The sequence below is a fragment of the Flavobacterium chungnamense genome (genome assembly GCF_039539165.1).
Classification (GTDB): domain Bacteria; phylum Bacteroidota; class Bacteroidia; order Flavobacteriales; family Flavobacteriaceae; genus Flavobacterium; species Flavobacterium chungnamense.
The window spans coordinates 57,672-115,342 of record NZ_BAABCS010000006.1 but is presented as its reverse complement, the minus strand read 5'-3'; the positions used below and the strand labels follow the sequence as shown (position 1 = coordinate 115,342).

General features: G+C 32.6%; 54 protein-coding genes and 1 pseudogene. 25 read left to right on the top strand and 30 right to left on the bottom strand.

Annotation, left to right across the window (positions count from 1 at the left end; genetic code table 11):
- Positions 1-85 precede the first annotated feature (85 nt).
- Both ABD771_RS04615 and ABD771_RS04610 read right to left on the bottom strand, forming a co-directional pair.
- Positions 86-1,102 carry an STM3941 family protein gene (locus ABD771_RS04615; RefSeq protein ID WP_345091273.1) on the bottom strand — a complete coding sequence of 339 codons (1,017 nt, stop codon included), beginning with the start codon at positions 1,100-1,102 and terminating at the stop codon, positions 86-88.
- A 35-nt stretch (positions 1,103-1,137) separates the two neighbouring features.
- On the bottom strand, positions 1,138-2,868 hold the full coding sequence (locus tag ABD771_RS04610; protein WP_345091270.1) for a M14 family metallopeptidase: 1,731 nt from the start codon (positions 2,866-2,868) through the stop codon (positions 1,138-1,140).
- Between the two features lie 194 nt (positions 2,869-3,062).
- Between ABD771_RS04610 and ABD771_RS04605 the strand changes: the two genes are divergently transcribed.
- Complete coding sequence (locus ABD771_RS04605) at positions 3,063-4,406, top strand: DEAD/DEAH box helicase (RefSeq protein WP_345091267.1); 1,344 nt, start codon at positions 3,063-3,065, stop codon at positions 4,404-4,406.
- 223 nt (positions 4,407-4,629) lie between these two features.
- Here the strand turns inward: ABD771_RS04605 and ABD771_RS04600 are convergent, their stop codons facing one another.
- The 6 genes from ABD771_RS04600 to ABD771_RS04575 form a co-directional block, all read right to left on the bottom strand.
- Positions 4,630-5,415, bottom strand: a complete 786-nt coding sequence (locus ABD771_RS04600; RefSeq protein WP_345091264.1) for a hypothetical protein — start codon at positions 5,413-5,415, stop codon at positions 4,630-4,632.
- A 291-nt stretch (positions 5,416-5,706) separates the two neighbouring features.
- Positions 5,707-6,159: a pantetheine-phosphate adenylyltransferase gene (gene coaD, locus ABD771_RS04595; RefSeq protein ID WP_298141470.1), complete on the bottom strand. Its 453-nt coding sequence runs from the start codon at positions 6,157-6,159 to the stop codon at positions 5,707-5,709.
- Positions 6,159-6,767, bottom strand: a complete 609-nt coding sequence (locus ABD771_RS04590; protein WP_345091255.1) for a zinc ribbon domain-containing protein — start codon at positions 6,765-6,767, stop codon at positions 6,159-6,161. Before ABD771_RS04590 ends, coaD begins: the two co-directional genes overlap by 1 nt.
- 98 nt (positions 6,768-6,865) lie before the next feature.
- Entirely contained in the window at positions 6,866-7,261 is a 396-nt protein-coding gene (locus tag ABD771_RS04585; RefSeq protein ID WP_345091252.1) for a hypothetical protein, read from the bottom strand.
- Between the two features lie 9 nt (positions 7,262-7,270).
- Positions 7,271-7,879, bottom strand: a complete 609-nt coding sequence (locus tag ABD771_RS04580) for a zinc-ribbon domain-containing protein (RefSeq protein ID WP_345091250.1) — start codon at positions 7,877-7,879, stop codon at positions 7,271-7,273.
- Between the two features lie 4 nt (positions 7,880-7,883).
- The gene (locus ABD771_RS04575) at positions 7,884-8,870 is read right to left on the bottom strand and encodes a D-alanine--D-alanine ligase (protein ID WP_345091247.1); all 987 of its coding nucleotides are present in this window, start codon (positions 8,868-8,870) and stop codon (positions 7,884-7,886) included.
- Between the two features lie 83 nt (positions 8,871-8,953).
- On the opposite strand from ABD771_RS04575, the gene ABD771_RS04570 reads away from it, so the two are divergent.
- Positions 8,954-9,577 carry a PASTA domain-containing protein gene (locus ABD771_RS04570; RefSeq protein WP_345091244.1) on the top strand — a complete coding sequence of 208 codons (624 nt, stop codon included), beginning with the start codon at positions 8,954-8,956 and terminating at the stop codon, positions 9,575-9,577.
- The gene (locus tag ABD771_RS04565) at positions 9,567-10,607 is read left to right on the top strand and encodes an RluA family pseudouridine synthase (RefSeq protein ID WP_345091241.1); all 1,041 of its coding nucleotides are present in this window, start codon (positions 9,567-9,569) and stop codon (positions 10,605-10,607) included. Before ABD771_RS04570 ends, ABD771_RS04565 begins: the two co-directional genes overlap by 11 nt.
- A 54-nt stretch (positions 10,608-10,661) precedes the next feature.
- Here ABD771_RS04565 and ABD771_RS04560 read toward each other — a convergent pair whose 3' ends face one another.
- The 4 genes from ABD771_RS04560 to ABD771_RS04545 all read right to left on the bottom strand — a co-directional run bounded on the left by ABD771_RS04560 (position 10,662) and on the right by ABD771_RS04545 (position 16,534).
- Positions 10,662-11,792, bottom strand: a complete 1,131-nt coding sequence (locus ABD771_RS04560) for an endonuclease (RefSeq protein WP_345091238.1) — start codon at positions 11,790-11,792, stop codon at positions 10,662-10,664.
- A gap of 8 nt (positions 11,793-11,800) precedes the next feature.
- A complete protein-coding gene (locus tag ABD771_RS04555; RefSeq protein WP_345091235.1) occupies positions 11,801-13,015 on the bottom strand; it encodes an RsmB/NOP family class I SAM-dependent RNA methyltransferase in 1,215 nt (404 codons plus the stop codon).
- A gap of 108 nt (positions 13,016-13,123) precedes the next feature.
- A complete protein-coding gene (locus tag ABD771_RS04550) occupies positions 13,124-15,100 on the bottom strand; it encodes a KUP/HAK/KT family potassium transporter (protein ID WP_345091232.1) in 1,977 nt (658 codons plus the stop codon).
- A gap of 102 nt (positions 15,101-15,202) precedes the next feature.
- Positions 15,203-16,534 carry a hypothetical protein gene (locus ABD771_RS04545; RefSeq protein ID WP_345091230.1) on the bottom strand — a complete coding sequence of 444 codons (1,332 nt, stop codon included), beginning with the start codon at positions 16,532-16,534 and terminating at the stop codon, positions 15,203-15,205.
- Positions 16,535-16,663: 129 nt separating this feature from the next.
- On the opposite strand from ABD771_RS04545, the gene ABD771_RS04540 reads away from it, so the two are divergent.
- Complete coding sequence (locus ABD771_RS04540; RefSeq protein WP_345091227.1) at positions 16,664-17,719, top strand: sialidase family protein; 1,056 nt, start codon at positions 16,664-16,666, stop codon at positions 17,717-17,719.
- 73 nt (positions 17,720-17,792) lie between these two features.
- On the opposite strand, the gene ABD771_RS04535 is transcribed toward ABD771_RS04540, so the two are convergent.
- The 5 genes from ABD771_RS04535 to ABD771_RS04515 form a co-directional block, all read right to left on the bottom strand.
- On the bottom strand, positions 17,793-18,251 hold the full coding sequence (locus ABD771_RS04535) for a sensor of ECF-type sigma factor (RefSeq protein WP_345091224.1): 459 nt from the start codon (positions 18,249-18,251) through the stop codon (positions 17,793-17,795).
- A gap of 12 nt (positions 18,252-18,263) precedes the next feature.
- Positions 18,264-18,677, bottom strand: coding sequence for a hypothetical protein (locus tag ABD771_RS04530; protein ID WP_345091221.1), 414 nt, complete (start codon positions 18,675-18,677; stop codon positions 18,264-18,266).
- Between the two features lie 30 nt (positions 18,678-18,707).
- A complete protein-coding gene (locus ABD771_RS04525) occupies positions 18,708-19,250 on the bottom strand; it encodes an RNA polymerase sigma factor (protein WP_298308502.1) in 543 nt (180 codons plus the stop codon).
- A 97-nt stretch (positions 19,251-19,347) separates the two neighbouring features.
- The gene (locus ABD771_RS04520) at positions 19,348-20,451 is read right to left on the bottom strand and encodes an SRPBCC family protein (RefSeq protein ID WP_345091218.1); all 1,104 of its coding nucleotides are present in this window, start codon (positions 20,449-20,451) and stop codon (positions 19,348-19,350) included.
- A 119-nt stretch (positions 20,452-20,570) separates the two neighbouring features.
- Complete coding sequence (locus tag ABD771_RS04515) at positions 20,571-20,789, bottom strand: hypothetical protein (protein WP_425556445.1); 219 nt, start codon at positions 20,787-20,789, stop codon at positions 20,571-20,573.
- A 48-nt stretch (positions 20,790-20,837) separates the two neighbouring features.
- On the opposite strand from ABD771_RS04515, the gene ABD771_RS04510 reads away from it, so the two are divergent.
- Positions 20,838-21,221 carry a pyrophosphohydrolase domain-containing protein gene (locus ABD771_RS04510; protein WP_298308507.1) on the top strand — a complete coding sequence of 128 codons (384 nt, stop codon included), beginning with the start codon at positions 20,838-20,840 and terminating at the stop codon, positions 21,219-21,221.
- A gap of 153 nt (positions 21,222-21,374) precedes the next feature.
- Here ABD771_RS04510 and ABD771_RS04505 read toward each other — a convergent pair whose 3' ends face one another.
- Complete coding sequence (locus ABD771_RS04505) at positions 21,375-21,869, bottom strand: GNAT family N-acetyltransferase (protein ID WP_345091212.1); 495 nt, start codon at positions 21,867-21,869, stop codon at positions 21,375-21,377.
- Positions 21,870-22,033: 164 nt separating this feature from the next.
- On the opposite strand from ABD771_RS04505, the gene menD reads away from it, so the two are divergent.
- Positions 22,034-23,692, top strand: a complete 1,659-nt coding sequence (gene menD, locus ABD771_RS04500) for a 2-succinyl-5-enolpyruvyl-6-hydroxy-3-cyclohexene-1-carboxylic-acid synthase (protein ID WP_345091210.1) — start codon at positions 22,034-22,036, stop codon at positions 23,690-23,692.
- A 5-nt stretch (positions 23,693-23,697) separates the two neighbouring features.
- Here menD and ABD771_RS04495 read toward each other — a convergent pair whose 3' ends face one another.
- Both ABD771_RS04495 and ABD771_RS04490 read right to left on the bottom strand, forming a co-directional pair.
- Positions 23,698-24,834, bottom strand: coding sequence for a transglutaminase-like domain-containing protein (locus tag ABD771_RS04495; protein ID WP_345091207.1), 1,137 nt, complete (start codon positions 24,832-24,834; stop codon positions 23,698-23,700).
- A gap of 57 nt (positions 24,835-24,891) precedes the next feature.
- Positions 24,892-25,320 (bottom strand): SET domain-containing protein-lysine N-methyltransferase, encoded by a 429-nt coding sequence (locus ABD771_RS04490; protein WP_345091204.1) that lies wholly within the window; start codon positions 25,318-25,320, stop codon positions 24,892-24,894.
- A 180-nt stretch (positions 25,321-25,500) separates the two neighbouring features.
- On the opposite strand from ABD771_RS04490, the gene ABD771_RS04485 reads away from it, so the two are divergent.
- Positions 25,501-26,361 (top strand): CvfB family protein, encoded by an 861-nt coding sequence (locus ABD771_RS04485; protein ID WP_345091201.1) that lies wholly within the window; start codon positions 25,501-25,503, stop codon positions 26,359-26,361.
- Here the strand turns inward: ABD771_RS04485 and ABD771_RS04480 are convergent.
- A complete protein-coding gene (locus ABD771_RS04480) occupies positions 26,350-27,033 on the bottom strand; it encodes a hypothetical protein (protein WP_345091198.1) in 684 nt (227 codons plus the stop codon). The genes ABD771_RS04485 and ABD771_RS04480 overlap by 12 nt on opposite strands.
- A gap of 132 nt (positions 27,034-27,165) precedes the next feature.
- On the opposite strand from ABD771_RS04480, the gene ygiD reads away from it, so the two are divergent.
- A complete protein-coding gene (gene ygiD, locus ABD771_RS04475) occupies positions 27,166-27,999 on the top strand; it encodes a 4,5-DOPA-extradiol-dioxygenase (RefSeq protein ID WP_345091336.1) in 834 nt (277 codons plus the stop codon).
- Positions 28,000-28,035: 36 nt separating this feature from the next.
- On the opposite strand, the gene ABD771_RS04470 is transcribed toward ygiD, so the two are convergent.
- From ABD771_RS04470 to ABD771_RS04460, 3 genes are read right to left on the bottom strand one after another with little or no spacing between them, the layout of a single operon-like run.
- The gene (locus ABD771_RS04470) at positions 28,036-28,461 is read right to left on the bottom strand and encodes a PH domain-containing protein (protein ID WP_345091195.1); all 426 of its coding nucleotides are present in this window, start codon (positions 28,459-28,461) and stop codon (positions 28,036-28,038) included.
- A 3-nt stretch (positions 28,462-28,464) separates the two neighbouring features.
- Positions 28,465-29,574, bottom strand: coding sequence for a C1 family peptidase (locus ABD771_RS04465; RefSeq protein WP_345091193.1), 1,110 nt, complete (start codon positions 29,572-29,574; stop codon positions 28,465-28,467).
- 2 nt (positions 29,575-29,576) lie between these two features.
- Positions 29,577-30,104: a hypothetical protein gene (locus ABD771_RS04460; protein WP_345091190.1), complete on the bottom strand. Its 528-nt coding sequence runs from the start codon at positions 30,102-30,104 to the stop codon at positions 29,577-29,579.
- Between the two features lie 59 nt (positions 30,105-30,163).
- On the opposite strand from ABD771_RS04460, the gene ABD771_RS04455 reads away from it, so the two are divergent.
- The 11 genes from ABD771_RS04455 (at position 30,164) to ABD771_RS04405 (ending at position 40,981) form a co-directional block, all read left to right on the top strand.
- Complete coding sequence (locus ABD771_RS04455; RefSeq protein ID WP_345091187.1) at positions 30,164-31,003, top strand: 1,4-dihydroxy-2-naphthoyl-CoA synthase; 840 nt, start codon at positions 30,164-30,166, stop codon at positions 31,001-31,003.
- A 113-nt stretch (positions 31,004-31,116) separates the two neighbouring features.
- Positions 31,117-31,713, top strand: a complete 597-nt coding sequence (locus ABD771_RS04450; RefSeq protein WP_345091184.1) for an outer membrane beta-barrel protein — start codon at positions 31,117-31,119, stop codon at positions 31,711-31,713.
- Positions 31,714-31,716: 3 nt separating this feature from the next.
- Positions 31,717-32,238 carry a PH domain-containing protein gene (locus ABD771_RS04445; protein WP_345091181.1) on the top strand — a complete coding sequence of 174 codons (522 nt, stop codon included), beginning with the start codon at positions 31,717-31,719 and terminating at the stop codon, positions 32,236-32,238.
- Positions 32,238-33,749, top strand: a complete 1,512-nt coding sequence (locus tag ABD771_RS04440; RefSeq protein WP_345091179.1) for a PH domain-containing protein — start codon at positions 32,238-32,240, stop codon at positions 33,747-33,749. The genes ABD771_RS04445 and ABD771_RS04440 overlap by 1 nt, the downstream gene beginning before the upstream one ends.
- Positions 33,750-33,826: 77 nt before the next feature.
- Positions 33,827-34,783 (top strand): 1,4-dihydroxy-2-naphthoate octaprenyltransferase, encoded by a 957-nt coding sequence (gene menA, locus ABD771_RS04435; protein ID WP_345091176.1) that lies wholly within the window; start codon positions 33,827-33,829, stop codon positions 34,781-34,783.
- Between the two features lie 13 nt (positions 34,784-34,796).
- On the top strand, positions 34,797-35,474 hold the full coding sequence (locus tag ABD771_RS04430; RefSeq protein ID WP_345091173.1) for a metal-dependent hydrolase: 678 nt from the start codon (positions 34,797-34,799) through the stop codon (positions 35,472-35,474).
- A 111-nt stretch (positions 35,475-35,585) separates the two neighbouring features.
- Positions 35,586-36,791, top strand: coding sequence for a tetratricopeptide repeat protein (locus ABD771_RS04425; protein ID WP_345091170.1), 1,206 nt, complete (start codon positions 35,586-35,588; stop codon positions 36,789-36,791).
- Between the two features lie 54 nt (positions 36,792-36,845).
- Positions 36,846-37,883 carry an o-succinylbenzoate synthase gene (locus ABD771_RS04420; protein ID WP_345091167.1) on the top strand — a complete coding sequence of 346 codons (1,038 nt, stop codon included), beginning with the start codon at positions 36,846-36,848 and terminating at the stop codon, positions 37,881-37,883.
- Between the two features lie 71 nt (positions 37,884-37,954).
- Positions 37,955-39,046 (top strand): efflux RND transporter periplasmic adaptor subunit, encoded by a 1,092-nt coding sequence (locus tag ABD771_RS04415; RefSeq protein WP_345091163.1) that lies wholly within the window; start codon positions 37,955-37,957, stop codon positions 39,044-39,046.
- On the top strand, positions 39,046-40,302 hold the full coding sequence (locus tag ABD771_RS04410; RefSeq protein WP_345091160.1) for an ABC transporter permease: 1,257 nt from the start codon (positions 39,046-39,048) through the stop codon (positions 40,300-40,302). Before ABD771_RS04415 ends, ABD771_RS04410 begins: the two co-directional genes overlap by 1 nt.
- 1 nt (position 40,303) lies before the next feature.
- Positions 40,304-40,981 carry an ABC transporter ATP-binding protein gene (locus ABD771_RS04405; RefSeq protein WP_345091157.1) on the top strand — a complete coding sequence of 226 codons (678 nt, stop codon included), beginning with the start codon at positions 40,304-40,306 and terminating at the stop codon, positions 40,979-40,981.
- A gap of 41 nt (positions 40,982-41,022) precedes the next feature.
- Here ABD771_RS04405 and ABD771_RS04400 read toward each other — a convergent pair whose 3' ends face one another.
- The gene (locus tag ABD771_RS04400; protein WP_345091154.1) at positions 41,023-41,595 is read right to left on the bottom strand and encodes a pentapeptide repeat-containing protein; all 573 of its coding nucleotides are present in this window, start codon (positions 41,593-41,595) and stop codon (positions 41,023-41,025) included.
- 502 nt (positions 41,596-42,097) lie between these two features.
- Between ABD771_RS04400 and ABD771_RS04395 the strand changes: the two genes are divergently transcribed.
- The 6 genes and pseudogenes from ABD771_RS04395 to ABD771_RS04370 all read left to right on the top strand — a co-directional run bounded on the left by ABD771_RS04395 (position 42,098) and on the right by ABD771_RS04370 (position 50,743).
- Entirely contained in the window at positions 42,098-43,138 is a 1,041-nt protein-coding gene (locus tag ABD771_RS04395) for a GMP reductase (RefSeq protein WP_345091150.1), read from the top strand.
- Between the two features lies 1 nt (position 43,139).
- Positions 43,140-43,667 (top strand): NUDIX hydrolase, encoded by a 528-nt coding sequence (locus ABD771_RS04390; protein ID WP_345091147.1) that lies wholly within the window; start codon positions 43,140-43,142, stop codon positions 43,665-43,667.
- Between the two features lie 72 nt (positions 43,668-43,739).
- Positions 43,740-44,858, top strand: a complete 1,119-nt coding sequence (locus tag ABD771_RS04385; RefSeq protein ID WP_345091145.1) for a vWA domain-containing protein — start codon at positions 43,740-43,742, stop codon at positions 44,856-44,858.
- Between the two features lie 79 nt (positions 44,859-44,937).
- The gene (locus tag ABD771_RS04380) at positions 44,938-46,395 is read left to right on the top strand and encodes a MoxR family ATPase (protein ID WP_345091142.1); all 1,458 of its coding nucleotides are present in this window, start codon (positions 44,938-44,940) and stop codon (positions 46,393-46,395) included.
- A 1,018-nt stretch (positions 46,396-47,413) separates the two neighbouring features.
- Complete coding sequence (locus ABD771_RS04375; RefSeq protein WP_345091139.1) at positions 47,414-48,499, top strand: acyltransferase family protein; 1,086 nt, start codon at positions 47,414-47,416, stop codon at positions 48,497-48,499.
- A 41-nt stretch (positions 48,500-48,540) separates the two neighbouring features.
- Positions 48,541-50,743 (top strand): annotated as a pseudogene (locus ABD771_RS04370) (glycoside hydrolase family 3 N-terminal domain-containing protein).
- Positions 50,744-51,435: 692 nt separating this feature from the next.
- Here ABD771_RS04370 and ABD771_RS04365 read toward each other — a convergent pair.
- The 5 genes from ABD771_RS04365 to ABD771_RS04345 all read right to left on the bottom strand — a co-directional run bounded on the left by ABD771_RS04365 (position 51,436) and on the right by ABD771_RS04345 (position 57,583).
- A complete protein-coding gene (locus ABD771_RS04365; RefSeq protein ID WP_345091136.1) occupies positions 51,436-51,630 on the bottom strand; it encodes a GIY-YIG nuclease family protein in 195 nt (64 codons plus the stop codon).
- A 252-nt stretch (positions 51,631-51,882) separates the two neighbouring features.
- Positions 51,883-52,023, bottom strand: a complete 141-nt coding sequence (locus ABD771_RS04360) for a hypothetical protein (RefSeq protein ID WP_345091133.1) — start codon at positions 52,021-52,023, stop codon at positions 51,883-51,885.
- Positions 52,024-52,069: 46 nt separating this feature from the next.
- The gene (locus ABD771_RS04355; RefSeq protein ID WP_345091130.1) at positions 52,070-52,894 is read right to left on the bottom strand and encodes a DUF4339 domain-containing protein; all 825 of its coding nucleotides are present in this window, start codon (positions 52,892-52,894) and stop codon (positions 52,070-52,072) included.
- 492 nt (positions 52,895-53,386) lie between these two features.
- Positions 53,387-56,269: a class I SAM-dependent DNA methyltransferase gene (locus ABD771_RS04350; protein WP_345091127.1), complete on the bottom strand. Its 2,883-nt coding sequence runs from the start codon at positions 56,267-56,269 to the stop codon at positions 53,387-53,389.
- A 930-nt stretch (positions 56,270-57,199) separates the two neighbouring features.
- Positions 57,200-57,583 carry an HU family DNA-binding protein gene (locus ABD771_RS04345; protein ID WP_345091124.1) on the bottom strand — a complete coding sequence of 128 codons (384 nt, stop codon included), beginning with the start codon at positions 57,581-57,583 and terminating at the stop codon, positions 57,200-57,202.
- Positions 57,584-57,671 lie beyond the last annotated feature (88 nt).

The window sequence follows — 57,671 nt, the reverse complement described above, 5'->3', positions numbered from 1 at the left end:
AATTGAAGAAAAGGAAATCATTTTCTAGTTTTTAATAACTTTTCCTTAATCTAAAAATTAATGCTATCTATCACATAATAAAGTATCAATACCATTCTTTGAGTTCTTTGTCAAATTCTTTTTTGTTGTGATTTAAATATTCAAGCTCTAATACATATTCTTGCCCATCACAATTATATTCAATTTTATTTACAATGTAACTTTGTAGCAAGTTAAAATCTTGTTTCTCAATGATACTCTTAATTTCATTTGGATATTTACCAAATTTGCTTTTGTGAACTTCAATTTCATTGGTGATTTTTATTCCTATTTTGTTTGATGTAAAATCATATATTTCAAATATAAATAACAATACAATCATATTCATAAAACCCAAAAAAGTAATGATTTTAGACCATTTATAGATTAAAGATTTGTTATTAGTACCGCTGTACCATTTTGCAATCAAAGCTGAACATCCCATAATTACAATAATTGTCATAAAAGCAGTGAAATTAATCAATGATGCAACAATTAAAATGATTAGAATAAATAAATATAGTAGATAATTATGAAACTCAAATGTTGTATTTAATTTTTGATTTGATAAAAATATTCTAATTTGATTGGATCTTTCATTTTTTTCGGAATGAATTAATTTATTTATCAATTCTGAAAGTTTTATTTCATCAACTTTTATTTGGCTTAAATTTAAATTTAATTTCTGTGCACCAATTATTTCATTTAATTTTTCTACCCATTTATATTGTTTGGTTTCACTATCAAAAGCTTCGTTTACTATTATTGAAATGAATTTTTGGTCAGAAATATCTAATGGATAAGCTTCAATGATATGTTTCCATTCTATCTGACCTTGTTTTAATGTTTTATCGAAGATTCCATTTTCATTAATAATTATTTGTACTCTTTTATCAAAGAATGTAAATATTCCAATTAGAACTCCTAAACCAAAGAACAATGTAGTGAACCAACCCATATAATAATCAAAAGTTCCATTTTGTTCTCTTAAAATCACCCAAATACCAATCATTACAAAAGGCAATGAAAGAGCAATTATTTTAAACCCTTTTCCGCTTGATTTGTATAATTTTATTTCAGCCATTATTTTTTTATGGATGTAGTTAAATGAAAAAAAGGTTACTCCATTATCCTATAAACTGGATATTGCAAATGCGCTTTTTCGTAATAAATAGAATTTTTATGAACCCAATCCAATTGAGCTTCTGGGTTTTCTGCAAAGGATTTATCTTCTAATTTCTTTTGTTCTAATTTCGCTCGTAATTCTGGATTTTTGTTCAAATAGTCATTCGCTAAATCTTCAAAAACATAATCGGAATAACCTTCTTTTTGTTGCAATATCGTGTCAAAAAAGTTCCAATTGAAAAAGCTGTCCATCGCTTCTGGTTCTAAGGTTTCTACTAGAAATTTTACGCCCATTTGGTCGGTTTTAAACAAATAATCACCTTTTCTAAAATTCATTTTTATTTTAGAACTTACAATTTTTGTACTGTTGTGTGGATAATGTCCTTCGTAAGTATTTTTCGCTGTTTTATAATCGGCAATTCTATAACTTTCTACTTCAATTATCGTATCGCTTTTTAATCTTCTGAATTCTAATTTGTTTTCTTTCAAACGATCAATTATAGGCCAAAAACCTTGTGGAATAACATAAGCATTTGGAATTTTCACTGTTTGAACCGATTTATAATCTGCCATGAAAGGAATGTCTTTAGTAAACGGAAGTTTTCGGTCGTAATACAATCGTTTGCCTGAAGTTACATCACTTTTTTTGTATTTTCCTTCGTAACCTAGAAACGGAATTTTAGTAATTTTGGTCGTATCAATTTCCCATTTGATTGTGTAATCACTTTTAGGTTGAAATTGTTTTTGATTTTCTAATCGCTTGGCTTTTATAGTTTTATAATTTTTATCAGCAAAATTAATTGTGGAAACCATAAACTCATAAGTTGCTTTCACACGACTGGCGTAGTTTTTCAACATGTGCGTTTCTACCACAAAACCAATCGTATTGAACAAAGAAGTATAACCTGTAGCATACCTCGGACTTTCAAAAAACTGCTGAAAACCTTCGTCTGGTGTGCCATGCCAAACGTTTACATAAGGTGTGGTTTCTATCTTTTTTTGCTGTAAATCTTTTACAATCGATGGTGTTAATTCGTTTTTCATGTAATCGCCCAAGACGGTTCCTAATTTCTTAGGTTCGGTCATGATGTACGTCAACGTATATTGATAATCTGCGCCATTGCTCACGTGATTATCTATAAAAATATCGGGATTAAATTCTTGGAATATTTTATAAAAACTACGCATGTTTTTTGTATCCGATTTGATGAAATCTCTATTCAAATCAAAATTTCGAGCATTGCCACGAAAACCATATTCTTCTGGACCATCTTGATTGACGCGAGTTGTCGAATTTCTATTCAAACAACCACCAATATTATAAACAGGAATCGCAACCACAATCACATTCTTTGGAACTTTAATTTTTCCTAAAGCCAAATCGCGGTACAATTGCATGGTCGCATCAATTCCGTCAGGTTCGCCGGCGTGAATTCCGTTATTGATTAATAGGATGCTTTTTTCGGAAGAGGCATAATTTATATCAAATACTTTTTCAGGATTGAAAATCACTACTTGCAAACGTTCACCACTATCGGTTTCACCCATATTTAAAACTTGAATGCTTTCAAAATCCAAATCCAATTGCTCATAATAACGAAGTATTTCTTTATAATCAGCACTTTGATTGCCATTTTCTTTTTCAAAATAGGTAGTGTATTTCGAATTATCTTGAGCCAAAATGATCGTTGTAAATAGGAGGAAAGCAACTTTTATAAAACGCATTGTAATTTTTTTTTAGAAGTTCAAATGTAGTTAAAAATTCAATTTCAATGTCAATAGCAATTTCAATATCAAAAATCAATTTTTAGCAACACAGATTTGAGAAATTTAAGAAATTTGAAAAATTTATGTCAAAACCTAAAACCTACATCCTAAAACCTACAACCTAAAACCCTAAATTTAGTTACCTTTGCCAAATGAATAAAAATCCACATTCCAATAATGTTCTTCTCAATTTAGGTATTGAGGAATTAAACGAAATGCAAGTTGTTGCTCAAGAAACTATCTTGAACGACGCCAATGTTTTACTACTTTCACCTACAGGTTCTGGAAAAACGTTAGCTTTTTTATTACCCATTTTTCAAATGTTGGACGATACTTGCAAAGACGTTCAATGTTTAATTTTAGTTCCATCGCGTGAATTGGGTTTGCAGATTGAGCAAGTTTGGAAAAAAATGGGCACCGAATATAAAGTAAATGTATGTTATGGTGGTCATTCTATAGAAACGGAAATTAAGAATTTATCAAATCCACCGGCGATTTTAATTGGAACGCCTGGTCGAATTGCCGATCATTTGGACAGAGGAACTTTTAATACAGATGATATCCAAACGTTGGTTTTGGACGAATTTGATAAGTCGTTGCAATTGGGTTTTCATGAGCAAATGAGTTTTATCATTTCAAGATTGAACAAGTTGAACAAACGCGTTTTGGTTTCGGCGACTTCTGATATTGAAATTCCGAAATACACACGAGTTTTGCAGCCAACGGTTTTGGATTTTATTCCAACGGAAGATTCGAGTAGCAATTTGAGTTTGAAAATGGTCGTTTCTAAAGAAAAAGACAAAATCAATGCGCTTTTCAATTTGCTATGTTCTTTAAAATCGGAAGCGGCGATTATCTTTTGCAATCATCGTGATGGTGCCGAACGCATTAGCGACACCTTGAACGAAAAAGGAATTTACTCGACGTATTATCATGGTGGCATGGATCAAGACGAACGCGAACGTGCTTTAATTCAGTTTAGAAACGGAAGTGTGAGTTATTTAATCACCACCGATTTAGCCGCACGTGGATTAGACATTCCCGAAATGAAACACGTGATTCATTATCATTTGCCTTTAAAAGAAGACGAATTTACCCATAGAAATGGTCGTACAGCTAGAATGTTAGCTTCTGGTACGGCGTATATTATTGCACACGAAAGTGAGAAAAAAATGGAGTATTTAGATTATAAAATGCCTGTTTTAAATGTTGAAAACGCGACAACTTTACCAAAACCACCCGAATTTCAAACGATTTATGTAAGTGGCGGAAAGAAAAACAAATTGAACAAAATTGACATTGTAGGTTTCTTTTCTCAAAAAGGAAAACTAGAAAAAGGCGATTTAGGTTTGATTGAAGTAAAAGATTTCATTTCGTTTGCAGCAGTAAAATCAAATAAAGTAAAACAATTTCTGGCTAACATTCGTGATGAAAAAATGAAAGGGAAGAAGTTTAAAATTGAGGTTGCAAGGAAGGTTGTTAAGAAAGAGGAGTAGGGGTTTAAAAAATTTTAAAAAAAAACGTTCCGCCGCTTGGCGAGGTTGCGAACTTCGTAACCGTTTATTTTCCATTAAAGATAAAATTTCTTGCGGAACGCAAACGTGAATTTACCACTAAATTCGCAATCTTGCCAAGCTGTTACAAGTTGGTTTTTGTTTAATTTCTGTATTAATTTGTTTTTATTTAAATTTAGGTGCAAAAATGAAATGTGATTAATCATTAAATTACATTGTTTTTATTTTTAATTTGTTTAATGCTCCATTTCAATCCAATGACTATATATCTAAATGGAAAAAAAAGTATAAGTATAAATATATTGATATCAATAGCGGTTTGAAGATAAGTCGGGGTATCTTTATTAATATCTTTTTCTAAATTATCAATTTCTTTTATATTCAATCCTTCTTCATAAGGTTCAAAAATTAATTTTTTAAATCCTTCTATAGAATGCTTATATCCTTGCTTTACAAAATTTGAATAAATTTTAATACAAATACTATCAACCTTTAATATTTCTTTAAACTTTTCTTCTTTTTTCCTTAAATCAATCCAAAATTCTTTTTCTTGATTTTGAATATATTCATTATTTAGGCGGTATTCGTTGTAATATAAATTATATAAATCGTCTATAACACTTTCTTTCCTGAAATATTTAACTCTAAAATCGCTAAGTTCTTTTGTGTAAAGCCCGTTGTTTGATACTAGGTTAAACAATACAATTTGATCCTCAGTATTTTTATAATCTTTTTTATAATTTTCATAATTTTTATTATAAAGATTATGTTTTTTTAATTTATACCAAAGTAATTGATGCTGAGGAAGACTATCTAGTATTTTAATTTTATTGTCAATTTCTATTTCGTAACTATTCTGTCGATATTCGCCTATTTTATAAATAGAAAAACACACTATTGAGATCAAAATTATATAGATAAATTCTCTGGCTACGGTTCGCTTTAAATTATTTTTGAATATTGAATTAGTAGCTGTCATTTTATTTTTCAAAGTTTTTGTTTTTAGTATTTGAGTTCATAATTTTTAATATCATATTGATTTTAATTATAAATTAGTTTTAGCAAACTATGATAATTTGATGTATTTCTTTGGCTTACTTGTAACTTGTACATAGTTTCCACAAACTAACATTTACAATTATTTGTAAGCGTTTGTAATTAATTGTAAATATATAAAATTACCATAAACAATAATTACGGTTTTCCTCATTCCACAAAAAAAAGCTAAAAATTAGTTCTAACTTTTAGCTTTTTAAATAGTATTTTGTAATCTGAAATCTGTTTAAATCCTCACAGAATCCGGTACTAAAACCGTATAATCGCCTCCATTTCGCAATACATCGCGCACAATACTTGAGGAAATGTAAGAGGTTTTGGATGCAGTTAATAAGAACACGGTTTCAATTTTAGATAATCTTCTGTTGGTGTGGGCAATGGCTTTTTCAAATTCAAAATCGGCAGGATTTCGCAAGCCACGTAAGATGAATTCTGCTTTTTCTTTTCGGCATAAATCAATCGTCAAACCTTCGTAAGTGATTACTTTTACTTTGGGTTCGTCTTTAAAAGCTTCTTCGATAAAGCGTTTTCGGTCTTCAAGGGAAAACATGTATTTTTTTTCGGCATTGATTCCTATGGCTACAATGACTTCATCAAACAGCGAAATGCCTCTTTTAATAATGTCGTAATGACCATTTGTAATAGGATCAAAGGAACCTGGAAATATTGCTTTTTTCATTAGTTTCTTTCTATTTCGTATATTTTCTTGTCTTTATACATTTTTCTAATTTCTTCTTTAGAATAACCATAAAGCTCTTTGTAGTTTTCAGGTTTGTCAATGTCATTGATTCCTGAAGTTTTGTTGGTTTCCATATCATTTACAAGAACATGAAGACTATCTTTCAAAACACTTTCAACTTTCATTGTAGAATAAAAACCAGGATTTGATTCGAATTTATAAACGTCACCCACTTTTGGAGCTTTTAGATATTCGGCTTCTTTTTTCTCAGTTTCACCAGAACTATAAATTCCAATGGCAACTAAAACTGCAATAATTCCTAATCCTGAAAACATCCAAATTGGTGTTTTTACAGCATCTTTTTCTTTTTCTCTGTCTAATTTTGTTTGAATAGGTTGCGTTAATTCGCTGTATTCAAAGGTTCTTTTGCAATTATTACATTCAGCTACAGTTGTTTTTCCAATTGGAAAAAACGGAATCCAATAAATATGAGCATACTTACCGAAAACGGCGTAATTCATTGAAATATTGGTTTCACAATGTGGACAATCTACATTGATTATTTGTCCGTTTTTGATGTTGCTTGCTTTTGTTCCGTAAAAAATCATGGCTTTTGGTTTTGGTTAGTTTTTTTTATTGGTTTTCGGTTTTCTTTATACTTTATGTTTGAAAATTACTTGTAAAATGCTACTTCGTAATATTATAATTAATCTCTATTGATAGCAAAAATAGAATCTTGAGCGAACAGACTTTCTAGTTTTTTCTTAGAGTAGGCTCCTTTAAAAAGGCCATAATTCCTGTCAATATCAATCTCGCTTATTCCTTCAGTTTTATCCGTTTTCATATTGTTATACGTAACAAAAACACTATCATTTCTTATAGTTAGAACTTTAGCAGTACTATAAAAGCCATCCTCAACTTCCATTTCATAGACATCACCAACTTTAGGATTTTCTATGTATGTTTTTTCTTTTGCTTTTCTGTAGTTGTAATACAAAGCACCAAATCCCATTAAAAGAGCTATTCCTATTATTGTAATAGTAACAATCCAAATAGGTTTTAGTTTTTTACTTTTGTTTTCTTGAGGGTTTGAGTTTTCCATAGTTTTTGGTTAGTTTCTTATTATTGATGAAATTTTGTCTTCTTTGTATAGATTTTCTAGTTCTTTTTTTGAATAAGTTATTTTCTTACTGGTGTAATTTTCAGGTATGTTTATTTCATCAACTTCGTACGGTAATTCTGCCTGATAATCGCTTTCTGTGGCATAAATACTGTCATTTGAAATACTATCAATTCTAAAAGTATAATAAAATCCTTTAGCATCTTTTATAGCATAAACATCATTTAAAGTTGGATTTTGAACGTATTTTTCAGTTTCATTATTACTTTGAAAATAGCAATAAATTCCATAAGCAATAGCCAAAGCTAATAAAAAACTACCAAAATAAGTCCAAATAGGATTTTTTAAATCATTATTTTCAGCACCTAATTTTTCGACTACAGCATCATCCAAATCGTTGATGTCGATTATTTCGTTACAATTATTGCATACAACAACAGCTTCTTTTCCAACAGGAAATAAAGGAATTAGAGTTATGAAAGTATATTTAGAATTAACAAAATAGTCAAAATCTGAAACTTCTCTACATTTAGGACAAATTGTACCTGAAAAATTTCCTCGTTTTATTTCTGTTGATGTTGTTCCTAATAGTAATAGCATAAGCCTACTTTTTCCAAATTAGTTTTCTCTGTAAAGCTAAACTAATTTCGTTATCTAGCAAATCGCTCATAGGCATATTCGAGTAAGCTGCTTGCTGTGGAAAAATACTTTGTGGCGATAAACCCGGATTGGTATTGATTTCGATAAAATGCGGAATGTCATTCATGATGATAAAATCAGTTCTTGAGAAACCTGACATTCCAAGTGCTTCATAGACTTTAATAGCTGTTTCTTCCACATGATTTTTAATTTTCTCAGATAAATTAGCAGGAGTAACTTCTTCTGATTTTCCTAAATATTTGGCTTCATAATCGAAGAAATCATTTTCAGATAAAATTTCGGTAATTCCCATAACTTTGGTTTCACCTTTATATTTCATAACGCCAACCGAAACTTCTCTTCCTTTTAGATACGATTCAATCAAAATATCGTTGTCTTCTGCGAAAGCAAAAGCTAACGCTTTGTCAAAATCTTCTAACGAATTTACTTTGGAAACACCAAGAGAACTTCCAGATTGATTGGGTTTTACAAAGAACGGCAAACCTAATTCTTTCGCCACTTCTTTTCCATCAATAGCATCACCTTTTGATAAGTAAATAGAATTGGCTTTTGGGATATTAAATTTTGATAAAACCGAAAGCGTATCACGTTTGTTAAAAGTTAAACTCGATTGGTAAAAGCCGCAACCAGTGTACGGAATTTCTAGTAATTCCCAATACGCTTGCATGTGTCCGTCTTCGCCTGGAGTTCCGTGAATGGTATTGGATATTACATCAAATTTGATAGTTTGGCTGTCTTTTGTAAATGAAAAATCAGCTTTGTTTATTGGGTATTTGGTTCCGTCAATTAAACAATACCAATCGTTCAAAAGGATGTGAACTTCAAATACTTGGTATTTTGATTTGTCTAAATTGTTTAAGATTAATTGACCACTTCTCAAAGATATTACAGATTCGTCCGAATATCCACCCATAACAACGGCTACGTTCATTTGATTTTATTTTAAATACAATACAAATTTAGCACAATTGTTGAAACTAAAAATTATATCTTTGCGATAAATAAATTTTATTTATGAGTTTACGTAAATATCTTACTAGTCGTGTGTTTTTTGCTCAAGGTCTGGCAGCATTAGCAATAATAGCAGTTTTGGCTTATTTGTTTTTTCATTGGATTACTTTTATTACCAATCATGGTGAGGAAATTACAGTTCCCAATTTGGCAAAATTAAATCCAGAACAAGTAGAAGAAAAATTAGACGAATTAGATTTGGATTACCAAATTATTGATACGGTTGATTATCAACCACAATTTCCTAAACTTACAGTGGTGCAACAAGAACCTACAGCTGGTTCTAAGGTAAAAGGAGGAAGAACCATTTATATAAAATTAAATGCCTCAACTTTTAAAATGGTTGCTGTTCCAGATTTAATAGAAAAGACTTACAGACAAGCTGTTCCAACATTGAAAGCGCTTGGATTACAAGAAGGAACTATTCGATATGTACCTTACATTGGTAAAGATATGGTTCTTGAAATGTGGATTAATGGCGAGAAAATTAAACCAGGAAAGAAAGTATATAAAGCTACCAAAATAGATTTAGTTCTTGGTGATGGAAAAGTAGTTTTTGATGAAACGGAGTTAGATTCAATTACAGAAACTGAAACTCCAATAGATACCATTCCGAATGAACAATAATAGTGACTTACAAGAACCTGAAGAAGAACTTTTTGAGCATTACAGGTTTGACGTTCCTAAAGGTCAAGCATTTCTAAGAATTGATAAGTATTTGATGTTAATGGTTCCGAATGCGACCAGAAACAAGATTCAAAATGCGGCTTCCAATGGCGATATTTATGTAAATGATGTTCCAGTAAAATCTAATTATAAAGTAAAACCACTTGATGTAATTAGAATTTTATTAGCGCATCCGCCATTTGAAAATAGGGTAGATCCTGAAGATATTCCTTTAGATATAGTTTATGAAGATGACGCTTTATTAGTGATTAATAAACCGCCAAATTTTGTAGTACATCCAGGTCACGGAAATTACACAGGAACTTTGGTAAATGCATTGGCTTTTCATTTCGAAAATTTACCTTTAAACAGTTCAGAACGCCCAGGATTGGTGCATCGAATAGACAAAGATACTTCTGGACTTTTGGTTGTTGCCAAAACTGAAGCTGCTATGACGCATTTGGCAAAACAATTTGAAGATAAAACTTCAGAAAGAGAATACGTTGCCTTGGTTTGGGGAAATGTGAAAGAGGAGGAAGGAACAGTAACAGGAAATATAGCACGTCACGTTAGAGATAGAATGCAAATGGCTGTCTTTGCTGATCCAGAAATAGGAAAGCATGCGGTTACTCATTATAAAGTTTTAGAGCGATTTGGTTATGTTACTTTAGTTTCATGCAAATTAGAAACTGGTCGTACACATCAGATTCGTGTACACATGAAGCATATTGGTCATACTTTATTTAATGATGAGCGTTATGGTGGAAATCTTATTTTGAAAGGAACCACTTTTACTAAATACAAACAGTTTATAGACAATTGTTTTAAAACATTACCAAGACAAGCACTTCATGCTAAAACACTTGGTTTCATTCATCCAAAGACTGGTGAAATGATGCGATTTGATACAGAAATACCCAAGGATATGGCTTATTGCATTGAAAAATGGAGAAACTATTCCAAATCAAATGCCTCTGAGGAAGAAGAATAAAAAAAAGACCTTTAGTTAATTTCTAAAGGTCTTTTTTTATGGGGTTGAAACTTATTAGTTGATAATAACTTTCTTAGTAACAGATTGATTTCCTGAAGTTAATTTAAGGAAATAAAATCCTTGAGGTAAATTTTCCATGGTGAAAGTATTGCTTTCAAATATTGGATTTTTCACTTCATTTATAATTTGACCATTAATATTTATAAGCTCGATAGTTTCAATTGAAACAGCACTTGTAATAGTAATTTTTTGTTCATTTGATGGATTTGGATAAACATTTATGTTTGATAATAATTCAAATGAATCTATTGAAAGCGCATTTACAGTTGCACATTGAGCACTCCAAATTGAACATACATATTCAGGATGATCGATGTAAGGATTTCTATTACCTTGATAATTGTAGATAGCATTATTTTGAGCTATTTCTTTAGGAGAAACTGGGTCTTGTAAATGCCATTTTATTAATAACAGAATAAAATTATCGCTAAATACTTTATTAATCGAACCATCAAACATGTTTTTAGCTTGACAAGTACTTGCATTGGCTGCACTATAGAAGTCGTCCATAAAGTCTTCATAACGTGTAGCAAAATAGAAGTAAGCTCTGGCTATGTCACCTTTAAATTCGTTAATTGGTTCAAAAACAGTTCCTGAGTAGTTTGAAAAACCATTTACGGTATTGTTACCTCTTTTAGAACCATTTGAAGATAAATAGGTTGCAGAGGCTACCACACCAAAAGGTAAGTTATTTCTATCTCCATTTACTTTTCCATCTGATGGGACAACGTGAAATGGGTCATTTTTCATAGGATCTATTTGAAAACCATCAAAGTATGATTGTGGCACAAGATGTTCTCTATTGTAACAATCGCCTTCTGCACCATAAGAACCACATTGTTGTGATGTGTTATTATATTCATATGAGTCTAAACCAGTTGGATTTTCTGAATACATGTCTAAAAGACTTGCATTATTTTCGTAGTAGTTGTCTCTAAAAGCAGATTGGGTATACAATCCCCAAATAGAACCATAACCTTGGTCTACATGACCTGTTGTAATTCTCGTCTTTAATTGCGTTTTTAGAGAGTAACCTGTTCCAGTTGCAGAATTGTAATATCCTGTTGGAATTTGGGCATAAACGATTGCGTTTATTAATAATATTAGGTAAAAGTATTTTTTCATTTTCAATTTTATTGTTTTCTTTCCAATAATGCCATATAAAACCCGTCAAATCCTGATTCTGAGGCAAGTATCTTAGAATCTTTTACAAAGGTAAAGCTTTTTCCTATTTCTGTGCTTAAGAATTTCTTAATTTGTTCTTGATTTTCAGAAGGTAAAATTGAACAGGTTGCATAAACCAATTTTCCACCTGGTTTAACAATTTTAGAATAGTTCTCTAAAACTTCGGCTTGTACTTTTCTGATGTTATCAATGAATTCAGGTTGTAATTTCCATTTAGCATCAGGGTTTCTTTTTAAAACTCCTAAACCACTACAAGGAGCGTCAATAAGAACTCTATCAGCTTTTTCGTGAAGTTTTTTGATGACTTTTGTAGTATCAATAATTCTATATTCAATATTAAAAGCTCCGTTTCTTTTAGCTCTTAATTTTAATTGTTTTAATTTACTTTCGTATAAGTCCATTGCAATCAATTGACCTTTGTTTTCCATTAAGGAAGCCATATGCAATGTTTTTCCACCTGCACCTGCACAAGTATCCACAACTCTCATTCCGGGTTGAACGTCAAGAAAACGAGCTACCAATTGTGATGAAGCATCTTGAACTTCAAACATTCCTTCTTTGAAAGCATCGGTTAGAAAAACATTTGCTCTTTCTGTAAGTACTAAAGCATCTGGTTGGTCTTTTAAGAATTCGGTTTCTATATTCAAATCCATCAAAAGTGCACGAAGTTTTTCTTTTGTAGTTTTTAAAGTATTTACTCTAAGAATAACTTTTGCTTGTTGGTTTTGAGCTGCAATTTCTTTAGTCCAAAGTTCTTCTCCAAGTTCTTGTATACCAATTTCATCCATCCAATCTGGAATAGATTCACGCATTTTTCGGATTTTTGATAATTCATCAAATTTTCCTTTTATTTTTCGTTCAGGAGTTCCTTCTAATTGTCTCCAATCTGGAATTGGATAACCACGTAAAACAGCCCAAACTGCGAACATTCTCCATAAATCTTCACGATTGTAAGGTTCTTTAACATCAGCAATTTCTGAATATAATCTCTTCCAACGAACTACTTCGTAAATGGTTTCGGCAACAAATTTTCTGTCGGAACTTCCCCAACGTTTGTCCTTTTTTAATGAACGTGCTACAACTTTATCGGCATATTCTCCTTCATTGAAAATAGCATTCAATGCGTCAATGGTTGTGTAAACTAAATTTCTATGTAATCTCATTATTTTTTAATCAGTCTGCAAAGGTATTGCTTTTTAATAGAAAGAAAAAAGTATTCTTTAAAACGTTATGTGTTAAAGAATACTTATTTTGTATATTGTTTTTAATGTTTAATTTTCTCTACATTCAATTCTTCTCATTTCTATTTTTTCAGGAGCATGAAGAACCAATGGAAATTGTTCTACCTTTACAGAACTACTATCCAATCCGAAACCTTTTTCTTCAGATAAACTGAATTTTTTAAGGAAGAAATAAGCACTCATAATAGTATTTTCAAAGATGGTTAAATCACTATCATTAGATAAGAATTTTTCTGAAAGTACAAATTTGAAATCACCAATAATATTGTTTTTGTTCAATGATTCATAACGACTTGTTATATCAACTTCGCCACGCTGAACCATATCTTTTAATACTTGTTTGAACATTAAATTGATTTTTGTAGCTTCTCTAAAGCCCAAGTAAAAATCAATTCTGTAAATATCATCTTTTACAAGTTCAATTACTTTATATTCTTTTTTATAGGGTTCGCTTAAAATATTTACGTGTACAAACCAATATATATCAGCTCTTTTAGGTCTTTTTTGTAATATAGAATACATTACTTTTTCTTCAATTTCGTCGCTACGCATTGAGTTGGTCATGTAAACTAAATGGGTTGCATATTTAGGAATTGATAAGTCAACACTTAATTCTGCCAATACTTTTTTGTAAGTATCAATTTTTACAATTTTTGTGTAAGTTTTACTAATTTGTTTTGCTAAATACCAAGTAGACATTATCGAAATAAGTATCACTGCAATGATAAGAGTAACAAAACCACCATGCAAAAATTTAGTAACATTGGCATAAAGGAAAGAGAATTCAATGACTAAGTAAAGTGTTATTAATGGAACTATATAATACATTTTTACTCTTTTCATTATCAGATAAAAATTCAGCAAAATTGTAGTCATAATCATGGTTAGAACAATAGCTAAACCATAGGCATGTTCCATATTACTTGACTCTTTGAAATATAAAACAATTCCGATACAACCAACCAATAATAACCAATTGATAGATGGAATATACAATTGTCCTTTTTCTTCTGTAGGATATTTGATTTTAGCTTTTGGCCAAAAATTCAATCGCATGGCTTCATTTATTAATGTAAATGAACCACTGATTAAGGCTTGTGAAGCAATAACTGCAGCTAATGTTGCTATTACTACACCAATAGGTTGGAACCAAGTTTCCATAATTAAATAGAATGGATTTCCGTTTTTTCCACCAAGCTCTTGAAGTGTTTTTCCTTCATGAGAAATTAAATAAGCACCTTGACCAAAATAGTTTAAAAGCAACATTATTTTTACAAAAATCCAACTCACTCGGATGTTTTTTCTTCCGCAATGTCCCATATCTGAATATAATGCTTCTGCTCCTGTGGTACATAGAAATACTGCACCAAGAACAAAGAAACCCTCAGGATGAGCAGATAATAAATGATAAGCGTAGTATGGGTTAATTGCTTTTAATACATGGAAATTTCCAAATATTTGAATGGTACCTAAAATTCCTAACATGGCAAACCAAACTAACATCATAGGAGCAAAGAACTTTCCTACAAGCTTAGTACCATATTGTTGGATGATAAATAGGATTATCAAAATTACTATTACAATTGGAATCGTGTTTAATTCTGGTTTGAATATTTTTAAACCTTCAACAGCAGAAGATACAGAGATAGGAGGTGTAATGATTCCATCTGCCAAAAGTGTACTTCCTCCGATGATTGCAGGAACAATTAGCCATTTTATTTTAGTCTTCTTAACCAAGGCAAAAAGCGCAAAAATTCCACCTTCACCATGATTATCAGCACTTAGTGTGATGATTACATATTTTAATGTTGTTTGTAATGTTAGTGTCCAAAAGATACATGAAATTCCACCTAAAACGATGTCACTTGTGATGGCATATTGTCCTAGAATAGCTTTCATTACATAAAGAGGAGATGTTCCAATATCACCAAAAATAATTCCCAATGTTACTAATAAACCAGCAGTAGAAAGTTTGCTATGAATATTTGAATGACCGTGTGAGCCCATAATTTATTTTAAATAAAGTTTGCAAAGTTACTCATTTTAATAAATGTTAATAAAAAAAGCACCGAATATTTTCGATGCTTTATAGTTTATATTTAATATAAGTTATCTTCTTCCAGAATTTCCGCCTCTTCCTCCAGAATCTCCACCTCTTGATGAATTACCTGAGCTTCTTTCGTTTGAGCTTGAACTTGAACTTCTTGATGGCTCATAAGAACTACCTCTTGATGTTGATGCGCTTCTTACAGGTTCGCTAGTATTTCTAACACCACCATAGTTTGAATTTTCTCTAACTGGTGCAGATGTTCTAATAGTTTCAGAAGAGTTAGTTCTTACTGTGTTATTGTTACCTCTTACGCCACCATAGTTTGAGTTTTCTCTAACAGGTGCAGATGTTCTAATAGTTTCAGAAGAGTTAGTTCTTACTGTATTTTCGCTACTTCTCACACCACCATAGTTTGAATTTTCTCTAACTGGAGCCGAAGTTCTAATAGTTTCAGAATTGTTAGTTCTTATTGTGTTATTGTTACCTCTTACGCCACCATAGTTTGAGTTTTCTCTAACAGGTGCAGATGTCCTAATAGTTTCAGAAGAGTTAGTTCTTACAGTATTGTTACTACTTCTAACGCCACCAAGGTTTGAATTCTCTCTTGTATTTCCATTGTTTCTTGTGTTGTTGAATGCAACATCTCTTACAGTTCTAGTTCGGTCTAATTCATATCTATTAGTATATCCAGAGTTTCTGTGACTAAAGGCACGATTCGGATATTGTCTTTCACAAAAATTAGCTCTTCTTCCATAATAGTTGTTATAAGCAACGTGACATCTTCTATAATTTACATAATTGTAATGGTGACTAAAGTTTATCCATAAACCAATGTTGTGACGGTATCTAAATACTGGATATGGACTCCAATAAGTGTAATAACTTGGATAATAGCCCCAATACCAACTTGAGCAATAAGGACGATAGCTTGATATCCAAAAGTGATTGTATATTACTGGCACATGAACGTAAACTGGCTCATAAATGTAATTACTTCCATACATGTAAACATCACCAACTACTTGAACTTGAACACGATTATCTGAATCCTTTTCAACTTCTACAGTACAAACATCTTGAAATTGATCACGACCCAAAACAGATTGCACTACAATTAAATGAGTTCTTCCTTCAACAGATTCAATCACACGTAAATAATCAACTTGATTATCGTTATTTAAATCCAAATTTGAGATTTGTGTTTTAGGATCATTTAATCGGTTTTCAAAATCTTCTAAATCTCTTGAATCTCCAAATATAGAAGCAATGGCTCTAAGGTCTAGATTATCACTAATTTCAGAACTTGTTGCATTTACAGTAGTTCTGTCTTGTGCAAATGAAGTTGCAAAAAGCAAAGTCAAAAATGACGAAAGTAATATTTTTGTTTTCATAATATAAAGTATTAATGGTTCATAATAGTATTTCAATCCAATAATCCAATTTCTGTGCCAAGAATATTTATTCACAAATCATTAACACAAAATTAAGTTGTATTTTAGCGGAGTAAATATGCTTTTATTATGAAAAAAACACCTATTTTATTACTCTTTTTTGTTATATTAATTTCTTGCAAACCAACTCAAGTTTCCGATAAAACATTTTTTAAAAGTGTGAAAATTGATACTATTTTGAAAGATAAAATCAGTATTCGACCTATCATAGTTTCTTCTGATAAAGTTTGGTATGCAGCCGACAAAAATAGAGTAGGATATGTTAGTTTGATAGATGCCAATAAAATGGAACGCAAAATCAATAAAGATTCGCTCAAGTTAGAATTTAGAAGTATTGCTCAAACTTCGGATGCAATTTTTGTTTTAAATGTTGGAAATCCAGCTTTGTTATATAAATTTTCTAAAGATTTGAATAAGAAAACTTTAGTTTATGAAGAAAAACATGAAAAAGTATTTTATGATAGTATGCAGTTTTGGAATGATAAAGAAGGAATTGCTATCGGTGATCCAATTGAAAATTGTTTTTGTGTAATTATAACTCGTGACGGAGGAAATTCTTGGAGTAAAGTTACTTGCGATAATTTACCTAAAATGGAGGAAGGAGAAGCCGCTTTTGCTGCAAGCAATACCAATATTATAATAAAAGGAAACAATACTTGGTTGGTCTCTGGTGGAAAAAAGACAAGAGTTTTTTATTCTCCTGATAAAGGAATAACTTGGAAAGTCTATGAAACTCCAATTGTTCAAGGTGAAGCGATGACCGGAATTTTCACTGCCGATTTCTATAACGACAAAATCGGATTCATCGCAGGTGGAAATTATGAAAAACCAAATCAAAATTTTCAAAATAAAGCACTAACAATTGATGGCGGAAAAACATGGAAGTTAGTCGGAGATAATACTGGATTTGGTTATGCATCTTGTGTTCAGTTTGTTCCCAATAGTAATGGTAAAGAATTGGTAGCTGTTGGTGCAAATGGTTTATTTTATTCTCACGATAGTGGAAATTCTTGGACTCAATTTAGCAAAGATGCTACATTTTATACCATAAGATTCATAAATGAAACCACAGCAATTGCTGCTGGAAAAGATAAAATAGTCAAGATAGTATTCAGTGTTCGGTAATCAGTTTGCAGCATAAAAAAAGGCGATTTTTACATAAATCGCCTTTTTTTATTCAATATTTTAATTTTGAACACTATCTTCTAACTTTCTTGTCACGATATTGTTGAAGTAATTTTTTGCTAAACTCTTCTTCTGCTTTTTTCAATTTTAAAATCTTTGTTGCAGGTAGTACACTTTTCAAATTAGTTATGAATTTCTTTTTTAATTGGTGCAATTCTTCTTCAGTGCTTTCCATTTGATTCAATAGAGTAGTAGCATCTTTTTCAGATAATTTATCAACTGAATTATCTGCTCTGTCCATGTAAACTTTTAGTTTTTGCTTTCTGATTTCGTGTTGTTTGTCCTCAAAAGCATTGTAAAGAGGCCAAAATTTAGCCGATTCCTCTGGAGTTAAATCCAATTCATTAGTTATAAAAGCTACTTTTAAGGATTTTACCTGTTCCTTTTTCTCTTTTAGTCGACTACCTGGTTGAGCAAAAGTTGCTGTAGAAATTAGTAGGATTAACAAGGTAATTAATTTATATTTTTTCATTTTAGTTTTGTTTTAGTTTGTAATGTAATCTTCAATTTGTGAATTGTTAAGAAGTACTTCTTCCAAAGCTTCATTTTCAATTTTATTGTCTATTTTAATGTTTTCTATATCTTCTGTATCCAATAAATTAACAATATCATCATCAGATATAGTTGAATGTTGCGTTAAATAGGTTTCAATTTCATTAGAAGCCATTTCATCGCTATTATTTTGTAATTGATTCGCTATTGGAATACTTAATGCCAAAACAATTATTGCTGCTGCAGCGTAAAATATTCTACTGTATTTTGCATAAAACGAAATTACTTTTGGTTCTTCAGAAGGTAACTGATGTAGCACTTTCTCTGAAAAAGTTTCAAAGTAATCCTCTGGAATCTTGAATCCGGAAGTTATTTTTTCGTTTGTATCTAATTTAAAATTATTCATATCTATAAGACAAGTATTGTTTAAAAAGGTTTAATTAGAGTTCATATATTCTTCAATTTTTTTCACGGCATGATGGTAAGAAGCTTTTAACGCTCCAACCGAAGTACCTAAAATTTCCGACATGTTTTCATATTTAATTTCTTCAAAGTACTTCATTTTGAAAACTAGTTGTTGTTTTTCTGGCAAAAGTAGAATAGCTTTCTGAAGTTTTATTTGAATATCGTTACCATCAAAATAAGAATCGGATTGCAAATTTTCTACAATTTTAGTTTGCATAGCTTCACTAGTAGTTCCGTTGCGTTTGGCTTTGTTATTAATAAAAGTTATGGCTTCATTAGTTGCAATTCTATACATCCACGAAAAAAGTTTACTATCGCCTTTAAAGTTTTTTAGATGCTGAAATACTTTGACAAAGGTGTTTTGTAATACATCATCAGTATCATCGTGATTGAGAACAATATTTCTGATGTGATTGTATAATGGTTTCTGATAATCGCGCAAGAGTTTTTGAAACGCGACATTTTGCGTTTTAGGATTTAACAATTCTTGTATGAAATCTTTTTCTTCTTGCAATTCAGAAAATTTATCTTTTGTTCTGCTAATATACCAATTAGAATAAAGATAATTGAAAAGGTTTAATCAGAAACTTTTAAAATCTTGTTTTAAGAATTTATGGAGTAGTAGTTTCGGTAGGTGTAACAACTGGAGCAACAACAGTTGAATCGGCTGGTTTTCTATAAACAGGTCTAGGAGCAGCTTTTGGATATACAGGAACATAAACTTCAGTTACCCATTTGGATGGACTTTTAATGTCATCCATATTTTTAGAATAAACCTCAATAATTTGTTGCGATGTATTTCTAACTAAGTTGTTTTTAGCGATATGTTGATAAGCTTTGTTCCAAGTTTGCTGTGTGTGGGAATAGTCACCAACAAGCGTCGTTTTTAATGCTGTATAAGGTTTAAGTTCACCAGATTCCATATCACTTCCTTCAGAAATATGAATAGAATCTCTTATGGGCATACAAACAGAAAAGCCAACTAAATCGTTTGTTCTATCATATTTGTGATAAATAATGAAAGGTTTGCCATTCATTACTAAACTATTTTTTTCAAAGAAACGTCTCATTCTTGGCAACATAATTTTTATGTTACGAGTTACGTCTTTTTCTTTACAAACTTTAAACTGTTTTAAATAAAAGCCTCCTTGTCGATTGACAATTCCGTTAACTTTTATATTAAAGGTGTTGATTTCGTAATCAAGAGTCTTGTTTAAATTTTCTAAACTTTTTTCGTTAGTATCTCCAACAACACTGTTAATTCCGCCTTGAAAAAAGGCCAATACTTTTGATTTAAAATCTAAAGTACCTTTAGTTCTCCAAGTTACTTTTGTTCCACCAATCGTATCTTTAAATTTCCAAAAAAATTCTGAATTTTCTCCATTTGAAACCATTTTTTGATAAATACTTTCGTTGTCTTTTACAAAAAAAGTTTTCAGGTTTCCATTGCCATCATCGCTTGTCCAAGAACACGAAGCTCCTTTTCCAGAAGTAAGTTCAGGGTAAGTAAATTTTATGGATTCATCTTCTAGAATCCAGGAACCAAAGGTTTCCCAATTTCTATAATCGTTGATGTAATTAAAAACAGTTGCTTTAGGATTCTTGATTACTTTACTTCTAGTTACATCATAATTTGCTCGCTGAGTTGAAACAAAAACAGTTAGTCCTACGAGTATTAGGAATAATAATAAAAAGATGTATTTAAGTATTCTCATTAGAGGTTAAGAATTCGCGACGTAAATGTAAGAAATTAATTTTATTATTAAACTATTCTAAATGTAGAAGTTATTTTACAATTGAATTCGTAATTAATATTTCTTTTAGACGCTAATTTTTAATGCTTTAAGAAAATTTTGATTAAAAAAAGAAGCAAGATAAATCCAAAGAAACCCAATAGTATTTTGTAATTTCCTTTATAAAATTTGTTGTGTAATGCTTTATCTTTTCCGTAAGCGTATATCATGGCAATTACAAAAGCCACAACAAAAAAACCTGCAAATACCCATTGACCAGTTGTAAACATATTCTCTAATTTTTCAACAAATTTAGGCAATTGAAATCATAATTTGTATTTTGGCTTCATAAATTAATTACAAATAAAATGCAAGACAAACTTAATGCAGTAAAAGAGTTTCATACTGCTTTCAAAATAGGATATAGTGAAAATATGAAAGCTAGTTTGGGTGAAAGTAAAAACCTACTTCGCTTTAATTTAATGAAAGAAGAAAATGAAGAGTACCTAGAAGCAGCTCAAAACGATGATATTGTAGAAATTGCTGATGCTCTTGGTGATATGCTTTACATTTTATGTGGAACCATTATAGAACACGGATTACAACACAAAATAGAAGAAGTATTTGAAGAAATCCAAAGAAGTAATATGAGTAAACTAGGTGAGGACGGAAAGCCAATTTACAGAGAAGACGGAAAAGTAATGAAAGGACCTAATTATTTCAAACCAAATTTTGAGGATATTTTGAAGTAGTCTCAGTTTTCAGTCTCAGTTTTCAGTTTCATTTTCTGTTTTTCATCTTGTTTATCCATACAGTTTGTCATTCCGTAGGAATCTCATTAGAATGTAAAGAAAGTCTCAGTTTTCAGTCTCAGTTTTCAGTTTACAAACTGCGACTGAAAACTACTAAAGCATCCTCTGAACAAAAACACTGTGCAACCAGCGGTCAAATTTGAATCCAGAATCTTTTATGGTTCCAGCAATTTCAAATCCGAATTTTTTATGAAAATCTATGCTGCTTTGGTTTTCTGAATCAATTACACCAATCATTGTATGGAGTTTTTGAGCTTTTGCTAAATCAATTAAGTTTTCTAAAATCAATTTACCAATGCCTTTTCCAATATGATTGGGATGCGCATAAACCGAATGTTCTACTGTAAATTTATAAGCTTCACGAAATCGGAATTCACTGTAATAACCAAATCCAACTACAATTTCATTTTCGGTAGCCACAATTATTGGAAATCCTTTTTTTAGTTTGTCATCAAAAATTGTAATCTGATTTTTTAAAGTTCTTGGCTCGTAATCATATAAAGCAGTAGAATTTAGAATATTATAATTTATAATTTCTAAAATAGCTTGCGTATCTTCAATTTGGTAAGGTCTAATTTTGATTTCCATGATTCAAAAATAGTATTTTTATGTTATTTGAAAAATTATAAGGTCGCTATTATTAACTTAATTTTCTTAATGGTTTAATTTAAACTCAAAAAATAACTTTGTACTTTTGTACGAATCAATTTAAAGTATAGGCAAAGCAATGCTTTGTCTCTAGCCAATATAAAATGACGTATCCAAAAATACCTTTAGCACAATCTATCATCGAAATACTTCGTGCTAAAGGAATCACAACCATAATAATTTCTCCAGGTTCAAGAAACGCTCCATTAACCATCGGATTTGCTAGTCATCCAGATTTTACTTGTTATAGCATTGCAGACGAACGTTCGGCAGCTTTTTTTGCTGTAGGAATGGCGCAACAAATTAAGAAACCAGTTGCTGTGGTTTGTACTTCTGGTTCGGCTTTGTTAAATTATTATCCAGCTTTTGCAGAAGCGTTTTATAGTCAAATTCCATTTGTTGTAATTTCTGCTGATAGACCGCAAAGCAAGATTGATATTGGCGACGGACAAACTATTCGTCAAGAAAACGTATTTGCCAATCATTCGTTATTCAATGCTAATCTTACCGAAAATGCCTCTGATGAAAATGATTTTTTAATCAATGAAGCCATCAATACGGCTTTCGCCAAAAAAGGTCCAGTGCATATCAACGCACCATTTGAAGAACCTTTATACGAAACGGTTTCTGAATTGACAGTTGAACCTAAAGTGATTTCGGCAACTACAAAAGAATTTATTTACGACGAACCTATTTCAGAATATGCCAACATTTGGAACACTTCCAAAAAGAAATTAGTTCTTGTTGGAGTAAACGAACCCAATGCAGTTGAACAAAAGTTTCTCGATAAATTAGCCAACGATCCTTCGGTTGTGGTGATGATTGAAACAACTTCCAATTTGCATCATCCAAAGTTTATTAATACCATTGATTCGATAATTACGCCATTCACACATGAAGATTTTCTAGATTTTCAACCTGAAATTTTAGTGACTTTTGGCGGAATGATTGTCTCTAAACGCATCAAAGCTTTTCTAAGAAAATACAAACCAAATCATCATTGGCATATTGACGATTTAAGAGCTTACGATACTTTTGATTGTTTGACCAAACATTTTGAAGTGCAACCCAATTTGTTTTTTCAATCCTTCTTTATGTTAACAGAAACTGTTGAAAGCAATTACAATCAATATGCTCAAGATATCAAAGCATTACGTCAAAAACGAAGTTTAGAATATTTAGCCAAAATCCCATTTACCGATTTTAAAGTATTTGAAAAAGTGATTCCGGCTTTGCCAAAGAATTCGCAGTTGCAAATTAGTAACAGTTCGCCAATTCGTTATGCACAATTATTTGATATTGAAAAAAGTATTGAAGTTTTCAGCAATAGAGGAACAAGCGGCATCGACGGAAGTACATCAACCGCAATAGGTGCAGCTGTTGCAAGCAAAAAGCCAAACGTATTCATTGCAGGCGATATCGGATTTTTATACGACAGCAACGCACTTTGGAACAATTACATTCCGAAAAATTTCAAAATTATTTTGATTAATAACGGAGGAGGAGGCATTTTCAGAATTCTTCCCGGTCATGATGAAACGCCAGTTTTTAATACGTTTTTCGAAACTTCTCATTGCTTAACAGCGGAACACTTATGCAAAATGTACGGATTGAACTATCTTACAGCCAGTACCGAAACCACTATAGAGGAAAGTTTAAAAGCAATGTTTTCAAATGATGAAAAACCGACTTTGTTAGAAGTTTTTACACCAACTTTGGAAAATGATAAGGTTTTGTTGCAGTATTTTAGGGAGTTGGTTTAAAATAATTAATTTGGTGTTTGCCAAAATAAACTTGGATTATTTGTTTTATAATAAATAAAAGTAGTCCCAGTATTTTTGTTTTTTCCTTCTTTTTTTATTGGTTCTTGAGTGTCGTAATCTAATGGAAGTAAATCAACGAAAGTTATTGATTTTCCATCAAACCAAGTTTCAGAATTATATTCGCTAACTAATGGACATTCAAATCTGTAAGTGTTTTTTGCCATGTAATTATATAAATAATTTTCTTTTTTTATAGATTCTTTATGATTCCAATTAGCATCTGGATTTACAATAAGTGGACCATTGTTAATTAATCGTTCTCTAACTTCTTCAATGCTCAATAATTCACCTTTCTCATTCATAACATAAGCATCATTAGTTGGGTCTATCCAAAGCCATTTTTTTAAATCATTAGAATACACCATATTAATGACATGACATTCGGTATCTTCATGATCTTTAGGTAAACAAGTTACAAATCGAGATTTTATACCTAACGATAAATAACATTCGTTTAAAACGGTTGCCAATCCTCTACAATTTAAACCTCGTTTATCTTTTTTGCAAACAGCAATCATGTTCATTGCATTCTTCACTTCAGGGTTTGCATGTTGCCCATCGTGAGGAATTAAGTTATGAATCCAATGTAAAAGATTGATAATTTTAGATACTTCATTACCTTTTCCTGCAATTGAATCCAACTTAAATCCGTTTCTAAGCGCAACTAAATTGGGATTTTCTTTATCTTGATATGTAAATTTAGGTATTTCTCTATTCTCAGTTAGATTATATTTTGAAGCTTCTTTTAATGTCTCTAAATAAGTTGGCTTGTATTTAATTTGTGTAAAAGCTTTTGTTTTACCGTTTAGTAAAATGATGAAATCAAACTTCGTGGTTTTAGAAATTTCAATTGAAATAGAGTCAAGATCAGTATAAAAGGTCACCTTCTTACCCAAGGATGAAGTTACATAAACATCAGGATTTGCCTCCGGAGTTATCTTCCATGTACCTTTTTTAAAACTCTCACCATCTCTAATATCAACCGAAGTTGAATTGGCTTTTATTGTTGTTGTTTTCTCTTGAGCAGTTAATAATTGTCCTATAAATAGAAGAATTATTAGATAATTTAGTTTTAATTTCATATAAATATTATTGATGATTTTGATAACGTAGAATTTAATATTTAAGTATTTATTTTTTTAAATTCCATGTTCCTTCCAATATCGTTTACCATAATCACAGAAAATCTCTTCTCCAGATTTTATTTTTTTAATTGCAATCAGACACACATTATTATTATCGTCTAAGGTAATTTTTGCATTGTTTTTATAATCTGATTTTGAAAAACCACTAGCGTCATTGGCATATTTAGCAAAGCAATCCGTGTTTTTGCAATCTAAAATACTTCCGTTGTGTAGATTCATAAAGTATTGATTAGTGTTATTTTTTGCTCTCGAATCAGCTTCAATATTAGATAAGATTTCTCCTTTAAAAATCGAAATAATTTCGTCTTTATAAATGTCAATAGCTGTAAATAAACCATTCCCTGAACTAGGAAGTTGCGAGGTTTGGATATACAAATAATCCGATTCTTCGGCTTGAATTTTATTTTGGTCGTTTTTTGACATTTTGAATATATAGTACTCAAATATAATCAATTTCACTACAAACTATCAAATCATAATTTATAATTCATAATTCATAATTGCTATTTTGTACCTTTGCACAAATTATACGCATATTATGAAATCGCCATTAACAACAAGTTGCGCAAGCAAACACCAATAAATAAAAAAGCGATTCCATGTATGACCGCTAAAAAATTATATTTTACATATATGAAAATTGGACAGTTCAATACACTAACGATAGATAGAGATACTCAAGTTGGTTTATTTCTTACAAATGGAAAAGAGGATGTTTTATTACCTAATAAATACGTTCCAAAAGTATTTGAGATTGGTGAAGAAATGACAGTCTTCGTTTATCTTGATCATGAAGAACGTCCAGTAGCTACTACTTTAGTACCTTATATTTTCTTAAATGAATTTGCACTTTTGCGTGTAAATTACATCAACCAAATTGGTGCATTTATGGATTGGGGAATGGAGAAAGATATTCTGGTTCCGTTTAAAGAGCAAGCACGTCCTATGGAAAAAGGAAAACGCTATTTAGTGTATCTTTATATGGACGAAAAAACCAATAGGTTAGTGGCTTCTAGTAAAACCAATCAGTTTTTAGACAACGAAAACATAACAGTTGAAAAAGGAGAAGAAGTAGATTTAATTATTTCACACATTACCGAAATCGGAATTAACGTTATTATCAACCAAAAACACAAAGGTTTGGTGTATAAAGACGAGGTTTATGATGATGCCATTCGTACAGGTGACAAAATGAAAGGCTATATAAAATTGGTTCGTCCTGACGGAAAAATTGATGTTTCATTACACAAACAAGGTTTTGAAAACATCGAACCCAATTCAGAAATTATCATGAACGAATTGAGAGCCAGTAGAGGTTTCTTACGATTGAATGACAATTCTAATCCAGAAGATATTAAGACGGTTTTGAAAATGAGTAAGAAAACCTTCAAGAAAGCAATCGGACTTTTGTACAAAGAGAAATTGATTGAAATTAAAGACGATGGGATTTATTTAGTTGGTTAAAATAGTTTCATTCAAAATCCATTTTTCAACTAGTTTTTCATTTTCGGTAATAGCAACGATGTAGTATTTTTTACTTACAAAAGCTTTCGATTCTGTTATACTTTCTTTTTTTACGCCTTCATGATTGATGTAATTGGAATGAATGAAAAATACTTCATTGTTTTCTTTCAGTAAATACCCAACGTGAAAATCTAAACCCACAAAATATAGTCCGTCTTTTTTAGTAGCGATAAAATGTTTTTTAAGTTCACTCGGACTTTTTTCTAAAACTTCAATTACTCCATTTATTTGAAGTAGTTCAGCTTCTTTTTTTGGATCTTTTTGTGCCAATTTATAGCGGTTTAATTTAAATCCAGCGTGACTTAAAGTTGTTGAAACAAAATAACCACAAGCAATTTCACCTTGTTTTGGAATTGCAGTATAACCATCAAAGGACCATTTTGTGCCATACCAAAACGGAATTATTGTGGATGTTAAATTTTTAGTTATTACTTGTTTAGTAGATTGTAATAATGCTTTCTTTTCTTGTGCAGAAGCCTTCAAATAGTTAGCTTTTATTGCTTTTTGTTGTGTTTCAATTTTGTTTTTAGCAATGGAATAATCACTTTTTGCCTTTTGATTTATAGTGGAGAATAGAAAAAACGTAAGTAGTATTAGTATCTTAATTTTCATGAGTTTTATTTAAGATTTAAAACGTTGTTAATTATTATTTAGTATAAGAAATAATTTAATATATTTGTATATACAAATGTTAGTATCTTGGAAAGAAAAACATTCATAAAAACACTAATAGGAGGAGCGGCTATGGCATCATTACAACCATTTTATAATTGGACTAAAGACTTAGCAGAACAAGAAGAAAAACTTCCAGCATTGTTTATTGGTCACGGATCGCCAATGAACGGAATTGAAGACAATGAGTTTTCAAGAACTTGGGCAAAATTCGGAAAAGAAATTCCGAAACCTAAAGCTGTTTTAGTTATCTCAGCTCACTGGTTAACAAATGGAACGCACATTACAGCCATGGATAATCCTAAAACCATTCACGATTTTGGTTGTTTTCCACAAGCGTTGTTTGATGTTGAATATCCTGCAAAAGGAAGTCCAGAATTGGCAAAAGCAACCTCCGAATTAATCACCTCAACCAATGTTGGCTTAGACCATGATTGGGGTTTAGACCACGGAACTTGGACAGTAGTGCGTCACATGTATCCCAATGCAGAAATTCCGGTGTTGCAATTGAGTATTGATTATAACAAACCTCCTCAATACCATTATGATTTGGCTAAACAATTGGCTTCTTTAAGAAAAAAAGGAGTTCTGATTATTGGAAGCGGAAATATGGTGCACAACCTTCGAATGGTTGCTTGGGACAAACTGCAAGAACCAGAATATGGTCTTGATTGGGCAATTGAAATGAATACCATATTTAAAGAAAAAATAGGGAATAATGATTTCAAATCGTTAATTGAATACGAGAAACTTAATGCTGCAGCCAAACTAGCTATTCCAACACCAGATCATTATTATCCGTTGTTGTACAGCATCGCATTGCAAGACAGTAAAGATGAGGTAAGTTTCTTTAATGATAAGCCAGTTGGAGGTTCTTTAACTATGACTTCTGTGAAAATAGGATAAATAAAAAAGGTAAGCATTACGCTTACCTTTTTTATATTAAATCACTTCAATTTTTGGATTTATCTTCTTAATTTCCTCAATAAAAATATCACTCATTTTAGGTGAAATAAACAAATCATCAAACTGATTGTAAGTCACAATAAAACCTTTGGTGTCTAAAGCTGGTTTCAACATTACTGGAACATTCAATCCTGAAAAACGCTTTATAGACTTGATTTTGGTGATATCAACGCTACCACGAATTGGTCCCGAACGATACAAAAGAAAGTTGTTTTTTATTACATATCTCGTATCCAACAAAACCCAAAGAATAAAAGCAGTTACCAATGATATAATGATAATGGGAGCAACAGGAATATTTCCTTTGGTTAAGTTTAAAACTAACATAGTAATTAAAAACAATACCAAACCCCATAGGATAGCAATGGTAAAAGTGTTTTTTGTGGATAGGAATCGTTTCATTTTTTATAATCCTAATTTAGATTTGGTAGCTTTTGTCAAACCATCTTTGTGCAAAAGTACGGAGATACTTTTCAATTTCAAATAAGAAACACTCATGTATACAAAACCATCTTTACCTGATTTTGAACCCCAAGAATTTTTTACTTTATAATAAATTTTACCCGTTTGATCTTTCACTTTTCCAACGATATGCATCAAATGGTCGTCTTGAGTAGTAAGATTTTCAAACTGAGATTGACGGTAGTCAGCCGTAATGTTTTTCTCTGGTTTGATTTCTGTTGTAATTACTTTTGCATCTTCGTCTTTTTCAGCTACTACAGCCACACCATTTTTACCAGAAAAAGTAGTTTCAGAAACATCACAATCTAAAGCAACAGTATAACCATTGTCGATAGCATTGTCAATATTTTGAACATACTCATCCAAAGTTAAATTGTAAAACAAACCATTCGAAAAATTATCAGGAATGTCTAGTAAGAAGGGTTTGTTGTATGGCTCATGAGTAAATGAAGAAATCGTAACATAGTTTTTCGGATTTACTTTAGTTAGTTCCATAAAACTCATTGGGGTGTATTTTTTACCTTCATAAGTAAATTCGATTACGTTTTTACCCATGTAAACATCCAAAACAGCGTTGATAGCTTCTTTCCATTGTGGTGATAATTTTTGTCCCGGATTAGAAACATAAGTTTTCAACATAGCTTCTAGAACAGCCGTCATTTCTGCATGGTTGTATTTGTCGTCAGCATTCAACTTTCCATTGTAAGTACTTTGTGGTACCAAACCAAAATCTTCTGCGCTGTTGATGACATCGTGTGCCAAACCACCTTCGCCAAATTGTGCTTTGCCTTGACGCATAACATAATTCCAAGCTTTTTTAGGATAGGTATTTCTTACGTTATACATTTCAGATAAATCGATTTTCTTCCCTGTAAGGCGAATAATCTCAGCTTCTAAAAAAGAAGTGGTCGAAAAACTCCAACAAGTTCCAGTAATATCTTGAGAAATTACAGGATTGGCTTCAATGTCTTTAACGGTTTGAAATTCATAAGTCTGCGCATAACTTCCATAAGCAATAGAAAGTAATCCGATGGAGAAAAGTAGTTTTTTCATTATTATTTTTCAATTAATTTAAACGATTTTACAAATTGTGTAGCAGCTTCTGATTTGGTATTTCCCATTAATATCACAATAAAGAAATGATTTTCTTTAACAATACAAAAAGCTTCCATATCAACTTCTGCAGTAGTTCCTGCAAATCTTATGGCTTTGTATTTTTCGTTGTATAAATATTTTTCATCCAATGTAGGTGCATATTTTCCTTCCATTTGAGCTTCAACATTTTTTATAGCTCCGTTTTTAACACCATCAAGAATCCCATCAACACCAGTATCACCAAGTTTTGTAATTAATTCTGCAGGATAAACATTTTCCGATAACACTATAACAAAATCTTCACCTTCACAACTGTAAGAGGTACTTTGTATTTTTCCAACTTTAGTATCAATTTGGTTTTTCTCCACTTCTGGCTTTGTTGGAAAGGCAGCCATAAACCCTGCATCAGGAAAAGCGGTTGCTTTTACTTGTGATGTAGCTGTTAATGAAGTAGTTAAAACAAATAAAGCAACAAATAAATTTTTCATAAAGAACTTTCTTTTTAAATAAGTCATAAAAATAGTATTTTTACGCTTAAAAAAAGAATATGTCAGAAATTAATTGGGTAGTCGCTAAAGAATTTGAAGATATAACCTATAAAAAATGCAATGGAGTAGCGAGAATTGCATTCAATCGACCGGATGTACGCAATGCGTTTCGTCCAAAAACAACAGCCGAATTATTACAAGCCTTTCACGATGCACAAGAAGATACTTCTATTGGAGTGGTGTTGCTATCAGCTGAAGGTCCAAGTTCTAAAGACGGAATCTGGTCATTCTGTAGTGGTGGCGACCAAAAAGCAAGAGGTCATCAAGGATATGTTGGAGATGATGGATACCATAGATTAAATATTTTAGACGTTCAACGATTAATTCGTTTCATGCCCAAAGCAGTGATTTGCGTTGTTCCAGGTTGGGCAGTTGGTGGCGGACACAGTCTTCACGTAGTTTGCGATTTGACACTTGCGAGTAAAGAACACGCTATTTTTAAACAAACTGATGCCGATGTAACGAGTTTTGACGGAGGATATGGTTCCGCTTACTTAGCTAAAATGGTCGGACAAAAGAAAGCTAGAGAAATCTTTTTCTTAGGAAGAAACTATTCCGCACAAGAAGCTTTTGAAATGGGAATGGTTAATGCCGTAATTCCTCACGATGAATTAGAAGTCACTGCCTACGAATGGGCTCAAGAAATATTAGCCAAATCACCAACGTCTATCAAAATGCTAAAATTCGCCATGAATTTAACCGACGACGGCATGGTAGGACAACAAGTTTTTGCTGGCGAAGCAACAAGATTGGCTTATATGACCGACGAAGCGAAAGAAGGAAGAGATGCTTTCCTACAAAAACGCAAACCCAATTTCGATAAAAAATGGCTGCCTTAGGTTAGTGTTCATTATTCAGTACTCAGTGCTCAGTATTCAGTTGCCAGTGTTTAGTTGTCAGTTATCAGTTTACACTCACAGTTTGTCATTCCTAAAGAATCAATAATTTTACTATGAAAAACATAATAATTTTAAGTTTACTATTGTTATTATCTACTAAATCTAACTCTCAAGAGAAGGTGAAGAGGGATGATAATAAGTTTTTGATTTCACTACATTACACAGGAAATAGTAGAAATGACAATTTTGTTAGTGATAACTATAATGGAATTCTTGGTTTGAATGCTCATTATGTTTTGTTCAATAACGAATTAATTAGTGTTCAAGGTGGATTGGGATTAGATTATTTTCAAGGTCGAGTTATTGATAATCAAGTTGATTTAAAAAACAGAGTAATGGTCAATCCTAATTTTGGAATTGAGTTTAATGCTAGTAAAACATTCAAACCTTTTTTTAATTTAGGATACTCTTTTTTTTCGGCTAAATATGTTATCAAAACAACTAATTTGAACCTTTTTGACCCAATGGATCCTGCATTTCAAAGTGGAAATTTTGAAGAAACAGAAAGTTTTAATAGTCTTTCAATCAATCCTGGATTTAGACTTTATTTTAATGACAAAATTTACTTTCAAACAGATTACAAATACTTACCAATAGAATCTAATATTAATTCCCATATCTTAGCTTTGGGAATAGGTCTAAAATTTTAATTTATGGAAGAATTTACTAACGAAGTCATAGACACCAAGCAACTTCCTCGATATGAAGAAGTGCAATTGACACCTTTGCATCCAAAATATTTAAAAGTTGTACTGATAAATTCTTCATTGTTTATAGCAATTTTAGTTATTGGATACTTTTTGTTACTAATCTTTGACAAAGAAAATATTTCACCAAAATTTTCTATACAACTTGCAATTGCTGTAGCAGTTATTTCCATCTTTAAACTATTTTTCTCAATACTTGGATTTAAGAAAAAAGCCTATGCTTTTAGAAATCACGATGTAATTTACAGAAGTGGTATTATTTCAACCAACACTATGGTAATTCCTTATAATAGAGTACAACACGTTGCGCTACATGAAGGATTTGTTTCTAGAATTTTTGGTTTAGCCAAAGTAGAAATCTTTACAGCTGGAGGAAGCTCAAGCGATTTAGAAATACCCGGAATTGAAAAAGAGGAAGCTGAAAATATTAAGCAGTTATTGATGGGTAAAATTCAAAAGCAACTGTAATGGAAACCAATTTCAATCAGCCACAAAGACAATCTTCCATTGGAATTTTGGTCATGTTTGTTGATTCTTTGCAAAAATTTGCAAGGGCTTTTTGGCCTATCATTCTGATTTCTCTTTTTAAGGCAGATACTCTTAGCAAATTGTATGTGTTTTTAGCAATCATTGGTGCAATAGTAGTTGTTGGTGTCATTGCTTATTTAAGATATTTAAATTTTACATTTTATATTGATGATGAGAACGATGAGTTTATAGTGAACGATGGTGTAATCAACAAAACTAAAACTACCATTCAACTCAATAAAATTCAACAAGTAAATATTCATCAAAATCTTGTGCAACGCCTTATTGGTGTTTATGCTTTAAGTGTAGATACTGCAGGAAGTGATAAAAAAGAAGGTAATATCAAAGCTATTTCGCATCCATTGGCATTAGCATTGAAATCAAAATTATTAGATAATGAAAATCTAAAAACAGTTGTTTCTGATGAAAATACTACTGATATTCAACAGGCAATTACAACTTCAGAAAACTATCCTTTTCTAAAAATCAATCTTGTTAGTTTGTTTAAAATTGGAATTACTTCTAATTATGTTAAAAGCATTGGTTTGATTCTTACGTTCTTTTTTACAATAATCGAAAATCTGCATCAAATAGGAAAAGAGGATGTTATTGACGAAGACAAAATTGAAACAGCCATAAGTAATTATCCAGCTATCTATGCCATTCTTGTATTTGTTGTAGTGATGTTTACTGTAATATTTCTAATCAATATTGTTCGAACTATCGTTAAGTATTTCAATTTTTCTATTGCTAAGCAAAAAGGTTCTTTGTTATTGTCTTACGGATTAATCAATACAGAAAGTACTATTCTAAAGCCTGAAAAAGTGCAAATTGTCAATATTTCAAGAAATTTCTTTCAGAAAAAACTTGATGTACTAGAAATCAAAATCAAGCAAGCTACAAGCGATGAAAAGAAACAGAAAAAGAATTTAATTGAAATTCCGGGATGTAATTCGAAAGAGCGCGATGAAATTTTAAAACTGCTTTTCAATCAATTACCAGAAAGAGGAGTGATGATGCAACCTAATTTTCGTAAATTAGTTTTCTCTATTTTTCTAACAATTATCTTACCTTTAACAGGATTTTTTATCTTTGGTATTAAAGTAGACGCAATTGTATTTCAATACAGCCATTTTGCTGTTTTTTATACGGTGTTTTTGTTATTGATTCACGTATTCGGATTTAGAAATTACCGTTTATTTGTAAGTGATAATCATATTATCAAACAAAGTGGCGCTTGGGATGTAGACAATGAAATAATCGAAATTAAAAAAATACAAGCCATTACAACCTCACAATTGTTTTGGCACAAAAACCTAAATATAGGTTCGTTAACTTTGCACACAGCAGGAGGTAACTTATCGTTTTATTTAGGCGAATACAATACAATAAAAGAATACGTAAACCTTTGGCTGTACGAAATAGAAACCTCAGACAGCAACTGGATGTAATAATAATATTAGATATCTGATATTAGATATAAAAAACATCTAATATCAAAAAATCTAAAAATCTAAAAATCTAAAAAATGAAACACTGGATTGAAGCCGCACGAGTAAGAACCTTACCACTTTCTGTATCCGGAATATTGGTGGGTAGTTTCTACGCTATGTCTCAAGGAATTTTCAATTGGAAAATTGTGATTTTAGCACTTTCTACTACCTTAGGATTACAAATTCTATCCAACTTCGCGAATGATTATGGCGATGGAGTGAAAGGTACCGACAACGAGGATAGAATAGGGCCAAAGCGCGCCATCCAAAGCGGATTAATTACGCCAGGCGAAATGCGTTATGCTATATTCATCACAGCATTTTTGACCTTGGTTTCGGCAATGTTATTGATTTATGTTTCATTTAAAGGCAAGTATTTTCTTTATTCTATTATTTTCTTTGTTTTAGGAATTCTTGCTATTGCTTCGGCTATTCGTTATACAGTAGGTAAAAATCCTTATGGCTATAGAGGTTTAGGCGATGTTTTTGTTTTCACATTCTTCGGATTGGTAAGTACATTTGGAGTTTATTTTATGTTTTCTAAACAAATCGATTGGTTGTTGTTTCTTCCTGCAACAGCAATCGGATTACTAAGTGTAGGCGTATTAAATCTAAACAACATGCGTGATGAAGAATCCGATAGAAAGTCGGGTAAAAATACTATTGTTGTTAAAAATGGAGGTGCTTGGGCTAAGAAATATCATTATTTTCTAATCGTTTCTGCAATGGTTCTAATGTTAGCCTTTGCCTTAATTTTCGATTTCAGCTACAGAGATCCAAACCCAGGAAGATTCAATTTTGATTTGTATTTCTTCTTAATTGCTTATTTTCCAATAATCGCACATCTTAAAAGAGTTGCTAAAAATAAAGAACATAAATTATTAGATCCTGAATTAAAGAAATTAGCACTTAGTACTTTTCTTTTATCAGTACTATTGTCATTATCACTTATCTATTTACTCTCTGACTTTTTAATTTTTTATACTAATTAAATAATTATTGTATATGAAAATCACATTCTACGGACACGCCTGCATCGGAATTGAAGTAAGCGGAAAAAATATCTTGGTAGATCCATTCATCACTGCCAATCCAAAAGCAAGTCACATCGATATCAATTCGCTCAAAGCAGATTATATTTTACTAACGCACGCGCACCAAGACCACATTCTCGATGCAGAAGCTATTGCAAAGCGCACAGACGCAACTATTGTCTCTAACTATGAAGTAGCAGTGCATTACGGAAATAAAAGCCTAAAATACCATCCAATGAATCATGGCGGAAGCTGGCAGTTTGATTTTGGTAAAGTAAAACTAGTCAATGCCATCCACTCAAGCTCTTTTCCTGACGGAAGCTATGGCGGAAATCCATGCGGTTTTGTAATCGAAGGCGAACACAAAAACATTTATATCTCCGGCGATACAGCACTTACAATGGATATGAAACTCATTCCAATGCGCACCAAACTCGATTTGGCAATTTTGTCCATCGGTAACAACTTCACTATGGATGTTGAAGACGCCATTCTAGCTGCCGATTTTGTGGATTGCGATAAAGTACTTGGAGTGCACTTCGATACCTTCGGATATATCGAAATCAACCACGACGAAGCCAAAAAGAAATTCTTTGATGCTGGCAAAGACCTAATGTTATTAGAAATCGGTCAAAGTATTATGCTTTAAATTCAGGAGCGAATGGTATGGTAATTGTTATCAACCCTATTCCTGCTGTACGCACTACATGGTAGATGCTTCCATCAGGGCTAATTAGTAATTGTATTGAATCAAATTAAAATGTTAAAGAAATTATATCTTATCCTACCAATACTTGCAGCAACAATAGCTTCTGCACAATCTAAAGACGGTTATTGGGACAATGTTCGAACTACAAGCGAAACCATTATTCTTAAAGCCGGAGAGAAAAAAGTAATCAAAACTGCCGATTTTCCCGAAGGAACTACAGAGATAGTTTACCGAATAACACTTCTAGACGACAACCAAAAACTGTCTTCTAGTTTGGTTTCTGTTCTTAAAGCCATTCCCGATCCAACAGGAATCAGTCAAGGAACTGCTGGAGTTATATTTTTAGCTTCTTCCATTTCTGGTGACGACAAAACTAAATATGCTATTTTCTCTCAATCCAAAGACGCAGAGGAGTTTCTAACTTCTGATAAACCTAACAAAGCTTGTTTGTATCAAGAAACACCTGTCAACAAAGAAGCGCGTTTGCTTAAAGCCAAAGATTCGGATTGTTTTACTGCTAAAACCCAAAATCTTTACTTCGTTTTCGAAAGCGATAATTGGGTGATGAAAGAAAAGGTAATCCTAGAAGTAGTGCCTTGGATTGACAACAAAGCAAGCCGTGGTTGGAACAACGATACTAAAAAAGAATTACTCAAAGTAGCTCAAAATCTAGAGTTAGCTAAATCATTAAACAAGAAAGAAGAATTCTACGCTTTGTTTCTAGAAAACATTTCTAAGAAATATAAAGCAAGCGAATACCACCAATTACTTGCTGTTGAAAAAAATAGAGCTACAGAGTTAGCTATTGAGGAAAGCTTACGTCAAACAGGTGAAATCAATAAGTACTACGGAGCAATAAGAAATAAATCGGTTGCCTTATTCAACAAAGGAAAGCTTCAAGAAGCCATCGAAGTCATTAATACAGACATCATCAATAAAAACAAAGCCACAAGTGCTGATTATGCCTTGTTAGGAGGTTATTATTTGGTAACCAAACAATTTGCCAAAGCAGAACAAGCATACAACACAGGTTTAAAACTTAATCCATCCGATATTATTTTTCAATTGAAATTGGCTCATGTATATATGTTTACCAATAGATTGTCAATGGCCAAAGCCCTTCATAAGTCATTTTCAAATCAAAACATAGAAAGCAACAAAACTTGGAAAGAACAAGTAAATGATGATTTTAAAGAGTTTCAAAAATTCGGCTTACCATCAGAAAACTTCAAAAAGACTTTACGAGTTTTAGAATAATCTATCTCTAACAATCCAAAAATCTAACAATCCAGCAATCCAGCAATCTAAAAAATGAAAGCCACTTACCAAAAATACATCCTAAACTTCAAACGACCATCTGGAACATCTAGAGGCGTTATGAACGAAAAAGAAACTTGGTTCATCATTCTAGAAGAGAACGGAAAAAAGGGAATAGGTGAGTGTGGAATCCTTCGCGGACTAAGTGCAGATGACAGACCTGATTATGAAGAAAAATTACAATGGACTTGTGAAAATATTCACATCGGAAAAGACCTACTTTGGGAAACACTTTTAGAATTTCCTTCTATTCAATTTGGCGTTGAAATGGCGTTCCAATCGTTAGCCTCAGAAAACCCTTTTTTATTGTTTCCATCGGAGTTTACCGAAGGTAAAAAAAACACGGACATTAATGGTTTGGTTTGGATGGGTGATGAGGTGTTTATGAAGGAGCAAATTGAAGAAAAATTAGCACAAGGTTTTCATTGCATCAAACTTAAAATCGGTGCCATTGATTTTCAAAAAGAACTCGATTTATTGCACTTTATACGTCAAAATTTTGATGAAAATACTATCGAAATTAGGGTAGATGCTAATGGTGCTTTTAGTGAAGATTTAGCTTTAAATAAATTGAATCAATTAGCTGGTTATAAATTACATAGTATCGAACAACCTATTGCAAAAAACTACACTGACACTATGGCAGAGCTGTGTAAAACCACTCCAATTCCTATTGCTTTAGACGAAGAGCTTATTGGTGTGTTTACATACGAAGAGAAAGAACAACTTTTGCAAAAAATAAAGCCACAATACATCATTTTGAAACCTAGTTTTTTAGGCGGATTTCGTGGTACAAAAGAGTGGATTGATTTAGCTAATAAACACAATATTGGTTGGTGGATTACTTCTGCTTTAGAAAGTAATATAGGTTTAAATGCCATCACACAATGGACCTATTTACAACAAAATCCAATGCCTCAAGGACTCGGAACAGGTGGATTATATACTAATAATTTTGATAGTCCGTTAGAAGTAAAAAATGGACAAATTGCTTACAATACTTCTTTAGATTGGGTGTGTAAATTAATCTAAGTATTACTTCCGAATTTCATTAAATTTTCGTATATTTGATAGGCGATTTCATTCGTTTAATACCTTTTCAGATGCGATATTTTCTAATTTCTTCCATAGTCATAGGTTTTCTATTGATTTCTTGTTCTAAAAAAGAACTAACCGAAACACAACCTAAAAAAGGTGATGTAACCGAAAGTGTTTATGCTTCGGGTATTGTAAAAGCCGAAAATCAATATATTGTTTTCTCAACGGTTAATGGCGTTTTGCAAACTATAAACGTTGAAGTAGGACAAACCATAACCGAAGGGCAAGCTTTATTTCAAATAGAAAGTGATAAGGCAAACCTAAATACTGAAAATGCTCAACTTGCTTATCAACTCAGTAAACAAGACAATAATTACATTCGAGATAAAATTTCCGAAATGGAAACCAAGGTCCAAGCTGCTAAAGATAAATTGGCATTGGATTTGTCCATTTATAACAGAAATAAGAACATCAAGAAATACAACATCATTTCTGAAGTAGATTATGAAAGAATTGAATTGGCTTATAAAAATTCTAAATCCAATTATGAAGCCGCTGTAAAGCAATTAGCACAACTTAAATCGCAACTGCAAAATGACCAAACTCGTAACAGTATCAACTTAAAAATTAGTCAAAAAACTAAAGCTGATTATACTATTAAAAGTGCCTTCTATGGCGAGTTATTTGATGTTTTAGTCAAAAAAGGGTCTATGGTTACTACACAAACACCACTAGCCATTATTGGAAAGAAGAATTCTTATTTACTCGAATTAGAAGTCGATGAAAACGATATGGTTCGCGTTAAATTAGGTCAAACCATGCTAGTAAGTATGGATAGTTACAAAGGAAAAGTATTTGAAGCAACGGTTGATAAAATTTATCCAATTATGGATGAGCGTTCTAGAACATTCAAAATAGAATCTCATTTTTTAAATACACCACAGCAATTATATCCAAACTTAACAGCCGAAGCTAATATTGTAATAAAGGTTAAAAAAGACGTAATTACGATTCCGAAAAGTTATCTTATTGATGGTGAATATGTTTTGGTTAACAAAAACGAGAAACGTAAAGTAAAAGTAGGATTAAGCGATTACCAAAATGCTGAAATCTTATCAGGATTAACTGTTGACGAAACCATTTATTTACCACAATAATGAATTTCAAACTAATTTTTAATATTGCCATCCATTTACTTAAAGCCAGACTCAAACAAACTATTGTGGCTGCAGTCGGAGTTACGTTCGGAATTGCAATGTTTATTGCTTTAGTGAGCTTTATGAATGGTTTAAATGATCTATTAGATGGGTTAATGCTAAATAGAACCGCTCATGTTAGACTTTACAACGAAATAAAGCCTACTTTAAAGCAACCCATTGAATTGTCTGAAAAATACAAGAACAGCACTAATTTTATAAGCTCTATTAAGCCCAAAGACAGAGGAAAAGCCATCTACAATAGTCAAGCAATTATCAATTACCTAAAGCAAGATAACCGTATTATTGATGTGGCACCCAAAATCAATGTGCCTGTTTTTTTTAATTCCGGAACCATTGAAATTTCTGGAGTTATTAACGGAATTGATGTTTTGCCAGAAGAAAAACTATTCAAAATAAGCGATTATGTTATCGAGGGTAAAGTGGCTGATTTGATTCAAAACAACAGTATTATTATTGGTAAAGGTTTGGCTGATAAAATGTTACTTGCCGTTGGTAATATGATAAAAGTAACCTCGGCGAAAGGAAATCTTGCGTCGTTAAAGATTGTTGGAATTTCACAATTTGGTATCGCGGAATATGATAACACAATGAGTTACACTTCTTTGGCAACAGCTCAAAAATTGCTTGGAGAGTCTACAAATTACGTTACAGACATACAAGTAAAATTGTTTGATATAACCACAGCTCCGAGTGTTGCAGTTGAATTTCAAAACAAATTTGAAATCGATGCAATTGATTATCAAACGGCCAATTCACAATTTGAAACAGGAAGCACTGTGCGAAGTATTATATCCTATGCTGTTGGCGTTGTGTTGCTTATAGTAGCTGGATTTGGAATTTATAATATTCTAAACATGATGATTTTTGAAAAGATGGACAGTATTGCCATTCTAAAAGCAACTGGTTTTTCAGGTAATGATGTAAAATGGATTTTTATTTTGTTGGCGCTAATCATCGGATTGGTTGGAGGTGTTTTTGGATTGATTTTCGGGTTTGTATTTTCTTCAATCATAGATGTAATTCCGTTTGAAACGGCTTCGTTGCCTACAATAAAGACTTATCCTATCAATTTCAATCCATTATTTTACGTAATCGGAATTGTTTTTGCATTGCTAACTACCATTATCGCCGGACTTTTTCCAGCACTCAAAGCCAGTAAAATTGATCCTGTAGAAATCATTAGAGGAAAATAAAATGAGTAAAGTATTAGAAACAAAAGGTTTGACCAAATATTTTTATGACCCAGTTAAATTTCAAGTACTGAAAGGCATTGACATGACCATAAATCATGGCGAGTTTGTTTCCATAGTCGGAAAATCAGGTTGTGGAAAATCTACATTACTGTATTTGCTCTCAACAATGGATACCGATTATGAAGGACAATTGTTTATAAACGAAGAACTTATAACTGGAAAATCTGATAAAGAATTAGCTGCAATCCGCAATGAAAAAATTGGATTCGTATTTCAGTTTCATTATTTACTTTCAGAATATAACGTACTAAAAAATGTCATGTTGCCAGGAATGAAACTAGGAAAACTATCAAATTCTGAAATCGAACACAATGCGATGGAGCATTTGAAAACTCTTGACATGCAAGAACAGGCACTAAAAATGCCAAATCAATTGAGTGGTGGTCAAAAGCAACGTGTAGCTATTGCAAGAGCATTAATCAACAATCCATTAATCATTATGGGCGATGAACCTACAGGAAATCTTGACAAAAAAAACAGCGACTTAGTTTTTGATATTTTCAAAAAACTTACGTTAGAAGAGAAGCAAACGTTATTAATAGTAACCCACGACAACGATTTTGCCTCAAGAACCAACAGAATCATCACAATGGAAGACGGAAAAATAATTAAAACCTAAAACTTCCCACTTCTCACTTCGTACTTCTTACTTCGTACTTCTCACTTAACAATAATATCATATTTCTCCAAAAGTCCTTTCAATCCATCTTGAGAGAAAACAGCTTTTTTAATTTTGTTTTTATCAGGATCGAAGGCATAATCATAACTAGTAGAAAAATCAGCTTTATTGGCGATGGTATCAATGAAAACAGCTCTTCTTAGGTTACAATTATCAAACAATACTTCGGTTAAATCACTGCCCATAAAGTCGGCTGAAATCAAACTGCAATTGATGAACTGCATTTTCTTAAGCTTTAAAGCATAAAATTTAGCGTAGTCTAACAAGCAATCTTTAAAGTGAAATTCAAACAGTACTTGGTCAGTCATGGCAAAATTCACATTCGTGAAATTACATTTAGTAAAAAACACACCGCGTAAAGAAATATAATTGATTTTAGTTTCTGCAAAATTGCAATCAAAGAAATTACAATCAATAAAAGTTACCGTTTGAAACGTACAAGCTCTGAAATCACAATTGTAAAAAGTACAATTCTCAAAATCTTTAAACTTAGTATTGGTATCATCAAACGTTTGGTTTCTAAACTCTTGGTCTAAAATATAATCGGTGTGCATGTTTTTTATTTTGTGAGCGTAAAGTTAGGGAAAAATAGTGTTCAGTTCTCGGTTTTCAGTATTCAAGTTTACAACCACCGTCACTTCGAGTGTTTTTTATATAATTGCGACCAAGCAATTATATAAAAAATGTATCGAGAACTTAGAAGCAATAAATAACATTCTTTAACTGTGCCACCAAAAAAATCCGACTCATTCCGCGTTTGCGAAGCATCCGACTCATCCGCGTTCCAATCTTAACACAAAAGTCACAAAAGATTTTTAAGATTTCTCAGATTATTTCAATCTGTGTTCCAAAAAATACATTGTGCAACTCTGTGCTAATCTCCTTGTAACTCTGTACCACCAAAAAAATCCGCCTTAATCCGCGTTTGCGAAGCATCCGTTTCATCCGCGTTCCAAAACTAAAAACTCACATCTTTTTGTTAATAAATTCCAATAATATTATTTCAAATAAACCCAATGATATAATACATTTGAACGTAATGAAAACGTATATAAAATGAGAATAGAAACCGAACTAAAATTAGGATTTAAAGATGTAATGATAAGACCAAAACGTTCTACGCTAAACAGTAGATCGCAAGTGTCATTAGAAAGAGAATTTAAGTTTAAACACAGTACCGTTACATGGACAGGAGTTCCAATAATGGCTGCTAATATGGATACTGTTGGAACTTTTGAAATGGCTTTAGCTTTGGCAAAAGAAAAACTATTTTCATGCATTCATAAGCATTATACCGTTCAAGAATGGAATGATTTTATAAAAAAAGCTCCATCAGATATTTGTGATTATATTGCAGTAAGCACCGGAACAGGTAAGGCTGATTTTAAAAAGATTGCAGAGATATTTGAACATAATCCGCAGCTCAAATTCATTTGCATTGACGTAGCTAATGGCTATTCTGAGCATTTTGTGGCGTTTTTGAGACAAGCGCGCAAACAATATCCTGATAAAGTTATCATTGCAGGAAACGTTGTTACTGGCGAAATGGTAGAAGAATTACTTTTAGAAGGCGCTGATATTGTAAAAGTGGGAATCGGACCAGGTTCGGTTTGTACTACAAGAGTTAAAACAGGCGTTGGTTATCCACAACTTTCTGCAATTATTGAATGTGCCGATGCGGCTCATGGTTTGGGCGGACACATTATTAGCGATGGAGGTTGTGCTATTCCAGGTGATGTTTCTAAAGCATTTGGAGCTGGTGCTGATTTTGTAATGCTGGGCGGAATGTTAGCCGGACATACCGAAAGCGGTGGTGAAACTATTGAAATTAACGGAGAAAAGTTCAAGCAGTTTTACGGAATGAGTTCGGAAACCGCAATGAAGAAGCATGTTGGAGGTGTAGCAGAATATCGAGCTAGTGAAGGTAAAACAGTACAAGTTCCATTCAAAGGTGATGTGATTGATACGCTTCATGATATACTTGGTGGCATTAGAAGTACTTGTACTTATGTTGGGGCTTCCAAGTTGAAAGAATTAACTAAAAGAACCACCTTTATTAGAGTTTTAGAACAAGAAAATCGAGTTTATACCAAATAGTATGTCAGATAACGAAGCTTCCTTCTTTAAATACTGTCCCAATTGCAGTTCGCAAAACCTAACTTATGTAAACAATTTCAAGTTGCATTGTTCCGATTGTGATTTCGTTTTGTATCACAATATCGCTGCTGCTGTAGCCATAATTTTTACTTATGAAGACAAAATTCTTTTCACAGAAAGAAACGTTGATCCTGACAAAGGAAAACTAGATTTGCCAGGTGGATTTATCGATCCAAATGAAACTGCAGAAGCAGCAGCTTGTCGTGAAATAAGCGAAGAATTAGGATTAACTATTACTTCAAATGATTTGACCTATATAACCACATCGCCAAATAATTACCTATATAGAAATGTGCCTTATAGAACTATGGACATCTTTTACGAATGTGAACTTAAGAGTGATGTAATTTCCATCAATGCAGCCGATGAAATCAAGTCGCTAATCTGGATAAAAAGAAGTGAAATCGACTTAAATAAAATTGGATTTGTATCCATTCGAAAAGTCATTGGTGAACATTACGTCAAATAGTAAAGTTACTTTAACTAAAAATTAGTATTCGTTTTGATGGGTACTTCACTTTAAATAGTAATTTTATATGCTATGGAAAAGAACACTAAAAAAGGATTTTTCTTCAAGAAATACGAAGCACCCAATCTTTCGCCATTTGATAAGCTTTTTGATATTTTCAAAGAGTTAATCACGCACACTTCTGGCGACTTTGATGAGGCCATCGATTGGTTACGACAGTTGGATGTTGAATATAAATTAACGGACGAAAATTATACTGTCGACGATTTTATTGAAGATTTAAAGAAAAAAGGATACATCCGCGAAGAACTAAAAGACGATGGAACTTCGGGAACCGGAATTACAGCCAAAACCGAAAGAGCCATTCGTCAAGCGGCTTTAGACCAAATTTTTGGGAATCTTAAAAAATCAGGCACTGGAAATCATAAAACTAAATATTCGGGAAGTGGTGATGAAAAAACAGGCGAGTTTCGCGACTATCATTTTGGTGATGGCTTAGAAAGTATTTCGTTAACCGAAAGTCTTCGTAATGCTCAAATCAATAATGGAGTTGATGAATTTAAATTAACCGAAAATGATTTGGTTGTTGAAGATGCGCAATTCAAATCACAAATGAGTACCGTTTTGATGATTGACATCAGCCACAGTATGATATTGTATGGTGAAGACCGAATCACACCAGCCAAAAAAGTAGCAATGGCTTTGGCAGAATTAATCACAACACGTTACCCAAAAGACACCATTGACATTCTAGTTTTCGGAAACGATGCTTGGCCAATAGCCATTAAAGATTTACCTTATCTAAAAGTCGGACCTTATCACACCAATACCGTTGCTGGATTACAATTGGCGATGGATATGTTGCGAAGAAAACGAAATACCAACAAGCAAATTTTCATGATAACCGACGGAAAACCAAGTTGCGTGCGTGAAAAAGACGGAACCTATTACATGAACAGTAATGGTTTGGACGAATACATTGTAGAACAATGCTACAATCAAGCGGCTCAAGCCAGAAAATTGCATATTCCAATTACAACGTTCATGATTGCAAACGATCCATACTTACAGAAATTCGTAAACCGATTTACTGAAGCCAATCAAGGAAAAGCATTTTACACCGGGCTTAAAGGTTTGGGTGAAATGATTTTTGAGGATTATGAGACGAATAGGAAGAAGAAGATTAAGTAAGGGAATAGAAGAAAGAGGAAAGAAGAAAGAGGAAAGAAGAAAGAAAAAAGAGAAAAGAATATAGAATATAGAAAATACTATGAAAGATATAAAAACATTAGCAGAATTAAAAAAATCCGGTTGGGTTTCAAGAAGTATTAAAGATGAGTTGCGTGATAATTTGCGAACTAAAATAAAATCGGGTAAACCAGTTTTTGAAGGCGTTCACGGATTTGAAAACACCGTAATTCCTGAATTAGAACGTGCTATTTTATCACGTCACAACATCAATTTACTCGGACTTCGTGGTCAAGCGAAAACACGTTTGGCGAGAAAAATGATAGAATTATTAGACGAATACATGCCTATTGTGGAGGGTTCCGAAATTAACGACGATCCATTCAATCCGATTTCAAGATTTGCTAAAGATTTAATTGCCGAAAAAGGCGATGCTACTCCAATAAAATGGATTCACAGAAGCGAACGTTTTTCTGAAAAATTAGCTACACCAGATGTAACAGTTGCCGATTTAATAGGTGATGTCGACCCAATAAAAGCAGCTAACTTGAAATTATCGTATGCTGATGATAGAGTAATTCACTTCGGAATGATTCCAAGAGCGAACCGTTGCATATTTGTAATTAATGAATTACCCGATTTACAAGCTAGAATTCAAGTGGCTCTATTCAATATTTTGCAAGAAGGCGATATTCAAATTCGTGGCTTTAAAGTACGAATGGCATTAGACATGCAATTTGTTTTCACCGCCAATCCAGAAGATTACACCAATCGTGGAAGTATTGTAACGCCATTAAAAGACCGAATTGGTTCCCAAATTCTAACGCATTATCCAGAAACGGTTGCCATAGCTAAAACGATTACACATCAAGAAGCCAAATTAGACCAACTACAATCGGATGCAGTTCATGTTCCCAATTTAGCGAAAGATTTGTTAGAACAAATAAGTTTTGAAGCAAGAGAAAGTGAGTATATTGATGCCAAAAGCGGTGTAAGTGCGCGTATGAGTATCACAGCTTATGAGAATTTACTAAGTACTGCCGAAAGAAGAGCTTTGTTGTCTGGAAGCGATAAAACGTCAGTACGATTATCCGATTTTATGGGAATTATTCCTGCCATTACGGGTAAAGTCGAATTGGTTTATGAAGGTGAACAAGAAGGTGCAGCAGTTGTAGCACAGTATTTAATAGCAGATGCCATTAAGACGTTCTTTCCAGCTTACTTTCCTAAAATAGAGAAGTTAGAACGTGATGCTGATTCCAGTCCGTATGCCAAAATACTAGAATGGTTTTTTGCAGAAACAGGCTTCGAATTGTTAGACGATGCAACAGACGAAGAATACAAAAAACAATTGGATGCAGTAACACCATTAGAAGATTTAATCCAAAAATACCAACCAGAATTCCCATTAGAAGACAAGTATTTCTTAAAAGAATTTGTACTTTGGGGATTGGTGGAATACGATAAACTAAGTAAAGATAGAGTAGACGTTGGCTATCAGTTTAAAGATTTGTATAGCAGTTATATCAATAAACTATAAATAGTAATAATCGAGAATCTTAAATAGGTTCTCGATTTTTTTTTTAGACTAAACTTTCCTACATTCCATTCCACCACAAAAGATTTCTCAGATTATTCCAATCTGTGTTGCAAATAAAATCCGCGACCATCTGTGTTTGCGAAGCAATCCGTTTCATCCGCGTTCCATTTTTAAACACAAAAGTCACAAAAGATTTTAAAGATTTCTCAGATTATTCCAATCTGTGTTGCAAATAAAATCCGCGACCATCTGCGTTTGCGAAGCATCCGTTTCATCCGCGTTCCATTTTTAAACACAAAAGATTTTAAAGATTTCTAAGATTATTCTAATCTGTGTTGCAAATAAAATCCGCGACCATCTGTGTTTGCGAAGCATCCGTTTCATCCGCGTTCCATTTTTAAACACAAAAGTCACAAAAGTCACAAAAGATTTCTCAGATTATTCCAATCTGTGTTGCAAAAAAAATCCGCGACCATCTGCGTTTGCGAAGCATCCGTTTCATCCGCGTTCCATTTTTAAACACAAAAGTCACAAAAGATTTTAAAGATTTCTTATATTTTCCAATCTGTGTTGCAAATAAAATCCGCGACCATCTGCGTTTGCGAAGCAATCCGTTTCATCCGCGTTCCATTTTTAAACACAAAAGTCACAAAAGATTTTAAAGATTTCTCAGATTATTCCAATCTGTGTTGCAAATAAAATCCGTGACCATCTGCGTTTGCGAAGCATCCGTTTCATCCGAGTTCCATTTTTAAATACAAAAGTCACAAAAGATTTTAAAGATTTCTTATATTATTCCAATCTGTGTTCCAAATAAAATCCGCGACCATCTGTGTTTGCGAAGCAATCCGTTTCATCCGCGTTCCATTTTTAAACACAAAAGTCACAAAAGATTTTAAAGATTTCTTATATTATTCCAATCTGTGTTGCAAAAATTACATTGTGCAACATCGCGTCCAACTTTGAGAAACTTTGTGCTCCTATAAAAATTTGTAACTTTACCCCATTACAAATCACAATGACAGCCGACCAACCCAAACCCAACCATTTCAAAGCCCTAACTGGAGTTCGCGCCATTGCAGCCATAATGATATTTGTTTACCATAACCGCAAGTATTGGAAAGACGATATACATCCAGAGCTGTTTCGCTTTTGTAACGAATTAAATCTAGGAGTTCAGTTGTTCTTTGTGTTAAGCGGATTTCTTATTGCAAAAAGTTACGGAAGCAAACCTTTACAATCTTTAACACATTACAGAAAGTATTTTGTCCAACGAATTGTTCGCATTATGCCTTTGTATTGGTTATTGCTAACCTTGTATTATTTGGATTCAGGTTTTGGTAACTATCGTTTTTCTTTACCTCATTACCTTTTGTTACAAGGTTTTTCCTCAACACACTCCTTAGATGCAATTTCGCAATCTTGGTCGCTTACGGTTGAAATGACTTTTTATGCTTTCGCACCATTGCTGCTTTTACTTTTAGAAAAGCACCTTAAATACCTACTACTTTTTTTGATAGTGCTATTTACAACTACATTGCTTTTAGGTCATTTGTGGACACTTTACAACGGAAATCCCGATAAGTATTTAGTTCCTATAGAATTTGTAACCATGAGCACTTTTGCAGGTCAATCGCTCTTATTTCTTGCCGGAATATTTTTAGCCTACTATCCTAAATTTTGGAATCAAATTCCTTTTTCTAAATACGCCACGGCTATTGGTGGTTTCGGTTTTGTATTAACCTTGTATGTTATCGGATGGTTCCAAGAGAGTAGAGTAGATCACGGAACCAATCATTGGCAAGGTAAAGTTTTGTTTTTTATTGTTTTGCCCTTTTTTATAGTACTACTATTTCAAGGTTTGATGAGCCAGCGAACTTATTTACAGCAATTTTTATCTTCTAAAGTCATGGTCTTGTTGGGTAACGCCTCTTTTGCTTTTTATCTGGTTCACATAAGTTATGCTAATTTAAAACTTAAATCTTTTGTCTTTTTTCCGGACAGAAATTTTATACTTTTATGGTTGGTATCCATTGCTTTATATTATGGTTTTGAAAAACCAATTTATGATAGATACAGAAGAAGCGTTCAAAATAAGAAATAAGAAAAACAGAAATTTCAATCATTTTCAAAAAAAATACAGACATGATAAACAAACAGTTACTTCTATTTGGAATTGTATGGTTTGCTACAACTACGATAAATGCACAAAAGAAAGACTATCTCGATTCTAAAAAGCCAATTGAAGAGCGCATCGATTTATTAATGAATCAAATGATATTGGAAGAAAAAGTAGGTCAAATGAATCAATATAATGGATTTTGGGACGTTACAGGTCCAACTCCTAAAGATGGTGCAGCCGAAATTAAATACGAACATCTTCGTAAAGGATGGGTAGGCGCAATGCTTAGCGTTAAAGGTGTTAAAGAGGTAAAAGCAGTTCAAAAAATTGCAGTGGAAGAAACCAGATTGGGAATCCCAATACTATTCGGATTGGATGTAATTCATGGCTATAAAACATTGAGTCCAATTCCTTTGGCTGAAGCAGCAAGTTGGGATTTAGAAGCTATTAAGAAATCAGCTCAAGTAGCTGCTGATGAAGCCTCAGCATCTGGAATTAATTGGACTTTCGGCCCCATGATGGACGTGTCTCGTGAAGCACGCTGGGGTAGAGTTATGGAAGGAGCAGGTGAAGATCCTTTTCTAGGTAGTAAGATAGCAGTGGCAAGGGTGCAAGGTTTTCAAGGTGAAACTAGTGCCGATTTAGCCAAAGCGAATACTATTGCAGCTTGTGCCAAACATTTTGCAGCCTATGGTTTTGTCGAAGCCGGTAGAGAGTACAATACTGTGGATATCAGTAATGCTAATTTGTACAATCTTGTGTTGCCTCCATTTCTAGCAGCTAAAGAAGCTGGAGTTAGAACCTTCATGAATTCATTTAACATTCTAAATGGAGTTCCAGCCACAGGAAGTAGCTTTTTGCAACGTGATCTTTTGAAAGGGAAATGGAACTTTGATGGTTTTATTGTATCCGATTGGGGATCCATAAGAGAGATGAAAAACCACGGATTTGCAAAAGATGCTGTCGATGCTACAACCAAAGCCGTTATCGCAGGCTCTGATATGGATATGGAATCTCATTTTTATGTAGCAGAATTAGTCAATTTGGTTAAATCAGGAAAGGTAAAAGAAGCATTAATTGATGATGCTGTTCGAAGAATACTACGAGTGAAATTTGAATTGGGACTTTTTGACAACCCATATAAATACTGTGATGAAGCACGAGAAAAAGCAGTTGTAGGAAGCAAAGCCATCAATGATGCCGTTTTAGATATGGCAAAAAAGTCAATGGTCTTGCTGAAAAATGAAGGCAACTTATTACCATTAAAGAAATCTGGANTCTGTTTTGGAAGGGATGCAAAGTTATAAAGGCAATACGGTAGCTTTTGAAAAAGGAGCCGATTTGACTATTGGAAAAACTACTTTTGTAAACGAACTAGTTTTCAATACCACAGATAAAAGCGGATTTGAAGCCGCTAAAAACCTTGCCAAGAATTCAGATGTTGTTGTTATGGTTCTAGGCGAACATGGCTTTCAATCTGGTGAAGCTAGAAGTCGCTCCAATTTAGATTTGCCTGGCGTTCAACAAGAGTTATTAAAGGAAGTTTATAAAGTTAATCCCAATATTGTTTTGGTTTTAAATAATGGTAGACCTTTAGTGCTATCATGGGCAAAGGAACACATTCCTGCTATTGTAGAAGCTTGGCAACTTGGAACACAAACAGGTAACGCAGTAGCTCAAGTAATATATGGTGATTACAATCCGAGTGGCAAATTACCAATGAGTTTTCCAAGAAACGTCGGACAATGCCCAATATACTACAATTATTACAGTACAGGAAGACCAACGAATGATGAGAAAAATGTGTTTTGGTCACACTACACCGATGTCGAAAACACACCTTTATATCCTTTTGGCTATGGCTTAAGCTATACCAAATTTGAATACAAAAATCTAAAAGTTAGCCAACCAGAATACAATAAAGGCCAAACGGTAAAAGTCACCATAGAAGTCACCAATACTGGTAATTACGATGGAAAAGAAGTAGTGCAACTGTACCTTCACGACGTTGTGGCAAGTATAGCAAGACCCGTTCAAGAACTAAAAGGATTTGAACTAACCAGTTTGAAAAAAGGTGAAACCAAAACCATATCATTCACGCTAACCGACAAAGAATTAGGATTTTTCAACAACGAAGGCAATTATCAAGTAGAATCAGGCACCTTCAAAATAAGAGTAGGCAGTAGCTCTGATAGTGGTCTAAAAACACAATTTGAGTTGAAGTAATGGCTTCGAGTGCCTCAGCCACCACATCACGTAAGCAGTGGTTTCGAGAGCATTTCGACAGGCTCAACGTGACACCTCAACCACCGCATAACGTAAGCAGTGGTTTCGAGTAACCTCAACCACCGCTAAGAAACCTTCCTTAAGCAACATATCTCCGTTGTCTGAGGTTTTTTATTATAGAATATCCTCCGTTGGCTGAGGCTCTCGAAGCCAACGTTACGTCAACGTCTTTCAAAAACTCTTTTTTAAGCAAAACACCTCCGTTGTTTGAGATTCTTAATTATAGAATATTCTCCGTTGGCTGAGGCCACTCGAAGTCAACGTTACGTCAACGTCTTTCAAATCTCTTTTTTAAGCAAAATATCTCCTTTGGCTGAGGTTACTCGAAGCCAACGTCACGTCAACGTCTTTCAAAAACTCTTTTTTAAGCAAAACACCTCCGTTGTTTGAGATTCTTAATTATAGAATATTCTCCGTTGGCTGAGGCCACTCGAAGTCAACATTACGTCAACGTCTTTCAAATCTCTTTTTTAAGCAAAATATCTCCTTTGGCTGAGGTTACTCGAAGCCAACGTCACGTCAACGTCTTATTGTTACCTGAGGTCACTCGAAGGCAAATCCCTATAAGCTTTCGCTAATTCAGGCAATAAATCAACATTGCCCTCCATTAAAGCTTCTTTCTTTTTTCTACTCTAACCTTGAACCTGTTTTTCACGATAGAAAGCCTCATCAATTCTTTGGTATTCTTCGTAATATAACAGCGAAACAGGCAATCGTTTCTTAGTATGATTTGCACCTTCACCATTTTGATGTTGCGCCAATCGTCTTTCTAAATCATTCGTACTTCCAGTATAATAACTACCATCCGAACAAAGTAAAATGTACATATAACCTTTCATAAAATAAAATATAATACTAAAAAACATCTCCGTAAGCAGTGACTTCGAGTAACCTCAGCCACCGCTTTAAACAAAACATAACCGTAAGCAGTGACTTCGAGAGCCTCAGCCACCGCTAAGAAACCTTCCTCAAGCTACACACCTCCGTTGGCTGAGGCTCTTTATTATTGGATATCCTCCGTTGACTGAGGCTCTCGAAGTCAACATTACGAAATGCTCTCGAAGTCATCCAAGAATCAACTATTTCAATTCCTCCACACTTACCTTCAACACCTCAGTCCAATTATAATAATCCACATTATCTTTGTCCATTTCAGAACATTCTTTTAGAAAAAAGATGGTTTTATCAACAAAATCAGGATGCACAAATAAAGGATGCAAATTAAAAAGATAAGGGCTGTGTTGTTTTTACAAGCTTTAGATATTGTTATTGCTTAACATTTGTAAAATAAGGATCATCTGAATTATTTGCCCAATTGCCAGGAGCATAACCAAAATTCATTTTATCACAATAAATCCCTACAATATTTACTAATACATTTTTGCCTCTACTTGAATTAGGTGCATTTTCACTTTTTTGTGAGTTTGGTGGAATGTTATAAATGGTAATTTCTTCGGTTTTGTAACATTCTCCGCTATCAATTTCATAGCAAACAGTAACGTTAATTTCATCTATTTTGTATTCGGTTTTGTTTGTTGCAATTATTTGTAAATTTTCAATCCCACCAATGTTGTAATACGTAAAATCATTCGTTGCTACAGAAATATAATCAGACCAATTATTTCTATATTTTTTATTTTTTTCTGTTATGGCAGCATTAATACTTGCTCTTTTGTCTTCTTTTATAATAGAATCCGACTTAATAGTAGAAAGTTCTATTTCGGCAGAACTTGGCTGCGATGTCATAAATGAAAATGCAATAATCGCAAGTAGTAATACACTCAATCCAATGACAACATTTCGTATCGTTTTTGATTTCTTTGATTCATCAACTACTTGGGATTCTGTATTTGTTTTGTTAAAATTTGGTGGATGAATTGAAGTATTTTGATTAGCAAAATTATCAAATTTTGGTGGTAAAGCATTTGATGCAATTATTGATTTTAATTCTTCAACATTGCTAGCTGTAGTCCAATTTGATAATCCTTCATACCAAATAGGAGTATCACCTTTTATTTGCATTGTTGCAAGTTCTTCTATATTGAATGGCCCATTTTCTGTTTCGCCATTGTGAATAAAATATTTTTTCATTCTTGTAATTTTATTTATTTGATTTTTAATTAATTATTCTAATATTATAATTCTTAAATAATTTATAGGTTCTTTTTCTGAACTAATAACCTCATAGTAACCTTCAACATTTTCTCTTTTCTGGTGTTAACCCTTACAACTCTATATCCATTACGACCATTTTGTCATGTTGACATAGGAAACATCGCACTAGTTACTCACGTGTTGTGTTATTATCATTTGAGATTCTTCGTGCCTCAGAATGACAAAAAAATGGAATGACAAAAACATTAACTATTCTTAACAATCTCAATTTACTCACGCTTTTTTATTGTTTTTTGGTATTCGTGAATAAAAATCGATAATGTATTATTATAAAGTCACGATTGTTCTACGATTTTTATTTCTTCCTCACTCAATTCATACAACTTATAAACCATAGCATCAATAGCTTTATAAGTAGTATCAATTTGAGCTTTTAAATCTTGTGGTTTTTTAATTTCTTGAATGAATTTATGATTTTTTCTTCTTCTCCTTCACAAACAATCCAGCAGTATATTTTTCATACAACTCAAATAAAAATTCCATACGTTTGGCTTCGCTGGTAAAGGCTTGTTTGCTGTAGGCCGCATCCACGGCTTTGTCTAATTCGTTGTGCGCTTTTACTAATGCTGGCGGCATGGTTAAGGGATTGTATAAATCTGCTAATGAGCTATTAGGAAAAGAAGCTCTAACATCTAAAACCTGTTGTGCTTTTTCTTCAGTCGTTTTTATTTGTTTTTCAGATGGATTTTCTGGCCAAGGATAATTGTTGTAAACAATGCTTGCTGAGTATCTATAATCACTTTTTAATCTACCACAAATGTATTTTACCCATGACATATGAAGACTTGATTGAAGAACTCCAAAATGATATAAAGTAGTATTTGGTACTGTTGAACAACTATTATTAGAAATATGATTATTATCAAAATATCCCATCGGAATATATTTACGGTTCTCTGAAGAATGTAATGGGATAAGAATATAATCATTTTTTGGTTGCCTGTCTTCTCCAAAAAGTGTTGGATACAAAGCTAGTTTCTGTGTTGCAACCCTAGTACTCTCTTCACGTATCTTCTTTACTTTCTCAATACGCTTTGAAACTTCTTTCAATTCTTTAAGAATTGAAGGATTTGCATCTTTTAACCATAAACACCATCGTGTTTGACCATTTAAATATTCGTGCGCACTAATTAATGGTTTAAAAAATTGTTCTGCTCTTGGCTCAATCGTTAAAAATTGATTTTTTTCTTCGTCAGTAAACAAAAAAAACCCACCATCATTAGGCATACTTCCAAATGATATTTCAGGAACATTACAAATTGGTGTTCGTCTTTTTTCAATAAAAATATCCTTAGCATCTACTAAATAAGGATTGATATTTTTAACTTGAATTGCTTGTGGTTCTCCTTTAATATCTTCATATTCAAATAGAACCTTGTTTTTTGTTTCAAAATTTGCAAAACCAACAATAATGCAATAAACGGCTGCATTACCCTTGGCTTCGTTACTCCATTTAAAAGTACGATGTGCAAAGTGAATTTTAACTCCATATTTATTAATCATTTGTCCCCATAGAATACTCGTTTGTTCTCCTTGCACAATAGAATTTGTAGAAACAAAAGCTGCTTTTGTTGTAGTACCTTGAATATATTTAGCTGCTTTTAAATACCATCCAGAAACATAGTCTAAAACGCCACAGCCTTTACTATTATTGAATTCCTTTATAATTTGATTTCTTTGGAATTGGCTCATAATTTTTGAACCAATAAAAGGAGGGTTACCTATTATATAATCGTAGCGAATTTTTACTTTTGTAATATTTGGCGGAAAATCAGCTGTTTTATCAATTTCATTTACATTTTTTGTGATAACATTTACAGTTCCATATTCTGCAATGGGTTCATTCAGTACTTTAAAATTGAGCTGGTCTGCTTTTAATGTAATTTCATCAACAACTTTTAAAGTTTCCCAATTCACTTCTAAAGCATCTCCATGTACAATTTTAGCTGATTTTTTTAAGGGTAAACGGGCAAAGTATTGTCCAAATTCATTACTAATGAGCATGTTCATTTGGTGGTCTATTAACCACATGGCTACTTCGGCAATACGAGCTGGAAATTCTTCGTACTCGATGCCGTACATCATATCTACATTTAAAAGAATTAAATCTTCTAATGCTAAAATAACTTCACCAGATTTAAATGTTGCTCGTAAAATCTCTAATTCTAACAAACGTAATTCGCGATAGGTAATCACCAAGAAGTTACCACAACCACAAGCTGGATCTAAGAATTTGAGTTGACTGATTTTTTTATGGAATTCGGGTAATTTGTTTTTATTGCCTTTTAAACTTTCAAATTCAGCCCACAGTTCATCTAAAAACAAGGGTTTGATTAATTTTAAGATATTGCTTTCACTGGTATAATGTGCTCCTAAGTTTCTGCGTTCTTTAGGGTTCATTACACTTTGAAACATGGAACCAAAAATAGCCGGTGAAATTTTACTCCAATCGATGTAACAACAATCTAATAACGCTTGACGCATTTTACTATCAAAACTTGCCATCGGTAAAATTTCTTCAAACAATTTTCCATTCACATACGGAAAATCGTTTAACTGCTCGTCTAAATTCTTGAATCGCTTGTCTTTTGCCGTATTTAATACCTGGAACAATTCTTGAACTTTTGAAGCCAAATCACTTCCGTCTTCAGCGGTTCTGTTTTCTATGTAATCTTGAAACTGTTGTTTTTCAAAAATGGTCGTATCTTCTGCAAACAAACAGAATAAAATACGAACCAAATACACTTCTAAAGGATGTCCTTCATAACCTATTTCTTCTAAACGGTCATGGAGTTTTCCCATTAATTCAGCAGCTTTGATATTGGCTGGATCTTGTTCCTTAAAGGTCTTTTTTTGGTAGCCTAATAAATAACCAAAACTTTGCACGTTTTGAATTAATTCATCAATTGTAAATTCTAAAGTGGTTTGTTCTTCAGTATCGTACAATCTGAAAATATGGAAATCGCATACCAAAACGTATTTTGGGAGTTCGTTTTGTTTTAGTCCATGGGTGTAATCAATCGCTTGTTGAAAGGCTTTGTCTAGGTTTTTACCACGACTTTTCATTTCTACTAAGATAGTTCCTTTCCAAAGGAGGTCGATGTAGCCATCGGCATCCGAAAGTTTCTTTACTCGGTGTTCAAATGTTCCAATCTTTTTACGAGTGATCCCAAATACATCAAAAAAAGCATCTAAAAATGGTTTAGCATCTGCTTCCTCATTAGTAGTGTCTTTCCATTCTTTGGTAAATTTAACTGCTCTGTCTTTTATTTCGTTCCAACTTAGTGCCATATATAAAAATTGTATCTTTCAAACTTAACAATAATCCACCACACAAAAAAACATTTTCTAGGAGAAAAACCCTAAAAGAAAATCCCTACTTTTTGTTTTAGGTGTTTGAGTAGGATAGGATACCTTTAATTAGCTAGTTGAAGGAAAAAAAACTTTAAAATAGTTCCAATACATCAGTTTAAAGACGTCATTCATTTATTTTGGTAAGTTTTTTCTTTCCCATAAACTAGTAGTGTTGACAAGGTATAAGTCGTTAACCATTATAAAATATGCAGCTCAAAGAGTTATCAACAGTTGGTGCCAAATTTATCTATAATCCTTTATATTTACAACATAATTCGATAGAGTAACTGGAATTACTCGAGGTCTTACAATACTTAATTGCTCAAAAATCGGGGTTCTAGCTGCTTTTTTTGAGCTTTTTTTATGGAGTAAAGTGTAGTTTTCTCCTCCTTTGGAGGAGTGGCTGAAAGCCGAGGTGGTTTTTAATGGAACGTATACGTAATTGAAATTCGAACGCGGATGACACAGATGATACAGATTTTTTTTGTTGCTTTAAATTGTTTGTTTTTTGTCAGTTCGAGTGATTTTTGAGGTTTTAAATTGCAAAAATTGAAGATTAAAAAGGTATCGAAAACTGTTTTTTAGTACTAATTTTTTATTCAAAAAGACTCAAAAATGATGGTTTTTTGCACAAAAAAAGCTGATAAAGAGTTTTCCATTTCCTTTTTTTCCTTTAGTTAGTTTTTTTTCAATTTGTACGGACGAGAATTTTAGTTCATTAGGACGAGACAAATGCTTCGTCAGGACGAAACAAAAACTTGGTCGGGACGAAATCACGAAAATTTTCGTGAAAAAATACACAAAAAAAAGACCCCGAGCACTGGAATACTCGAGGTCTTACAAACTAAATTACTTAGTTTCGGGGTTCTAGCTGACTTTTTTGTAAGATAACGTGCTTAACAAATTGCGCATTTTCTTACCAGGTCTGAAAAGGATTCTGTTCTTTTTGATAACAGTAGAAGATACTTCTTCTGCGGTGTCTTTACCTTCAGAACTTAATCCTACTTGAAAGTTACCCAAACGTCCCAATTTTACAATACGACCTTCGTTCAATTCGCCAATAATATTGTGCTCTAACGACATCAATACCGCATAGCAATCGGCTTCGGTCACAGTACATTGATAAGAAATTAACTCCGCGAGTCTTTCTAAATCGGTTTGTCCATCTGCTATAGCAGCAGCATAGAATTTTTCTGGTGCAAGGATATCTTGCGGGTTCTTTCTTTGAAGAACTTTGAATTTAACTGACATATTTTTTATAGTTAAATTAAACAATAATAAATTTTGCCTCTGAGCAAACCTTCGGATATTTGCCTGATCTACAGATACAAAGATAATT

Excerpts from the sequence above, each read along its gene's own strand:
- ABD771_RS04615 (WP_345091273.1), bottom strand. The coding sequence starts at position 1,102 with ATGGCTGAAATAAAATTATACAAATCAAGCGGAAAAGGGTTTAAAATA.
- ABD771_RS04380 (WP_345091142.1), top strand. The coding sequence starts at position 44,938 with ATGAAAGATATAAAAACATTAGCAGAATTAAAAAAATCCGGTTGGGTT.
- ABD771_RS04560 (WP_345091238.1), bottom strand. The coding sequence starts at position 11,792 with ATGAAAAAATACTTTTACCTAATATTATTAATAAACGCAATCGTTTAT.
- ABD771_RS04585 (WP_345091252.1), bottom strand. The coding sequence starts at position 7,261 with ATGGAAAACTCAAACCCTCAAGAAAACAAAAGTAAAAAACTAAAACCT.
- ABD771_RS04535 (WP_345091224.1), bottom strand. The coding sequence starts at position 18,251 with ATGAAAAAATATAAATTAATTACCTTGTTAATCCTACTAATTTCTACA.
- ABD771_RS04460 (WP_345091190.1), bottom strand. The coding sequence starts at position 30,104 with ATGAAAAATTTATTTGTTGCTTTATTTGTTTTAACTACTTCATTAACA.
- ABD771_RS04450 (WP_345091184.1), top strand. The coding sequence starts at position 31,117 with ATGAAAAACATAATAATTTTAAGTTTACTATTGTTATTATCTACTAAA.
- ABD771_RS04565 (WP_345091241.1), top strand. The coding sequence starts at position 9,567 with ATGAACAATAATAGTGACTTACAAGAACCTGAAGAAGAACTTTTTGAG.
- ABD771_RS04485 (WP_345091201.1), top strand. The coding sequence starts at position 25,501 with ATGACCGCTAAAAAATTATATTTTACATATATGAAAATTGGACAGTTC.
- ABD771_RS04455 (WP_345091187.1), top strand. The coding sequence starts at position 30,164 with ATGTCAGAAATTAATTGGGTAGTCGCTAAAGAATTTGAAGATATAACC.
- ABD771_RS04465 (WP_345091193.1), bottom strand. The coding sequence starts at position 29,574 with ATGAAAAAACTACTTTTCTCCATCGGATTACTTTCTATTGCTTATGGA.
- menD (WP_345091210.1), top strand. The coding sequence starts at position 22,034 with ATGACGTATCCAAAAATACCTTTAGCACAATCTATCATCGAAATACTT.
- ABD771_RS04605 (WP_345091267.1), top strand. The coding sequence starts at position 3,063 with ATGAATAAAAATCCACATTCCAATAATGTTCTTCTCAATTTAGGTATT.
- ABD771_RS04570 (WP_345091244.1), top strand. The coding sequence starts at position 8,954 with ATGAGTTTACGTAAATATCTTACTAGTCGTGTGTTTTTTGCTCAAGGT.
- ABD771_RS04550 (WP_345091232.1), bottom strand. The coding sequence starts at position 15,100 with ATGGGCTCACACGGTCATTCAAATATTCATAGCAAACTTTCTACTGCT.
- ABD771_RS04395 (WP_345091150.1), top strand. The coding sequence starts at position 42,098 with ATGAGAATAGAAACCGAACTAAAATTAGGATTTAAAGATGTAATGATA.
- ABD771_RS04400 (WP_345091154.1), bottom strand. The coding sequence starts at position 41,595 with ATGCACACCGATTATATTTTAGACCAAGAGTTTAGAAACCAAACGTTT.
- ABD771_RS04420 (WP_345091167.1), top strand. The coding sequence starts at position 36,846 with ATGAAAGCCACTTACCAAAAATACATCCTAAACTTCAAACGACCATCT.
- ABD771_RS04495 (WP_345091207.1), bottom strand. The coding sequence starts at position 24,834 with ATGAAATTAAAACTAAATTATCTAATAATTCTTCTATTTATAGGACAA.
- ygiD (WP_345091336.1), top strand. The coding sequence starts at position 27,166 with ATGGCATCATTACAACCATTTTATAATTGGACTAAAGACTTAGCAGAA.
- ABD771_RS04365 (WP_345091136.1), bottom strand. The coding sequence starts at position 51,630 with ATGTACATTTTACTTTGTTCGGATGGTAGTTATTATACTGGAAGTACG.
- ABD771_RS04510 (WP_298308507.1), top strand. The coding sequence starts at position 20,838 with ATGCAAGACAAACTTAATGCAGTAAAAGAGTTTCATACTGCTTTCAAA.
- ABD771_RS04575 (WP_345091247.1), bottom strand. The coding sequence starts at position 8,870 with ATGAACGTAGCCGTTGTTATGGGTGGATATTCGGACGAATCTGTAATA.
- ABD771_RS04350 (WP_345091127.1), bottom strand. The coding sequence starts at position 56,269 with ATGGCACTAAGTTGGAACGAAATAAAAGACAGAGCAGTTAAATTTACC.
- ABD771_RS04545 (WP_345091230.1), bottom strand. The coding sequence starts at position 16,534 with ATGAAAACAAAAATATTACTTTCGTCATTTTTGACTTTGCTTTTTGCA.
- ABD771_RS04470 (WP_345091195.1), bottom strand. The coding sequence starts at position 28,461 with ATGAAACGATTCCTATCCACAAAAAACACTTTTACCATTGCTATCCTA.
- ABD771_RS04530 (WP_345091221.1), bottom strand. The coding sequence starts at position 18,677 with ATGAATAATTTTAAATTAGATACAAACGAAAAAATAACTTCCGGATTC.
- ABD771_RS04415 (WP_345091163.1), top strand. The coding sequence starts at position 37,955 with ATGCGATATTTTCTAATTTCTTCCATAGTCATAGGTTTTCTATTGATT.
- ABD771_RS04440 (WP_345091179.1), top strand. The coding sequence starts at position 32,238 with ATGGAAACCAATTTCAATCAGCCACAAAGACAATCTTCCATTGGAATT.
- ABD771_RS04580 (WP_345091250.1), bottom strand. The coding sequence starts at position 7,879 with ATGCTATTACTATTAGGAACAACATCAACAGAAATAAAACGAGGAAAT.
- ABD771_RS04345 (WP_345091124.1), bottom strand. The coding sequence starts at position 57,583 with ATGTCAGTTAAATTCAAAGTTCTTCAAAGAAAGAACCCGCAAGATATC.
- ABD771_RS04505 (WP_345091212.1), bottom strand. The coding sequence starts at position 21,869 with ATGGAAATCAAAATTAGACCTTACCAAATTGAAGATACGCAAGCTATT.
- ABD771_RS04490 (WP_345091204.1), bottom strand. The coding sequence starts at position 25,320 with ATGTCAAAAAACGACCAAAATAAAATTCAAGCCGAAGAATCGGATTAT.
- ABD771_RS04425 (WP_345091170.1), top strand. The coding sequence starts at position 35,586 with ATGTTAAAGAAATTATATCTTATCCTACCAATACTTGCAGCAACAATA.
- ABD771_RS04410 (WP_345091160.1), top strand. The coding sequence starts at position 39,046 with ATGAATTTCAAACTAATTTTTAATATTGCCATCCATTTACTTAAAGCC.
- ABD771_RS04445 (WP_345091181.1), top strand. The coding sequence starts at position 31,717 with ATGGAAGAATTTACTAACGAAGTCATAGACACCAAGCAACTTCCTCGA.
- ABD771_RS04520 (WP_345091218.1), bottom strand. The coding sequence starts at position 20,451 with ATGAGAATACTTAAATACATCTTTTTATTATTATTCCTAATACTCGTA.
- ABD771_RS04480 (WP_345091198.1), bottom strand. The coding sequence starts at position 27,033 with ATGAAAATTAAGATACTAATACTACTTACGTTTTTTCTATTCTCCACT.
- ABD771_RS04590 (WP_345091255.1), bottom strand. The coding sequence starts at position 6,767 with ATGATTTTTTACGGAACAAAAGCAAGCAACATCAAAAACGGACAAATA.
- ABD771_RS04385 (WP_345091145.1), top strand. The coding sequence starts at position 43,740 with ATGGAAAAGAACACTAAAAAAGGATTTTTCTTCAAGAAATACGAAGCA.
- ABD771_RS04430 (WP_345091173.1), top strand. The coding sequence starts at position 34,797 with ATGAAAATCACATTCTACGGACACGCCTGCATCGGAATTGAAGTAAGC.
- ABD771_RS04555 (WP_345091235.1), bottom strand. The coding sequence starts at position 13,015 with ATGAGATTACATAGAAATTTAGTTTACACAACCATTGACGCATTGAAT.
- ABD771_RS04610 (WP_345091270.1), bottom strand. The coding sequence starts at position 2,868 with ATGCGTTTTATAAAAGTTGCTTTCCTCCTATTTACAACGATCATTTTG.
- ABD771_RS04355 (WP_345091130.1), bottom strand. The coding sequence starts at position 52,894 with ATGAAAAAATATTTTATTCACAATGGCGAAACAGAAAATGGGCCATTC.
- coaD (WP_298141470.1), bottom strand. The coding sequence starts at position 6,159 with ATGAAAAAAGCAATATTTCCAGGTTCCTTTGATCCTATTACAAATGGT.
- ABD771_RS04390 (WP_345091147.1), top strand. The coding sequence starts at position 43,140 with ATGTCAGATAACGAAGCTTCCTTCTTTAAATACTGTCCCAATTGCAGT.
- ABD771_RS04540 (WP_345091227.1), top strand. The coding sequence starts at position 16,664 with ATGAAAAAAACACCTATTTTATTACTCTTTTTTGTTATATTAATTTCT.
- ABD771_RS04405 (WP_345091157.1), top strand. The coding sequence starts at position 40,304 with ATGAGTAAAGTATTAGAAACAAAAGGTTTGACCAAATATTTTTATGAC.
- menA (WP_345091176.1), top strand. The coding sequence starts at position 33,827 with ATGAAACACTGGATTGAAGCCGCACGAGTAAGAACCTTACCACTTTCT.
- ABD771_RS04375 (WP_345091139.1), top strand. The coding sequence starts at position 47,414 with ATGACAGCCGACCAACCCAAACCCAACCATTTCAAAGCCCTAACTGGA.